Genomic DNA, 54,171 nt, shown 5'->3' with positions numbered 1-54,171 from the left:
CGAATATCTTAACGGCTGCGGCTGTGTCATTTCTAACCATGACGACGTTCGCACAGAAGGACCAGGTTAAAAATGCGGAAGACGCTATTGAAGACAAAAACTTTACTGAAGCTAAGGCTCAGCTAAAAGTTGCTGAAGCGAATCTTTCCGAATTAAACGATAAATGGCAAGAGAGATTTTACCTATATAAAGGTAAAGCTTATTCTTCTGGAAATCCTACGAATGAAGATGTGCAAACAGCGGCTATTGCTTACGCTAAAGCAGTAGAACTTGGAAATGAGGATGCTTCCGCAGCACTGACTAAAATGAAGAATGATCTTATTAACTCTGCAATTGAAGACCAGGGGAAAGAAGATTACAAGTCGGCAGCAGATAAATTATACACAAGCTACCAAATAAGCAAGCAAGATACTGTATATCTATATTATGCTGCTAACAATTTAGTGAATGCTCAGGAATATGGTAAGGCTGTTGAATATCTTGAAGAACTAAGTGATCTTGGTTACGATGGTTCAGGTAAGTCTTATACTGCCGTAAATATTGAAACTGGGGAAAAAGAGAACATGGGTTCTAAAGAACAAATGGATCTTATGGTAAAGACAGGACAATATAAGGATCCAAAAGTGGAGCCAATTCCTTCTAAAAAAGGAGAGATCGCTTCCTTAGTTGCCAGAATTTATATTAACCAGGAGCAATACGATAAGGCTATCGAATCTATTGACGCTGCAAAAGCTGCAAACCCGAATGATGTAGATCTATTACTTTCAGAAGCAAATATGTACTACCAGATGGGTGAGAAGGAAAAAGCTATCTCAATCCTGGAAGAAGCTGGAAACATGGATAAATCCAACCCTGGTGTATATAACAACATCGGATTGATGTATGCTGAAATTGATAATACTGAAAAGGCTGTAGAAAGTTATAAAACTGCATTAGAGATCGATTCAGAATACAATGAAGCAAGAATCAATATGGTTGCTGCAATGTTAGGTGAGGAGAGAGCACTTATCGATGAGATGAACAATCTTGGTATGAGCAAAAAGGATAATGCCCGTTATGATGAACTTGATGCTCAGAGAAAAGACCTTTACAAAAAGGTTTTACCATACCTTGAAAAAGCTATGGAAGTAGATCCAGAAAATAAGGAGATCGTTAAAACAGCGATGAATTTATATACCAATCTTGATCAACAAGAAAAAGCAGATGCTTTAAAGGATAGGTTGTAATCAATATAACTAATCACACAAAAAACCCGCTGAAATTTCAGCGGGTTTTTTTATATCATTATTTAGTGAGAGTTAATGCAACTAGATGATCTTTTTAATGACACGCAGTTTGTGAGTATGCTTTTGAAGTTCTGTACTAAATATACCTGAATGGTCTATTCTGTCAATTCGAACTTTTCCATCTACATGAATGATATAGTTGTCCTGCATCATCATTCCCACATGGTTAATAACTCCATCCTGATCATCGAAAAATGCCAAATCTCCGGGTTCACTTTCTTCAATAAAACTAAGAGCTTCTCCTTGTTTAGCCTGTGAAGCAGCTTCCCTGTCCAGTTTATATCCATTAATTCTATATACAGCCTGAGTAAAACCAGCTGCATCTATTCCGAATGGAGTTCTGCCACCAGAAGTTTGAGGAGTATTAATAAATAAGCTGGCTGTAATAATAAGGTCTGACTTTGTGCGTCCGGAAGCATTATCATATTCTCCTTCGAATTTATGATTCAGCTGCTCTGAAAATCTAACTGAGCTACCCAAAACTATGGGCATAAGCAAACCTTTTTCATCTGTAATAAATTCGATGAGGTCTGAGGATAATTGAAGAGTCTGATTATCTAATTTTTGATAGTCAGATTCTTCAATCATTCTATATTGCTTGTTATCAATCCAGGCTTCGAAGCTGTCATGAGAATTTCTAATCTTGCTGAAGTGTGCTCTTCTTTCAAGAATCTTGAAGTGTTCACCATACAAAATTTGAGAAACCATTTCACCTTCTGCAGATGATGAATTTCTAAGCGGAACAATACTTAAATGGCAAATTCCATATTGCATCTACAAAAACTTGACTTATGAATGACGTTCTATAACCATTGCTGATGCTCCACCGCCACCATTACAAATCGCTGCGGCACCAATTTTTCCATTATTTTGTTCCAGTACGTTTAGTAGCGTGATTAGAATACGAACTCCACTACATCCAAGTGGATGTCCAAGCGATACTGCACCACCGTTAACGTTTGTATTCTTGTCTGACAATCCTAAGATCTTCATGTTCGCAAGTCCAACTACGGCAAAAGCTTCATTAAACTCAAAGAAATCAACGTCATCAAGGCTAATTCCAGCTTTCTCGATAGCTTTAGGTAAAGCTTTAGATGGAGCAGTAGTAAACCACTTTGGTTCTGTAGCAGCATCAGCAAAACTTTTGATTGTAGCTAAAGGCTTTAGTCCAAGTTCGTCAGCTTTTTCGCGGCTCATCAAAACTACAGCACCAGCACCATCGTTGATGGTAGATGCATTTGCAGCGGTTACTGTTCCATCTTTAGAAAAAGCAGGTCTTAAAGAAGAAATCTTGTCCATTCGAACATTCTTAAATTCTTCATCTTCATTTACGATTACAGGGTCACCTTTTCTTTGAGGAACCTCTACAGGAACTACTTCATTGTCAAATTTCCCATCCTTCCAGGCCTGAGCAGATCTTTCGTAAGATTTTCTAGCAAAATCATCCTGATCCTCACGTGAAAAGTTATGTTCAGAAGCACATAAGTCGGCGCAAACACCCATTGCATTATGATCATAGGCGTCTACTAAACCATCCTTTTGCATTCCGTCTTCCAAAGTAGCAGGTCCAAATTTCTTCCCGTTTCTCATGTGAACATAATGAGGGATCAAACTCATATTTTCCATTCCACCGGCAACAACAATATCGTTATCACCAAGCATAATAGATTGAGCTGCCTGCATTACTGTTTTCATACCGCTGGCACATACCTTATTTACTGTAGTACATGGAACAGAATCAGGAATTCCGGCACCAAGTGATGCCTGTCTTGCGGGTGCCTGACCATTACCGGCTTGTACAACATTACCCATCAAAACTTCCTGAACCATTTCAGGTTTTAGATTGATTTTATCAAGAGCACCTTTAATGGCTATTGAGCCTAATTTAGTTGCAGGAATGCTAGATAAGCTACCAAGAAAACTACCAATTGGAGTTCTCGCAGCGCTTACTATAACTACTTCTTTATTCATATATGTAAATCTTATTATTTCGAGTGTGGCGAAGTTAGTGATTTTATAAGGAATTTAATAACCTAAGCTCAATGAGCCCTATTTTTACTACATTTGAGCATTACCTCAATATATATGAGCGATTTCGTAAACAGGCTTTACAAGAATCAGGCACTTTTTTATAAAGTTTTCCTATTCATACTTACTTCAGTTTTGATCGTTTACCTACTACCAAAAGGAGGTAAATTCAAGTACGATATTCCGAAGGGGAAACCGTGGCAGTATGAGAATTTATATGCTCCATTTGATTTTGCCATATTAAAAACCGATGAGGAGATTTCCGCAGAACAGCAGGAAATCCAGAAGGCTCATATCCCTTACTATAATTTTGATGCCGAAAAAGAGGAGCGAGTAAAAAATGATGCTCTTCAAGAGGTCAATAATGTTTTTGCCGACACTACTTTAAGGGTTTATGAAACGATTGTTGATAATTTTGTTCAGAAAACGGTTGGTAAGATCTACCAGTTCGGACTGCTACAGGAAAGTGAACGATTAGAACCTGATCAGCTGGTATATTTACTGAAAGGTAATGAAGCTTCAGAAGTTGAATATAGTCGTATTCTGAAACAGGGTCAGATTCGCAGTTTTCTTAGCGAGGAGATTAGCAGTGCAGGATTCAGTTCTTTTAAAACCGAATTGCTTGAGGTCTTCTTTAATTCCGTAGAGCCTAACGTAACTTTTAATAACGAGTTAACCCAGAAAGAGCTTCAGAGTAAGCTGAATAACATAAGTTATACTCGTGGTATTATTGAGCAGGGAAGCAGAATTATAGCAAAGGGAGAAGTGGTTGAAGGAAATAAATATCACATCCTTAGATCCCTGAAAGCTGAGTACGAATCACAGGTTTGGAGCCAGACGAATTATAACTGGATTATCGTTGGTTACAGTACGCTGGTGGCGCTGGCTTTACTCATGTTGCTGTTGTTCATGCGTAAGTATCGCACCAGTATTTTTGAAAATAATGTGAAGGTAACTTTCATATTTTTCAACATCATTTTTATGGTCATGCTTACCACCTTGGTAATAAATTTTGACATCAACTACGTCTATGTAGTGCCTTTATGTATTCTTCCGCTTACCTTAAAAGCTTTTTTTGATGCAAGATTAGGGTTGTTCACGCACGTGATAACGGTACTTCTTATAGGATTTATTGTCCCAAACAGCTATGAATATATGTTTTTACAGATCATAGCGGGTATTGTGACGATCTTGACCATTAGTGAACTTTATAAAAGAGCGAACCTGTTCATTTCTGTAGGGCAGATTACGCTGGTATATATTATTGCCTATTTCGCATTTACGATCATTCAGGAAGGAACGGTTGATGATATTAGTGCTGAAGTGTTTCTTACTTTTCTACTTGGTGGACTGGCGACTTTGTTTGTTCAGCCCCTTATATATGTGTATGAAAAGATCTTCGGAATGGTATCGGATATGTCACTTCTGGAACTTTCAGATACTAATTCCAAATTACTGAAGCAACTAGCTGAAAAAGCACCAGGAACATTTCATCATAGTTTAAATGTTGCAAATCTTGCCGAGGCTGCTGCAAATGAGATTCAGGCAAATGCAATGCTGGTTAGGGTTGGAGCTTTATACCATGATATTGGTAAAATGCACAATCCAACATATTTCACAGAAAATCAAACTACGTCGGTCAATTCCCATGATGAGCTTTCACCTAGAGAAAGTGCACAAATTATCATTGAGCATGTGATTAAAGGAATTGAGATCGCGAAAAAGAATAATTTACCAGACAGGGTGATTGATTTTATACGAACTCACCATGGAACCAGCACCGTTTACTATTTCTATAAAAAAGAGAAGGAAAGTAATGATAACGCTGCTCCAGATGACTTTAAATATCCTGGTCCAATTCCTTTTAGTAAGGAAACAGCCATCCTGATGATGTGTGACAGTGTAGAAGCTGCGAGTAAAAGTTTGAAGGAACCAACCGCTGTCCTTATCGATAGTTTTGTTGAAAAGATCATCGATAAGCAAATGGATGAAGGTCAGTTTTTAAACTCTAATATTACGTTTAAGGAAATCCAGACCATAAAAAAGATCCTGAAACGGAAGTTGAAAAACATCTACCATCTCAGGATCGAATACCCGGAATAAGAAGTTTCTAATGAACTTCTTTTATTTCCTGTTCTTTGCCGTTGAATGAAAATTTATCACCCGCTTTTTTACCTTTCATTTCACTGAAAATTGGAGCATCTGTACTAATTGCGTAAACTGAGCTACCTTCCTCCATTTCAATTTTACCTAGAGCGGCAGATATAAAGTAATAGTTCTCATTGGTTTCTACAATACTCCCAAAATCAATAGCTTCCGTGTAATGATTACGATCAATTTTGCTTAGTTTTTCTTTCATTTTCCTTGAATTATCCAGGTATTCCGCATACTTTTCGAAGTCACCGAGTAATTGCCCTTTGCTATCGTCCTCATCATAATCTGTATGAGCATCATTGTTCTCCATGGACTGCTTGATCTGGTCCATTTCATTTTGATATTTTTCGATCTGTCTATTTACCGTATCGAGACATTTGTTGAATAATTCTGCTTTATTAGCTACCATTTTATTTAATTTCAAGATTGGAATTAAAATTAATTAAGCTAATAGTCATAGCCGAGCAATTAGCAAATATTTAATATGCGCATCAGTCGAAATAAGTCTATTTACTTATATATTTACTATATTAGCCTTTAAGCTTATTTTTAATAATAAATGTTATGATTGCAGTTATCACCGCCGACTTGCTTAATTCCACCAAATATTCAGGTGAATTACTTACCGAGGTTCTTGATATTCTCAAGGAAGAGATAGAGGGAATTGAAACCAAGTATAAGAATTCTAAATTCGAATTGTATAGAGGTGATAGTCTACAAGGTATAATTAATCCTGTTTCTTCTTTTCGAAGTGCTTTAAGAATTAAGACTGCTGTTAATAAATTACGATCTCAGGAAGCTATTGATTGTAATTCCTACCGCATCGAAGCTGATCTAAGAATATCAATAGGTATTGGAGCTATAGAATTTGAAAGAGATTCGATCATGGAATCAAACGGGGAAGCTTTTCAATTCTCTGGTCGAACCCTGGATGAAATGAAGAAGACCGGCAGGAAAATGATACTGAAAACTGGAATTGAGGAGGTGAACAATGAATTTGATAACGTATTTTTATTATTCGATACCATTACCGATAAATGGAGTAGTGCTTCCGCAGAAGTTATCTATTATCTGCTAAAGGAAATGAAGGAGACTGAAATTGCTGAGGCATTGGGTATTAGTCAGTCAGCCGTTAATCAGCGTAAAAAAGCTGCAGGTTGGGATGCTATCCTGGGATTGATAGCGCGATACGAACAAGTAATGAAACAACATTTTATAGATGGAGAATAGTATTTTAATTCTTTTACAACTATTACTGGCACATGTAGTAACCGATTTTGTACTGCAACCTACTAAATGGGTGGAGCATAAAAGAAGGAAAAAAGGCAGATCACGCTTCCTCTACCTACATTCTATCGTAGCGGGGATTCTAACATTTATCTTCCTGGCAGATCCTGAACTCTGGTATATTGCAATATTTATAGGTGTGACTCATTTTATTGTAGATTTATGGAAACTACAGTCTGGAAAAGATACCCTAAAAATGTTCGTGCTGGATCAGCTATTTCACTTAATAGCTATCATCTTTGCCTGGCTTTATCTCACAGATAATTTCAAAAACGTGATCTTGTTTTTGCAGGAAATGATCAATTCAACTTCAATCCTTGCAGTCATCATGGGATATCTTCTTGTGATCTTTCCTTCTGGATTTTTAATTGGAAAAGCTACTAGTCGCTGGCAAACAGAAGTCAAAGATGATCTTCAGAAAAATAGTCTCGATGCAGCTGGCCGTTATATTGGAATTTTTGAAAGAATTCTTGTGCTCACGTTTATTCTCACCAATAATTTTTCAGCAATAGGATTCCTGATAGCCGCAAAATCGATTCTTAGGTTTAGTGATAAGGCTGAAACTGGAGCCAGGAAACAGACCGAATATGTTCTGGTTGGAACGCTTATGAGTTTTACTATCACGGTAATCGTAGGCTTCCTAGTACGCTACGTCATGTTTTTCTAGTAGTTGAATACTACTCTGTATTCTTTCACGAACAATATTCATCATTCGCTTGTTCAATGCTGAACTATTGAGAATATATGTATCGTACTCTTGGATAGTAAACTGCCCGATGATCGCACCCTTTAAACTATTTCTAAATTTTATATCCTTCTGAATTGCAGTTTCAACATAGATCATCCTGCGTTCCAGTTTCAATTCGTAGAATTTATTCTTGTGCTTTTTAATATAATTTCTAAACATTGCCAGAAATAGATCATTCTGAAGCTTAGCAATAGGACGAAGAGTTTTATTTTGAAAACGTTCTTCATCGCTCATATTATCAGTGATTTTGGCAGAAGGAATCTCGGGCCTCAGTTCCAGCAATTTTATGTCTCTAGGATTCATGGCAAGTAAGTTTTATTAAATATATGCAATAGAGATATCTCAACCAGTATGCCATCAGTTTAGTTGTAAACCGTTTATAAACAACTACGAGTTAAATCCTTCTTAATCGAACTTGGGAGACACCTTCAAGTTCTTATATTTAAAATAAAAGCTAAGAAAAATCATGTTAGAATCTAAGAATCCATATACCGGTGAGACCATTGAGAAATTTGAAGAACTCACTAAAGAACAGATCGATGAAGTTTTAGAGAATGCCCAACAGCGATATAAGCTCTGGAGAAAAACTAGCATGGATGAACGTGCAGAATTCATGAAAAATGCTGCGGAAGAGCTCAAGGCTAATAAGAAGGAATACGCCCGGGATATAACACTTGAAATGGGGAAGCCAATTTCTCAAAGTATTTCTGAAATTGAAAAATGTGCCTGGGTTTGTGAATATTATGCCAAGCATGCTGAAGAACATCTTGCTAACAGGCTAATAGATACAGATGCTCAAAAGAGTTATGTTAGTTATGAGCCTATTGGAGTAGTCCTGGCTGTTATGCCCTGGAACTATCCATTCTGGCAGGTGTTTAGATTTGCTGCTCCCGCTTTGATGGCCGGTAATATAGGTGTTCTCAAACATGCCAGCAACGTCATGCGCTCTGCAAATAATATTCAGAAGGTATTTGAGAGAGCTGGTTTCCCTAAATACTGCTTCCAGAATATGCCGGTAGGAAGTGACAAGATCGATGCTGTCATAAAGGATAAAAGAATAAAAGCAGTTACTCTAACAGGTTCCAAGCCTGCAGGAGCTGCCGTGGCTTCCACCGCTGGTAGTGAGATAAAAAAATCTGTACTGGAATTAGGGGGTAGTAATGCACTGGTAGTTTTCGACAACGCAGATATTGACGCTGCGGTTGAAACCTGTATTCAAGCAAGATTTCAAAATACAGGACAAAGCTGTATTGCAGGAAAGAGACTTATTCTTCAGGAAAATATCGCAGAAGAATTTACAAAAAAGTATGTTGATAAAGTAAAGGAACTCAAAAGTGGTGATCCTATGCACGAGGATACTTTTATTGGTACCATGGCCAGAGTGGATCTCGCGGAAGATCTTGAAAAACAGATAAGAGACTCTGTGGATGCCGGAGCCAAGATTCTCATTGGTGGTGTAAGAGATGGAGCTTATATGCAGCCTACAGTATTGGATAATGTTACTCAGGAAATGGCGGTATTTAAAGAAGAAACCTTTGGACCGGCAATTGGTATTACCAGATTTAAAACTGCGGAAGAAGCGATAGATCTTGTAAATAGCTCAGATTTTGGTTTAGGGGTCTCAATTTTTACAGAGGATATCGATTTTGCGAAGTATATAATTCCAGAATTCGAAGATGGAGCAGTATTCGTCAATGAGCTTGTTAAAAGTGATCCTCGACTTCCATTTGGAGGTACCAAAATTTCAGGTTACGGTCGTGAACTTTCATTAGACGGTATTCAGGAATTTGTAAATAAGAAAACAGTCTATATAAAATAAACTTTATGGCAGATAACAAGATAGCAGTAACAGTTGACAGCGTCGTATTCTGTAAAACAAATAATTTATTTAAGGTTTTACTGATTCAGCGTAAGAATGATCCATTTAAAGATCAATGGGCTCTGCCTGGTGGATTTGTAGATGAAGGGGAGGACCTGGAAACTGCAGCAAAAAGAGAACTGAATGAGGAGACCGGTGTGGTTGTTAAAAGTATGGAACAGGTACAGGCCTTCGGTAATCCAGGTCGTGATCCTAGGGGTCATACAATTTCAATAGCATTCCTGAGTAGGATCTTTTGCGAAGAAGATCTAACTCCGTCCGATGATGCTCAGGATGCCAGATGGGTTGCTGTTGAAGACCTGCCTGACATGGAACTGGCATTTGATCATGACGAGATCATTAATGTGGCACAGCAATTCTTATAATCAAAATTTATAATTCATTTTCTGAAAAAATTATAAATTAATTTTAGTTTTTTGAGAATATGCTAATTCTATTACAGACTCGTAATTTAGCGAGTCTTTTTAATTATCTTCAAAATAAAAATATGAGATTTCATACCAGAAAATGGATTAAACCTGAAGACCTGAACCCAAACGGAACTTTATTTGGTGGCCGTTTGTTAGAGTGGATAGACGAAGAATGTGCTTTATATAGTATAGTTCAATTAGAAAACCCCAAAACCGTCACTAAATATATGAGTGAGATAGACTTTAGAAGTTCTGCTCACCAGGGTGATATAGTAGAAATAGGGATTGAGGTGATAAAATTCGGAACTGCTTCTCTTACGCTTCAATGTGAAGTTCGAAATAAAATGACAAGAGAAACCATTATTACCGTAGATCGTATAGTTATGGTAGCTCTAGGAGACGATGGTAAGCCTAAACCACATGGAAAGAATAAAATAGAATTTGTAAAAGACCGACTTAATGACTAGTCGGTTTTTTCCTTTTTATTAGAAACCCCAACAGGGAAATCTGTCTCTCCACCATATAATTTTATTTCCTGAATATCTGCTGGTAGATAATAACCATTGTCTTCAAGTGCTTCTTTTACGGCTCTTACTACATTCCCTTTGGTGATCATCGCCTGCATCCTGAAATCTGTAGTGTCTACCCAGAAGAAGACTTTTAGATTTACCGTACTGGTCGCTAATTCATCTTCGATAACAAAATTTTGATGTTCAGCATCTTCGATGACCGTTGGTTCCTTTCGTAAGGCTTCCATTACAGTTCTTTTAGCTCCATCGATATTATCTTCATAGGCTATTCCAATGATAAAGCTCCATCGAAAAAATCCGTCTTCAGTATAATTGGTTGCAGGTTTGGTTAACACATCACTATTTGGAATGTACACATCCTTTCCATCAAATGTTTTAAGCTTAGTATATCTGAATTCAAGCGCTTTCACTTTTCCGAAGTTATCGCCAATTTCCACAGTATCATTTACATCAAATGGACGGTTAAATGCGAGGATTATCCCTGCAATAAAGTTTTCACCTATATCCTTAAATGCAAAACCTAAGACAACAGCACTGGCTCCTGCTGCGGTGAGAATACCTGTTGCAACACCTCCAAGGCCCGCAGCTTTCAGAGCTAACATGATGGAAGTAATGATTATAAGAAACCTGATAGCCTTACCAAGAAATTTACTCATTAGAGGATCTGAAGTCCTGGCAGATATTCGTTTGGTGAAAAATCTTCCCATCCAGATGCCAATAAGGACACCAAGAATTATGATCAACAAGCCAAGTCCAATACCAGGTAACTGATCAATTAGATTTTGATAAAATTGATTGAAGGATCCTTCAATCGTTTCTAGTTCCCGTTCAGCCTGACTTTGCATGAATTCCTGTTTATCCAAAAATAAATAATACTTGTGGTTTAATTTAGTAGAAACCGGGAGAATTATTGATTACTCGATCCATTAGGACCTTTCTCTGTATTTTCTTTTTCTTCTTCAGCAATTTGTTCTTTTGCCTTTCTGATCTCATCTTCAGGAGCATCATCTGGCTTTTGCTCTTCTGCCAGTTCTGGTTGTAAAAACAACTGGGCGTAAAACGGAAAGTGATCTGATTTTACATCATCTCCTAAACCGATTTTTTCTACTCTAAATTCTTCAGAAACAAATATATGATCCAGTGACCAGCGCATGATAAAACTTTTGGCATTGAAGGTATTATAGAAGCTTCGTCCTTTTCTTACGTCCAGCAATTCACCAACAGTCTGAAACATACTTGTAGTTCGAGACCAGGCAACATCATTAAAATCTCCTAATACTACCACTGGAATATCAGAATCCATAGATTCGAGAGCAATTTTCATCATTTCAGCATCGCGATCTGAAGATGATGGGTTATGTTGTGGCATGGGAGGAGTAGGGTGAATTGCGTGTAATTGAATCCTAGCGCCGGAACGTAGTTCAATTTCAGTGTGAATAGAAGGAATACTATCATCCACAATATATTTCACCTGAGGATTGTTCAGCTTAAATTTTGAATATAAAAGCATTCCGTATGTATTGTCAAGCGGCACTTCAACTTTATATGGATAATCGCTCCCAATACCAGATTTTAAGGCATCTGCCCATTTGATATCAGTTTCCGTAAAAACAGCAACATCGGGATTAAGTTTTTTCATCTCTTCGATCAGGATCGCCTTCTCTTTGTTTTTCTGAAGTACATTGGAGGTTAACAACATCATACCCGTTTGATTGTCAACCGTTTCTGTCGGCTTTCCAACGTCGTAAGGAACAAAAGGAGTATATGGCAATATTTTCACAAACTGGTAAATAAAGCAAGCTACCAGGATGATCATAAAAGCATAATCCCTCCAATTTGAAATCTTAAACCTTAAAAAGTAAGCGAAAATTGCCATAAGTGTTAGCAACGTTAGCTGAATATGCGGATAATCAAACATTCTCACCCACCAGAAGTCTACAGCGACGATCGGGATTAAGGTGATTAGTACAGCAAGAATTCCGAAGCCCTGTAGAAAAGGTTTTAATTTCATTTTTGGTTTATTTGTTAATTGGATCTTTCTGAAAGAAAATTACGGATGTCATCACCAGATGGAGCTTCAAATAACTGAAGATCGAAATATGGAATGGCAGCAATAAGATGGTCAAAAATATCTGCAGAAATATACTCAAAATTTTCCCAGCGTTTGTCTCTACTGAAACACAGTATTTCCAGAGGAATTCCATTAGGTGTAGGAGCGAGATGTCTTACAATTAAATACATCTCTTTATGGATGGCTGAATGATCCTGTAAATACGAGTCTGCATACTTCCTGAAAATTCCCAGGTTCGTTTGATTTCTTCCGTTTATAAGTACACTTTTATCTATATTATTTGTCTCGTTATACTTATCAATTTCGGACTGCCTGTTTTCGAGGTAAGGAGCTATTAGTTGAATCTTTTTTAGCTTGGCTATGTCTTCAGGCCCAAGGAATTTTACAGAATTCTGCTTGATAAAGACCGAACGTTTGATTCTCCTCCCAGGAGACTCCTGCATACCTCTCCAGTTCTGAAAGGAATCTGAAATAAGACTATAGGTTGGAATCGTGGTATAAGTATTATCCCAGTTTTGTACCCGAACCGTTGCAAGGTTAATTTCGGTTACTGTTCCATCTGCACCAAATTTTTGAAACGTGATCCAGTCTCCAATTCTAACTATATCATTTACAGATACTTGTATAGAAGCAACTAAACCTAAGATTGTATCTTTAAAGATAAGTAAAATGACTGCGGAAGCGGCACCTAAGGATATTGCAAAGCCAATTACAGATTTACCAGTAATTACCGAAAACATAAACATTAAGCCTATGATCCAAAGAAAGATCATGATGATCTGGCTGAAACTTTCCAGCGGTTTGTCATTAAACTCAGACCTGGTTTTAAGATAATTTCTTGTAGAGCGAAGCACGCTTCGACAGATCCATACCACCAGTATGATGATATAAATCTTCATCGTATAGAAGAAGAATTCTAAGATCCTGGGGAAATCTATAAAAATTAAAGGGAATAATTCGTAAACTATATAAATAGGCAGAAACCTCCCTACGTATCTGGGAAAATTACTTTTAATAAGAAAGTCGTCTATTGTGGTTTTAGTACGATTGGTAAACGCACTGATGGCTTCTATCACAAAATGCTTGACCAGGTAATTAGCTGCAAACACGATAAATGTTAGTGCAACAATATTGATTAACAGATTGAGATACTGTGCCAGTACAGCGTTCATTCCATATTCAAGGAATAGGTCTTCGAAAAAACAAATAATATCGATCATGTTATCCACTTTCTGAAATTAGAGATATTTTTTCTCTACGTAAAATGGTCCGAATGGAATAAATGAGCATCCAAAGATAATCGCGATCTGCTTAAGTCCCCAGTTCATGGGTTTTATAAGTAGCAAAGCCCCAACTACATAAGCTACAAAAAGTACTCCATGTGCCATGCCCACATGTTTAACCATAGCTGGCATATCCAGAATGTATTTTAAAGGCATTGCGATGAGCAATAATACCAGAAATGAAATACCTTCCAGAATGCTAACCCACTTAAATACAGTAATCTTATGTTTCAAAGCCATAGAGCCAAATTTGAGCAACAAAGATAATTGATATTATATAGATGACCTCGTTTAAAGCACAGGCTTTGTGAGCAATTTAATAAAGTAGTGATAACTGTTATGTGGCAATTTTAGTATTTTGCGATCGTAAATTGAAATTATGAATGATAAAAAAGTACTGGTTACCGGTGGTCTTGGTTTTATTGGATCACATACCGTAGTAGCCTTACAACAGGAAGGGTTTGAAGTTGTAATTATAGATAATCTTTCAAACTCATCTATAGAGGTTCTTGGTGGAATAACTCAAATAAGCGGTAAGACACCAGAATTTGAAAATATAGATCTCAGGGAGAAATCTGCAGTGAAGAATTTCTTCGAGAAATACCCTGATATTGGAAACGTGATTCACTTTGCTGCTTCCAAGGCAGTTGGAGAAAGTGTTATTAATCCCTTACTGTATTATGAAAATAATCTTTCAACCTTAGTGTACTTATTGCACGAACTGAATAATAGGGAGAAGGCCAACTTTATTTTCAGTTCTTCCTGTACGGTTTATGGGCAGGCTGATGAGTTACCTATAACCGAGAATGCACCGGTAAAACAAGCTGAGTCTCCTTATGGTAATACAAAGCAAATAGGTGAGGAGATCATTAGGGATACCTGTAAGGTTAATCAGGAATTAAAGGCAATTTCGTTACGTTATTTCAATCCAATTGGAGCACATCATTCAGGACAGATAGGGGAACTTCCAATTGGAACTCCGCAAAATCTAGTGCCTTTCATTACGCAAACTGCGATTGGAAAGAGATCTGAACTATCTGTATATGGTGATGATTATCCTACCAGAGACGGAACAGCTATACGTGATTATATTCATGTGATGGATCTAGCAGAAGCGCATGTTTCAGCATTGAAACGTTTGTTATCGCAGAATGAGAATGAGAATTACGAAGTTTTTAATCTGGGGACAGGAAACGGTAATACAGTTCTCGAGGTCATTAAGTCTTTTGAAAAAGTTTCTGAAAAGGATCTGGCTTATAAAATAGTGGGTCGAAGAGAAGGAGATATCACCGCAGCCTATGCAGATACTAATAAGGCAAATGATCATTTAAACTGGAAAGCGAAAAGATCTCTGGATGATGCGCTAGATAGTGCCTGGAAATGGCAGAAGCTAGTAGAGAAAAAGGAAGAAAATCAGGATTAGTTATTAGAGACTAATTAAGACAAAAAAAAGACCGGCAATTGCCGGTCTTTTTCATTTTTATTTCGTTCCGTTAACAAGAAACGCGTGAATTACACCTGGAATCCAACCTAAGGCCGTTAACAACAAGCTTATTAGGAATGTTACTCCGAGTCCATGTTTCATGAATACGGCCAATGGTGGTAATAAAATGTTTAATACAATTGTTAGAATAGACATAGCTTTTGATTTATTTGGTTAATAGTTCTGCTGAACATTTGCTCAACAAGCTCGCAAGGTAGAGGGATAGTCACTTTTCACCATAAACCTTGGGAAAAGTTTATAAGCAACCTCTAACAAAGCGTTAAACCATTTCAAATATAACCAGTGCGTATAAATAGAATCTTGCAAACCTAAGTAAGCCAAAGATAAGATAGCTAGAAAATGGGAATCTAATAATTCCTGCAGCGATACTGGTCATCGCAAAAGGTATAGGTAGTAAAGCTCCAACTATAATCAGGAAACCTCCCCATTTACGGGTGTTCTTGATATGTTTGGCCAGTTTAAGCTCCAGTGCATTGTGTACGGCTGGAATCTTAGTGATTGAAACACCAATCCAATAAGAAACGATTCCTCCAAGGTATGAACCTAAAGCGAGTAAAGATAAGTACAAAAATGGAATAGCAGACTTTCCTGCCCAGGCGATAAATAGTTCTGGGGGAACCAGGCCTAATAATGATTCAGATAGAAAAAAGATTGATAATACCTGCCACGGACTATAGGTTTCAGTCACCGTCACCAGCATGTCTTCTATATCCAGGAGAAAGTGATCGATCGCCCACAAAGCAGCTACAAATAGTACAATTGGTAAAACGGCTTTTCTTAAACTTCCTAGAACGAAAGAATAAAAACCGGTATAACTGTAGTATTGGTGTAATAAGCGGATTCGCGACTTCTTTTTAGATTTCGCTTTTTCTTTCATCAATTCTCCTTCTTTCTTTATAGTAGCAATTTCTAATTCTAAAGTTGTGATCCGTTTATAGGTGCAAAACCCTTAGTAATCTTCTCCAGCATCAGCTTTTAGAGCCTTTACATATTCTCTAAGTTCTTCTTCATTCAACTTATTAGAATGTTCGGCCATTAAGGATAACATATACTCAAGACTTTCCTGTCCTGTGATTTCTTCCGAATTCTCAACTTCAGTTTCTTCTTCTTCAGTTTCAACTTCAATAGGATCTCCATTTTCGTCCAGTTCAACTGGTACATCATCTGGGATAGCGATCAGGAAGTCCTGATTTTCACTAATATGTTCATGAGCCAATCTTGTAACTTTTGCCAAAAGTGGAATATTCTCCTCAACTACCAGTTTTCTCAACTCTTTAAGGTCTTCTACGATAGTGTTGATAATGATTCCGTTGCGCATAAGGTCACGCTGAATCTTATTAAGTAACTTTTGTGCTTTAATGTTTTCCAAGGTTTTCTCTATTAAATGGGTCAGTACTAATTAGGTAAATATAGGTGTAATCCTACTCTTTATCTGAGCAGACAAAGTTAGTTTTTTTACATTTCTATAAAAGTGTTTTGATAGGTTTTATTAAGTATTTAACCTTTAAAATTAACAATATCTTACCGCCAGAAATTTCTAAGTACTTCAAGCCTTTCTTAGCTTTAAACTTCAAAAAAATTAAATTTATGAGTACAAATAATAAAACTGCACTAATCACTGGTGGTAGTAAAGGGATAGGATACGGAGTTGCTGAAACGCTTCTAAAAATGGGATATAAAGTTGCTATTACTAGTAGGTCATTATCTTCTGCGGAAGAAGCTGCGAAGAAATTATCTGCAAATGGAGAGGCTCTTGGTCTGGAAGCAGATGTACGTAGTTATGAAAGTCAGCAGAAAGCTGTAAAGCAATTACTGGACAAATGGGGACAGCTTGATGTTCTTGTAGCTAATGCCGGGGTTGGTAATTTTGGATCAGTAGATGAGTTGAGCGTAGATGACTGGAAAAATACCATTGATACAAACTTAAACGGACTGTTTTATTCAGTAAAAGCTAGTGTTGAAGCATTGAAGAAGACTGAAGGTTATATTATTACGATCTCGAGTCTTGCCGGAACGAACTATTTTGCCGGAGGAGCAGCATACAATGCCAGTAAGTTCGCTGTCACCGGTTTTTCTCAGGCGATCATGTTGGATCTCCGAGATAAGGGAGTTAAAGTAAGTACAATAATGCCTGGATCTGTTGCAACACATTTTAATGGTAATGAACCTTCAGAAGAAGATGGCTGGAAAATTCAAAGTGAGGATATTGGAGAATTAGTTGGTGATCTACTGAAAATGAATCCAAGAACGCTTCCAAGTAAAATTGAAGTAAGACCTGCTCGTCCACCGAAAAAATAATTCTAATTTATTCAATACTAAAGCCACTCGATTTGAGTGGCTTTTTTCATTAACAAGCTTTAGGAGTTAAGGTTAAATTGATGACAAAGCCTTTATTCTCTAAGGTTTCAGGCTATCTATCCATTAAATTTGTAAAAAAATTAAAAGAAGAGATTATGAGTATTAAAGGAAAGACGATCATTATTACAGGAGCATCTAGTGGAATTGGTGAAGCAACAGCATTGAAATTGGCAAAGGAAGGCGCCAATGTAGTTTTAACTGCTAGAAGAGAAGAACGTCTGAATGAACTTAAGAAGAAGGTAGACGAATTAAATGCTGGAAAAGCGCTGGTAGTAACCGGTGATGTGACCAATAAAGATAACTTCAAAACATTGGTTGAGAAAACTAAAAAAGAATTTAATAGCATAGACGGCTTAATCAATAATGCTGGTCTTATGCCATTATCTTATGTCAAAAATCTGCATACAGATGAGTGGGATAAAATGATAGATGTTAATATTAAAGGTGTTATGAATGGAGTAGCAGCGGTATTACCAACGATGATGGAACAGAAGTCGGGTAATATCATTAATATTTCATCAAGTGCTGCTAATAAGATCTATCCTGGTGGAGCAGTTTACTGTGCAACAAAATCTGCAGTAAAAATGTTTTCTGAAGGTTTGAGAATGGAGCTGGCACCTAAATTCGGAATTAATGTGACATCTATTGAACCTGGTTTCGTAGACACAGAGCTTACAGATTCTATTACAGATGATGAGATTAAGGAAGGATTGCTTTCTAATTTCAAAGAAATGACTCCTCTGGAAGCTCAGGATATTGCAGATGCGATCTATTATTCTCTAACGCAACCAAAGCGTGCAAATGTAAATGATGTTTTCATCATGCCTACAGATCAGGAACAATAGGATCTCAGAACATAGTTAATAAAAAAGCCCGGATAGTATCCGGGCTTTTTTATGCATTGAATTGATCATTAGATCTTAACGACCATTTTACCAGTGTTCTTACCATCGAATAGATCGATAAATGCTTGAGGAGTGTTATCAAAACCTTCTACGACAGTTTCATCATACTTGAGTTTTCCAGATTTTAACCAACCGGCAAGTTCCTGTATAGCTCTCTGGAACTCTTCCTGATGATCTCTTACTAGAAATCCTTGCATCAATGCAGATTTCTTGATAAGAATACCTTCAGGTCTAGGTCCTGTTGGAGTACCCGTCTCATTATAAATAGAAATAGCACCGCAATTGATGATACGCGCCGCTTTATTTATATTCTGAAGAGTAGCATCTAGAATTTCACCACCAACATTATCAAAATATACATCAACTCCATCTGGACAATGCTCAGCAATCGCTTCTTTCATATTGGAGGTAGTTTTGTAATTAATACCACCATCAAATCCGAATTTACTCTGTATATGATCAATCTTTTCATCAGATCCTGCTATTCCAACTACACGACATCCTTTAATCTTTCCAATTTGACCCACAACACTTCCAACAGCTCCGGCAGCACCAGATACCAATAATGTTTCCCCTTCCTTCAGTTTTCCAATAGTGTCGAGTGCAAGATGCGCGGTCAATCCTGTAAGCCCAAGAACTCCCAGGTATGCAGATAGTGGAGCCATTTCCTTATCAATCTTTCTCAAACCCTTTCCATCATGCGACTGCTCATGTTTCCAGTCCAGCATTCCTATTACATGCTCACCTTCTTTAAAGTCTTCAGAATTGGAAGAAATTACTTCAGAAACTACCATAGATTCTAATGGTTTTCCAACCTGAAATGGTTCAATATAAGATTCCTCATCGCGCATTCTTCCGCGTAAATAAGGATCTACAGAGATATATTTTGTTTTAAGCTTAAGTGCTTTATCTTCTGAAATTTCAAAATCTTTAATCTCAAAATCTGAAGTTTCAGGTTTGCCTTTTGGACGTTGCTTTAATAGTATTTGCTTATTCATAACTTTTATTTTTAAGCAAATTAATATGCATCTGCTCATTTGGCAAACATGCATTCATAATTAAAACTTAAAACCTAAAAAGAGTGTAGATAGCGATGATTATTAAGCTCAACTTCGTAATTTCATTGTTCCAAACCCGCAAATTTGAAGATCAACTTTCAGCATTATTATAATGAACTCATTAAATTTCTTAGAAGTACCGACTTTTCTAAAGCTATCGTACTTACCATTGCGATCGTAATCCCAATCGCGGTTTTTTCGAACTTAGGTTTACTTGAAATAGGGGTGAGTATGGCGATGGGAAGTTTACTTTCATCTCCAAGTGATGTGGCCGGAAGCTTTAAGCATAAGGTCATGGGTATCATGGCCGCGGCATTTCTTGGTGCACTTTCCTTCTGTATCGCAGGTTATTCTGCACAATTCAGTTGGGCAGTTGCACCTATGTTATTGGTAATGATGTTCGGGATAGCATATCTCTCTGTCTATGGTTTCAGAGCTTCGCTGGTCACTTTTGCCGGACTATTAGCGGTAGTTCTAAGTTTCGCCAATATTTCTTCGGAAATTGAGATCTGGCAAAAATCCATTCTCATCTTCGGCGGTGGAGTTTTCTACATGCTTATAAGTATTGCCTGGTATTTACTAAAACCTGAAAGAGCATCAGAGCAACAGATCGCGGAGACTATGGAATTAACCGCAGATTATCTACGACTCAGAATTAGATTGCTCGATCCTGAATCTGATCTGGAAAATATTCAGAAAGAACTTTTCCAAAAACAAACCGAACTTAATGAGCATCACGAAAGTTTGAGGGAGCTTCTTATAACCTTCAGGATGTCCTCGGGAAGTTCTGGTTATACCCGAAAAAGGCTACTCATATTTATAGATCTTGTAGATATGCTTGAGCTGGCCATGGCGAATCCTATTGATTACCCTCAGATGCGAAAGGTGCTTGATTCAGATTTTATAGAATTAAAGGTGTTTAAGGAATTTTCATTGAAAATGGCAGAGCAGCTGGACCGCATTGCGCTTTCAGTCCATAAAAATTCCACGATGCCTGAGAATAAACTTTCCGAAGAATTAAAGAAGGTTGAGAGCAGTTTGTTAAAGTACCGGGACACGATCAATATTTCAGAAAAAAGGGAAAGTATGCTGGTCTTAAGGAACTTCTATGATTACCAAGTCAGGCAGTCTCAAAAAATCAATAATATTGACCGGGTTCTTAGAAATCTTGAAGGAAAGAAAAGGATTTTTAAGGACAAAGATGTCCAGCAATTTTTAACCCAACAGGAATATAGCTTTAAAACCCTTCGTACCAATTTTCAGTTCAACAGTTCCATTTTTCGTCATGCCCTGAGACTTGCTATTGTAGTTCTGGTAGGATATTTACTGGGGTCTTATTTCTCGGTTCAGAATGCGTACTGGATTTTACTAACGATTGTCGTTATCATGCGACCTAATTACGGGCTCACTAAACAAAGGACCAGGAAACGGATCGTTGGAACACTTATAGGCGGCGCCATGGCGATTGGAATAGTATTTATTACTCAAAATACGACGGTATATGCCATTCTAGGCATTCTGAGTCTAACGCTGGCATTTTCTTTAATTCAGCGTAATTATACCACTGCAGCAATGTTCATCACGCTCAGTATCATATTTATCTATGCACTGCTCCAGCCAGAAGTTTTAAATGTAATTCAGTTTAGAATCCTTGATACAGTAATTGGCGCAGGTCTCGCGGGTCTTGGGAATTTCATCTTATGGCCTAAATGGGAACTTAAGGAGCTGAATAATGTCATTGCCAATTCGATCAATTCCAATATTGGTTATTTAGAGGAGATCGATGATTATTACCATAAAAAGGAAAATTTACCCATTAGCTACAGACTGGCCCGAAAAAAAGCATTTCTGGATATGGGGGAGTTGAGTGGCGCATTTCAAAGAATGACCCAGGAGCCGAAGTCCCAGCAAAAGCAGCTGAGTCTCATTTACGAAATTGTAGGCTTAAATCATACTTTTCTGTCTGCTTTGGCGTCGATGGGATCCTATATTAGGAACCACCCAACGAGCAAAGCCTCTTCAGATTTTGAAATGTATACTAAAACCATCGTTTTCAATTTGAAAAATTCTGTACGCTTACTGGAGCATGAAAGTAGGGAACAAAAGGAACATGAAGGAATTTCTAAAGCAGGCAAGGCACTTCATCGCAGATTTGATGAAATGGCTACGGAAAGGGATAAAGAAATAAGCGAGGGAAAAGCCCAGATAGATGAGGATACGCGGTTGAACCTTCAGGAAGCACATTTAATCACGGGTCAGCTAGAGTGGCTCTTAGATATTTCAGAAAAACTGGAGATCAATACCGAAAAATTAACAGCGAAATTAGATGAGCAAAAGAGCCTTTAAAAAATATATTAAGGAACTTTCAAAAGAGGATCTTGAAGAGCAGATAATGGATCTCTATAATAGGTTTGAGGATCTAAAGACATATTACAACTTCGTTTTCAATCCTAACGAGGAAAAACTCGTGCAGGATGCGAAATTTAAAATAGGGAAGGAGTATTTTCCACCAAACAACAGGCGACCAAAGAAAAGGCGTTCCGTAGCACATAAGATCATTAAACATTACCTGAAATTAGGAATGGAACCTCATGCGCTGGCCGACGTTATGTTCTATAATGTGGAAATCGCCCAGACCTTTTCAGAAGAACAGGAGTATATTACTGAAGCTTTTGAGAAAAGCATATTTAAGTCTTTTGAGCAGGCAGTCCAGTATGTCGCTGAATATGGAGTGATCTCAGAGTTCGAGAAGCGAATACAAAAGATCGCAAGGTTTAGTCACGACCACAAATGGACTAATAGCTATCAATTTGTAACTGCAGCAGATAGAGTACTTTAATTATAGTTCTCAATTCTATAGCTTTTGCTAAAACAAAAAGTTACAATTGACTTAAATCAACATTGCTCTCCGGGCAATTAAGTATTTTTGAATTTAGAACAAAAGCTATGAAACTGGAAGAAATAATTAAGCAAATAGAATCTCAGAAAAATCTTCCTAATCTTAATTTCAGTATTAAAGAGAAGACGGAGGCATTCACAAAAAAGCTTTTTTACACTTTATTTGATAAGCAAACTCCTGTTGCAGATAACTTGATGGAATTGGGAAAGGACTTCGAGGTTCTGGCAAAACTAGTTTGCTGGGAACCCGGTGCGCCCTGCCAGGATATCTGGAGCGATTATCTTACAAAACTACCCGGAATCCTTGAGGATCTAAATCTTGATGCTGAAGCGATCTCTAAGAATGATCCCGCAGCAAATTCAGTAGAAGAAGTTTATTTAAGTTATCCTGGGTTTTTCGCAATAGCAATTTACAGGCTTAGCCATGAATTTTACAAATTTGGATTGCCTTTGGTTCCAAGATTAATGACAGAGTGTGCTCATAGTCTTACAGGAACCGATATTAATCCTGGTGCAGTAATTGGAAAATCCTTCTTTATAGACCATGCCACGGGTGTAGTCATTGGAGAAACTGCAACTATAGAAGATAACGTGAAGATCTATCAGGGTGTCACGCTGGGCGCACTTACGGTTGATAAATCAATGCAGAATTTAAAAAGACATCCTACAATTAAAAATAATGTCACCATCTATGCCAACGCGACCATATTAGGTGGAAATACAGAAATTGGTGAGAATTCAGTCATAGGAGGAAATGTTTGGCTAACTAAATCTGTCCCGGCGAATTCCATGGTTTCTCATACCCCACAGATCAATATTAAAAATACAGCAGATAAATAATGAACAATTCAGTTATAGATTTAGTTGGGAATACACCCTTGGTAAAAGCTTCAAGAGTTTTTTCAAAACCAGGGGTAGAGCTATACTTCAAACTGGAAGGGCAGAACCCAGGAGGAAGTGTGAAGGATCGTGCAGCTTATAATATGATTAAAAGTGCATTGGATCGCGGCACTATTGATAAAAAAACGAAATTGATCGAAGCAACCAGCGGGAATACTGGTATTGCACTGGCGATGATCGCTGGTATATTTGGCCTTGATATCGAATTGGTAATGCCTGAAAATTCAACTATTGAAAGAGTTCAGACGATGCGCGCTTATGGTGCCAAAGTAACCTTAACCAGTTCAGATACTGGGATCGAAGGTTCGAGAGATTATGCTGAAGAAAAGATGAAGAACGGTAATTATTTTATGCTGAACCAGTTTGGAAATGATGATAATTGGCAGGCACATTATAAAACAACAGGACCTGAAATCTGGAGGGATACTGAGCAGAAGGTCACACACTTTGTCTCTTCGATGGGAACTACAGGAACTATTATGGGGACAAGTACATTTCTAAAGGAGAAAAATCCCGATATACAGATCGTAGGAGTTCAACCTGAAGATAATGCCAGAATCCCGGGCATTCGAAAATGGCCGGAAGCTTATTTGCCTAAAATATTTGATGCTAGGAAAGTGGATCAGGTGCTGGAAGTAAATGAGGAAGATGCAAGATTAATGAGTAGAAGGCTTGCTGAAGAAGAAGGTATTTTTGCTGGAATGAGCAGTGGTGGAGCTACCGTCGCAGCAGTTAGATTATGCGAATCTTTGGAAAGCGGATTAGTAGTTTCTATTATCTGTGATCGTGGCGACCGTTATCTTTCTTCAGACCTGTTTGAAAAATAAGTAAAGTTGTATAAGATCAAGGTTAACCTGTGATGAAGATCATATAGATCTATAGTCAACAATATTCCCTTTTTCCGATGGTTTCGATCGGCACCTGATCTTATACAACTTTGTATTGCTTAGAACTTCTCAATGGAAGCTACACCATAATCATACTTGGAAGGTGTAATTTTTAATCTTTGGCGATCGTTGCCTTTCCGAAGAACTACAATATATTTTTCATTGTCTAGTTGATCGCTTATTCCACGAGCCTGGTACTTATTTCTGGTCATAGTCCAGCCCATGTATTCTCCAAAAACTTCGTTTCTAACCAGGGCTGGTAAGGCGATATCTTTGAACATCTGGCTGGTCTTTAAAAGATTTCCTTTTTCGTCATAGGTAGCTTCTAAATAACCTTTTTTACTCCGTAGTGTTACGATCACGTCTCCAGACTTAATATCGGCTTCATCCAGAAAACGATGAATATCGAAATTGGCTTTGGTAAATGCAACTGCATCAGATTGAAACTGAGCTGCAAATTTCTCCTTAACTTTTACAAGTCCGTTGGGATAATCCTCAAAAATAAGGTTGGCGGTTGGACTAAAATTAATTCTGGTCTCATCCAGCTGAATTACATCCTGTGCCTGGGCACCGATGCTTAAAACAAAAACGAAAATAATAATGATGAACTTTTTCATGATGTAAAAATTTAATGATGAATAATTGATTATTGATATTTTCAAAATTACATCACTTACACCTTGCTGAAAATCACTTAAGTAGCATATCTAAAATTAAATCCTATTTATTCTGTTATTTTCCAGATGTTGAATTAAGAGAGATACATCTTCAACCTGCACCTTGTTTCTGGATATCTTAATAAGCCCCATTTTCTTCATTTTCTGTAGATGTCTGTTAACCACTGCACGACTGGAGCCAATTAAATAAGCAAGTTCTTTATCTGGAAGATCATTAATATTTTGCAATTTATTAGATGTTTTATCTATGTTCTTCAGGAGTAAATGCAGTAAACGTGTTGTAATATCGCTAAATACCAGTTGTGAAACATTCTCTTCCAGCATTCGCATGTATCTTCCTGCATAACTTAGGAAATTCTTGTAATACTCAGGATAGGACTGTAACCAGTTTCTCAGTTTATCCATAGGAATAGCGAGTACTTCTGTATGATCCAGACATTCATAATAGGCCTTGTGCTTGATTCCGTCCAGTAAGCAGAAAAGATCAAATACATCGCCATTTTTCAATAAAAAAATGGTATGCTCCTTGGCGCTTTCAAAGTCGGCATGATACATTTTAATTCTACCATTTTTTATGATGTAAAAATGGAACAGGAATTTTTCACAATGCACTAGACAGGTTTGTTTTGGCCATTTTTCTACGTAGAAGCTTCCTGAAAGTTCTTTAAAATGCGCTTCTGAAACATCAGTAAATAAACCGCATTCCTGTAAAACTGAATAGTTATTCTGGTGAATGAAATCTTTATCGTGCAAATCCTCGGAATTTAGTTGGTTAATTTTCCGGGGGGATATTATCTGATCGATTGTTTTGGAGACAGTAAAATCAGTTTGATTAGCGAATCACTAATTTACAATAATTATAAGTAGCATACGGCTTAAAATAGATTCTATAATGTCTAATTTATTTTTGACTAAAGCTTAAAATGGTTTATTTTTGCAAAATTGCTTACTATAAAGGACTATATGGCGTCAGAAACATTTGGAATTGAGAAAAAGAAGGTCGACAAACAATTATATGATTACCAACAGAAAGATATAGATAAAATTTTCGGGGTTATTGAAGAGCATCCCGAAAATTATAATCTTCTATATCAATTACCTACAGGTGGAGGGAAGACAGTGATTTTCTCTCAAATGACCAGGGAATATATTCAAAGAACCAATAAAAAGGTTCTTATACTAACTCATCGTATCGAATTATGTAAGCAAACTTCCAAAATGCTTTCAGGATTTGGAGTGCGTAATAAAATTATTAATAGTAAAGTAAAGGAGTTACCAGATCAAAATGACTACATGTGTTTTGTAGCCATGGTGGAAACCCTTAACAACCGACTGAATGACGAGAAGCTTAAAATCGAGGATATTGGACTTGTAATTATAGATGAAGCACACTATAATAGTTTCAGAAAACTCTTCAAGTTTTTTGAGAAGTGTTTTATTCTGGGAGTGACCGCTACACCGCTTAGTTCAAACATCAAGCTACCTATGAAAGATAATTACCGCGAACTTATCGTTGGTGATTCTATTACATCTTTGATTGAAAAAGGCTTTTTAGCAAAATCTAATATTTATAGCTATAATGTTGGCCTTACGAATTTAAAAGTAGGAATGAACGGTGATTATACTGTTAAATCTTCCGAAGAACTTTATTCGAATTATAGCATGCAGGAGAAGCTCCTAAATGCTTATTATGAGCGTTCTCGCGGCAAGAAAACACTCATCTTTAATAACGGTATAAATACTTCCATTGAAGTTTATCATACTTTTAAAAACGCTGGTTTACCTATCCGCCATCTCGATAATACCACCAGCAAACAGGATAGAAAGGATATTTTGAAATGGTTCAAGCATACACCAGATGCGATCGTCACTTCTGTAAGTATTCTTACAACCGGGTTTGATGAGCCTACAGTAGAGACCATTGTCCTAAATCGTGCTACCAAGTCACTAACTCTGTATTTTCAGATGATTGGTCGTGGATCTCGAGTTCTTAAAGACAAAAGCGAATTTACAGTGATTGATCTTGGTAACAACATGGCCAGATTTGGGAACTGGAGTAGTCCGGTGGATTGGAAGCAGATCTTTAGATCTCCAGACTTCTATTTTGAAAATCTTTTAAGTGATGAGGATATTGAAAGAGATTTTCAATACCAAATGCCAGAGGAAATAAGAGCACAGTTCTCTAAAACGGAAGATGTTACCTTTGATATTGAAGCTGCCTACGACACGGTAATCAAAAAAGGATTAAAGTCCAAAGCGGTACTGGAATGGTCTATGGAGCAGCATGTTAAAATGTGTGTGGAGAATAGTGAAGATGTATTCGATGCCAGGATCCTTGCTAAAGAATTAAAGGATGATATTAGTTCACGAATCAAACAATACTCTTACTGTATAAGTAAAAGCACTAAAAATTACCGGGATTGGCTGGAAGAAGATTACTCCAGAAAACTTAGAATGCAGATTAATAAAGAATTCTAGTTATCGTCTTTTTTACCGAAGAGTCTTTTGAAGAAACCTTTTTTCTTTTTCCCTTCTTCGTCTGTCTTCTCGTTCAATCTGTTTTTCCGATCTTTATTTTTACCGGAAAACAGTCTTTCGAAAAAGTTATCACGTTCTTCTGGCGGGCATTCCATCAGGTTTGCCAGCTCTGAAGATAGTGGTTGAAATCTTGCATTCGTAATAGCATTAAAACTTGAATTACCATTCATTTTCTGCATTAGTTTTGCGAAAATTGGTAGCGCCGAATTTGCTCCCTGGCCAATTCCAGTATTCCTGAAACCTATGCGGTGGTCATCAGATCCTACCCAGGTTACACAAACCAGTTCTGGCGTTATTCCTACGAACCAACCATCCTTATTATCCTGAGTCGTACCGGTTTTACCTGCGATGTCATTTTTTAATCCATAGCTGTATCTAAGTCGGCTTGCGGTACCTTCATCTACAGTAGCCTGCATCATATTGACCATAATTTTGCGGGTATCTTCGGAAAAAGCCTTTCTTTCTGAAACCTTAGGTTTAAAAGTAGCCAGAACATTACCTTCAGCATCTTCGATTCTACTAATATAGAATGGCTTGGCTGCATATCCATCATTCGCATAAGCTGAATATGCGCCTGTCATTTCCTCTAAATTAAGCGAAGCGGTTCCTAGTGCAATGGAAGGAACAGCTGGAAGATCAGATTCTATTCCAAGATCTCTGGCCTGCCTGATCACATTTGGAATTCCTGTCTCCATTAAAACTTTTACGGCGATGGTATTCATGGACTTGCTAAGTGCGGTCTTCAAATTATAATTCATATTGGGATCATCTCCTTCCGAAGAAGAATTAGAGGGAGTCCAGCCTTTATCGTAAGTAACTTCCCGAACTGAAAAATAGGTACATGGATCCATGCCATTTTCTAGGGCAGCGGTATAAACAAAAGGCTTGAATGTAGAACCTACCTGTCTTTTGCTCTGGCTCACATGATCGTACTTAAAGAAACGAAAATCAACTCCTCCAACCCAGGCCTGTACAGCACCGTTTTTTGGACTAACTGCCAAAAGTCCGGAATTCAGAAACTTCAGGTAATGTGCAATACTATCTATACTGCTCACATTTTTAGTTTCCATCCCATCATAAGTAAACAAATCGGTAGAATGTTTTTGTTCCATTCGTTGCAGGATCTGTTCTTCTGAAAGACCTTCTTTTGAAAGCTTCTGGTATCTTGAACTGCGTTTTACAGCGTCCATCAGTACTTTTTTGTTTTTGTTCCATGGACCGTTATTTCCGTAGGATTTCTCATGATCGTTTTGCAATTGAGACATATGCTCTATCATAGCCTCTTCAGCAAGCTGTTGCATTTCGTAATTAAGCGTGGTATGAACTATAAGTCCATCCCGATAAATATTATACTTTTCTCCATCCTTATTCTTTAAAGTATCCAGGATTCCTGAAACATCTTTGCGCACCTGTTCTCTAAAATATGGAGCAATGCCTTTGTCGTGGCTATAACTTCTATAATCCAGAACGAGTGGGAGCATTTTCGCTTCTTCAGCCTGTGGCGTACTTAGGTAATCATATTTCGCCATTTGCATAAGCACGACATCACGACGAAGTCTGCTTCTTTCTGGAAAGATTCGCGGATTATAATAATGACTGGCCTTCAGCATTCCGACAAGTACAGCAGCTTCTTCAAGCTTCAAATCCATAGTATGCTTATTGAAAAACTTCATGGAGGCACTTTCAATTCCGTAGGTATTATCACTAAAAGGAACCGTGTTGAAGTAAAGCTGGACGAGTTCATTTTTACTATAAACATTTTCCAGACGCTTAGCAATTACAGCTTCCTGCATTTTGTTGATCACAATGCCCAGAATTCCATAATCTTTTCTACCATAAATATTCTTGGCTAGCTGAAGAGTGATCGTACTTCCACCTCCGGCAGAATCATCCTGAAGTAAAATGGATTTAAAAAAAACCCTTCCTAAACTGCGGTTATCAATACCATCATGCTCGTAGAAACGTGCATCCTCAGTCGCAATTAAGGCTTCGATAAGATGGGAGGGAAGCTGATCGAAATCTATAGGCTGGCGATCATAAACGTAGAACTTACCTATTAACTCGCCATTAGAAGCGAGTACCTGTGTAGCTTTATTTTGTTGTAAGGATGAAAGTTCAGATTCTGTAGGTATCTTTCCGAAGAGGCCAAAATAGATACTGGCAAAGAAAAGCAGGAAAAACCCTGTAAGACTGGAGATTATAATAAGTGCCCACCTAATAATAGGATTGTTCTTTAGTTTCGCTAACATTCTTTAGTAGTAAAGTTTGCAAATAAACGAATGTTTGCACGAGAGAATTATATTTTAAGCTTATTTTATAAATTTTGTTAAATAAAAAGAGGCTAATAAAACTATTAACCTCTTTTTTAACTGTAGTTGTGATGAATTGATTGATAAATTGGTCCTTTCATGCAGTGTATTTTTGATCGCTAGATTTAGACCTGTGTGATGATTTGATGTTTAGAAATGGCCTACGGTGTGTGATGCCACCGGTTCTGGCATTTCCAAAAACCTGTAAATTACTTTCCAGATTTGTCATGATTGATAATTTTTGATGATTAATTAATACTTTCTACGCTTTGAGAACAATGATCTTTCTGCGTTGGCTTCAGTATTCATGAAGCAGGATCTTGATTTAGTTTGATTGATGGAATGTCTCATAATGATTGTATTATTGGATTGATGAATAATTTTGAATTAAGCTCTTTTACGTTTCGGAAAAACCTGTCTTTGTAAGTTCGCCTCTGTGTTCATAAAGCATTGTCTTCTTTTAGTGTGATTGATTGAATGTCTCATAATTAAAGTTTTAGATGATTATTAAACCATTTTTGATGTTGTTGATGATGGTTTCTATTTAATAGACGCTACAAAACTTGTTATGTTACAGTACTATGCAATAAAAGGTACTGAATTAACAGATTTTAACATAAAGCGGTACTATTCGTACTTCAAAGTATTGTTAAACTTTTTCAGTGAGATGAGCTTAATTGTACATTAGAACTTAAATGTTTTTGTATGAATAAGTGGGTTATTGGGATCGTAACTATGGTCATTGTTCTGGCCGGAATCATTTACGCGATTTACCAATTGAATGATTATGATTTTAATGATGTTGAGAAATCTTATGAGATAGTCGAGTCATGGGAATTACCTTCAGAATTAAATGAAATTTCCGGAATGGTATATAATGAAGACGGACTTATGATCTGTGTGCAGGATGAAGATGGTATCCTGTTTACTTTTGATATGGAAACAAATGAAATTATTGCAAAACACAAGTTTTCATATTCCGGAGATTATGAGGCTTTAACTTACCTGGATGGTGTTTACTGGGTTGCTGAAAGTAATGGGAGAATCATAGATATATCAGACCTTGATGTTGCAGATCAGGAACTGGAAGGTATACAGCTCGATTTTGAATACAGGAATAATATTGAAGGTATGACTGCGACTCCAGACGGTAAGTTGTGGATCACAGTCAAGGATCGTAATCTGGACAATAGCGGTGGTTACAAAGGTGTATATGAATATGATCCGGAAACCAGAAAACTGCAGAAAGAACCAGTCCTAATGATTGACTACCAAGATCCTAAATTTGAACGTTTAAAGACTCATAATCCCAGAAAACTATTAAGACCATCAGATCTTGATATTCATCCATCAACCGGTGATCTATATGTTTTGGATGCTGAATTTCAGAAGATAATAATTACCGATCTACAAGGCGGTATAAAATCCATTCACCTGCTGGACCCAGCAGAATTCGAGCAACCAGAAGGAATTGCATTTTCCAAAGATGGTAGAATTTTTATTTCTAATGAAAGAGTAGGAGTGCCCGCAAATATCCGGGAAATAAAGTTTAAATAATTTATCCTTGCAAATTCTTGCTTACCTCCTGAACTTCATCGAGTACTCTTAGTAAATTTTCACCCCAAAGTTTAGCAATTTCCTGTTCAGAATATCCTCTTCGAACAAGCTCAATCGTTACATTAAGCGTTTCACTGGCATCATCCCAACCATAAATTCCACCGCCTCCATCAAAGTCTGAGCTAATTCCAACATGATCAATACCAATTTTTTTCACGAGGTAGTCGATATGATCCACGAAATCTACTACGGCTACAGGAGTTGAAGTTTCGTTCAAGTTATTTAATGCAGTCTTAGCGGCTATTCTTATTTTCTTCAAATCTTTATAATAGTTCTGTTTCGCTGCATCATCAAGTTTTCGAACGTTGTCTCTTTCTAGATAGTCTAAGCCTAATTGATCGGCAGTATTTTTGTAAACTTCAGTTTCTGCCTTCGAAAAAGCATTGTGTTTCTCAGTATTCAAATAAGAACTAAACGCCACCGTTTGAACGACTCCGCCATTCTCGCGAAACAATTCAAGTAGTTCGTCATCCAGGTTTCTACTATGATCGCAAAGAGCTCTGGCAGAAGAATGAGAAGCTATAAGTGGTGCTTTTGATATGCTGAACATATCTTTGATCGATTCTTTACTGGGATGTGAAACATCGATCATAATTCCATATTTGTTCATTTCAAGAACAGCTTTCTCTCCTAATTCGCTCAATCCATTGTGTAACCATTCATCATTCTCCTCACCGGTATTGGAGTCTGAAAACTGACTATGACCATTATGAGAAAGCGACATATATCTGGCTCCTCTATCGTGAAACTCTTTGATTCTGCTTAGATCTGTACCAACAGGATACGCATTTTCAACACCTATCATGGCGACTTTTTTTCCTTCTGCAACTAATTTTCGTACTTCAGCAGAAGTTGTGGCCAATCCTATAGCTTCAGGAGCATAAGTTTCTGTCAACTTGTGAATTGCTTCAAATTTGCTAATTGCATTCTCATAAGCTTTTGCATAACCTTCCTCATTCAATTCGCCCTGCCCAGTGTAAACAATTAACCAGCTTACATCAAGACCACCAGCCAGCATTTTCGGCAAATTTACCTGGGTGTCCAGGTCTTGCGTATAGTTCTTTTCAGTAGTGAAATTGTTGATATTAATATCGTTGTGCGTATCTATAGTAATCACACGTTCATGTATTCTGGTCGCTTTCTCGATCAATTCTGAATCCTGAGTTTGTGCATTGCTATTAAATACTAGAGAGAAAAGGAGTAATCCTGATATTGATAATTTCATAAACTTAGATTTTCAGGCTGAATTTAATAATTATATTTAAGGATAACTTAAAATCTTATTTACGATTGAATTTTAATATACATTTGATTTGAGTTACCAATTAATTGAATGAATAAATACATTGTTGTAAACCAGCCTGAAAACTGGACCATTTCTCCTGAGAATACAAAAATTATCTCATCGCGGGATTATCTTACCAATCCTAAATTCGCAAAGCTCAAAAATATTCGAATATTTAATCTCTGTAAAGACTATTCTTACCAGTCCAAGGGATATTATGTCTCTTTACTGGCAGAAGCCCGTGGACATTCGGCTATTCCAACCATAAGGAATCTGGTGGACCTTGGAGAACCAAAGTTGGTTAGGATAGTTTCTGATGAATTTGACGATCTTATTCAGCGTAGTTTTAAAAGTCTGAAATCCAAAGAGTTTACGCTCAGTATTTATTTTGGGCAGAATGTCGCTGCGAAATACAAGGAATTAAGCGCTACATTTTTCAGGCATTTCCAAATTCCGTTATTACGGGTGCGATTCACTTATACGACCAAGTGGAATATTAAAAATATCAAAGCGATTTCTGAAGCTGAAATTCCTGAAGAACATAAAGAGAGTATGTTTGCATTTGCTGAGCAATATTTTAGCAAAAAGCGTTATGATACTCCGAAGCTTTCCAGTTATGAATATGACCTAGCAATCCTGGTAAAAGATGGTGATCCTGCACCTCCAAGTAATAGCAAAGCCTTAAAAAAATTTGTGGAGATCGCCGAAAAAATGGGTTTTTATACTGAAATTGTTTCACCAAAAGACCTCTCCAGGCTTTCATCATTTGATGCTCTGTTTATACGCCAGAGTACAGAAGTAAATAATGAAGCCTATGCTTTTGCTCGCAAGGCACAGCAGGAAGGCATTGCGCTTGTAGATATGCCAGATGCTATATTGAAATGTTGCAACAAGGTATTTATGGCTGAAGCTTTGCAAAATGCTGGAATACCAACGCCGCAAACCATGATCGTTCACAAAGACAATATGAGTCAGGTTCTGGAAACGATCGGATTGCCGGTTGTACTGAAATCACCGGATTCCACTTTCTCTTTTGGTGTTAAAAAAGCAACAACGGAATCTGAATATCATGAGCTCGCATCTGCGATGCTTAAAGAGTCAGAACTGGTTATTGCCCAGGAATTTTCATATTCTGAATATGATTGGAGAATAGGAATTCTGGATGGTAAACCGTTTTACGCCAGTAAATACTATATGGCAAAAGGTCACTGGCAGATCTACAACTGGAATGCTGAAGACAAATATGATCAGGATGGAAATGCAGATTCTCTGCCTATAGAAAAAGTTCCTGCTGAAATAATTAGAATTGCGGTAAAGTCGGCCAAACTGATAGGCGCAGGCTTATACGGAATCGATATTAAAGAAACTATAAAAGGTCCAGTGGTGATAGAAATAAATGACAATCCCAATATTGATGCGGGAGTAGAGGATGAGTATTATGGTGATATTATCTATACTGAGATTATTACTGCTCTTAAAAACCGACTAGAAAAAAATTAAGAATGGCATATCACTTATTTGAAGTTTTTGGAATAGAGCTGGAATACATGCTCGTGCATAATAAAACTATGAAGGTAAATCCTTCAGTTGATGAATTGTTTATCTTTAAGAATGGTACTCTAACATCTGATGTTTCAAACGGCAATATTGAGTGGAGCAATGAGCTGGTCGCACATGTAGTGGAACTAAAAACCAACGGTCCGGTTTCCACTCTGGAAGATTTGGAAAGTGATTTTCTTCAGAACATAAAGGAAATCAACAAGCTTCTTGAAAGCATGGATTCAAAATTGCTGGCTGGAGCATGCCATCCTTTAATGGATACTTTGGTAGAAACAAAATTATGGCCACACGATCATAATGAGATCTACAACCTCTACAACAGAATATTTGATTGCAGAGGACATGGTTGGAGCAATGTTCAAAGTATGCATATCAATTTACCTTTTGCAAATGATCAGGAATTTGAGAAGTTGCATGCAGCGGTGCGTATTTTACTTCCAATCATTCCTGGTCTGGCAGCAAGCTCCCCGGTATTGGACGGACAATTCACTGGCTACAAGGATTCCAGAATGTATTATTATAAAACCAATCAGAAGGAAATACCTCATATGACAGGGAAGGTCATACCTGAACAGGTCTTCAGTAAAAAGGAATATCACGAAAAGATCTTTGATCCAATAAATAAAGCGATCAAAAAGTATGATACGCAGCAAATTCTCGATCATCATTTTTTAAATTCAAGAGGAGCTATTTCCAGATTCGACAGGAATGCAATTGAGATCAGGGTTATCGATATTCAGGAAACACCTTCCGCAGATATTGCGATTGCAGCCTTTATAGTGGAAGCTTTAAGATTACTCGTTTCTGAAGAGCTTGTTTCTCTGGAAGATCAAAAGGCCTGGCACGAGGATGATTTATTTGCCATTTTTAATGATGTGATTAAAGATGCTGAAAATACGCTGATTACAAACAAGCGATATCTGGCAATTTTTGATATTGAAAAAGACGCCGATGTTAGAAATATCTGGAAAAACATCTATAAACGAGTAGGTAATAAATTGTCTAATAATCATCAAAATCATATTGAATTCTTATTGCAGAATGGCAGTCTATCATCACGAATTCTAAAATCCTTGAGAGGAGATTTTTCAGAAACGAACATAAAACGTACCTACTTGAAAATTGCTGAAAGCCTGCAGTCTGATCGTATGTTCCGGCCATGAAATTACTGATTACCTGCGAACATGCTGCGAATGCAATTCCGCCTCAATACATTTATTTATTCAAAGAGGAGAAAGATGTTCTAAGTACTCATGAAGGTTATGATCCTGGTGCTTACGATTTGTACAAATATCTAGAACCTCTATCTAATGCTAGTTATGCACAGGATATTGGAAGATTACTAATTGAAACTAATCGATCTTTACACCATCCTAAGCTATTTTCCAGGTTCTCAAAAATTCTTGAGCATTCTAAGAAGAGTGAAATAATAGCAGAACACTATCTGCCTTACCGACAGCATGTTGAGCATTTAATACTGGATTTTCATGAATTCAATCATTTGGTAGTACACCTTTCGATCCATTCGTTTACTCCCGTTTTTAATGAGGTTGAAAGAGATTGTGATATAGGAATACTTTATGATCCTACGGTCCAGTTAGAGAAGGAGATTAGTGAGCAATTTAAAAAATCGCTAATAGAAAAATCTAAATACAGAGTTCGCAAAAACTATCCATACCTTGGAAAAGCTGATGGTTTTACGACTTACCTAAGAAAAAGATTTACAGAAAATTATATCGGAATCGAAATTGAGGTCAATCAAAAATTCGTGTCTAAAAATATTATAGAAAAGAGTATGAAGGAAACTATATATAAATCTATAGAAGATTGCATAAAAAAAGCCCCTTAATTAAGGAGCTTTAATTCGGGGATCTAAAGTATTATTTTAGATCGTATTCCAGTGTAATTTCTGCTTTAAGCAATTTTGAAAGCGGACAGCTTTCTTTTGCCTTATTAGCGATCTTATCGAACTTATCTTTATCAATTCCTGGAACGTCTGCCGTTAGGATCAAATGGGATTTTGTGATCTCTCCATCTTCAAATGTGATCTCACTGGTCGTAGCTACCTGATTTGGTTCATATCCATCCTCAGTAAGGAATGCTGAAAGTTGCATGCTAAAACATCCTGCATGCGCTGCGCCTACCAATTCTTCTGGATTTGTACCATTTCCATTTTCAAAACGTGTCTTGTAAGAATATTGTTCATCCTTAAGAACTCCGCTCTCAAGACTAACTGTTCCTTTTCCTTCTTTTAAAGAGCCTTTCCACTCGGCCGATCCTTTTCTTATCATAACTTAGATTTTGATTTTGATCTAATGTAAGGAGCATAACTATCAATGGAAAAGAATTATCATAACCTTAACCAGATTATAAAAGACAATCAAAAAAAAAGCCCGGATAGACCGGGCATTTTTCAAATATCTTCTATATTCAATTATTTGATCTCAACTACTTCAAGATCAAAAATAAGATCCTTTCCAGCTAGAGGGTGATTTGCATCTACTACGATGGTCTCATCCTTTACATCGGTAATTACCAGATTGATCTCACGACCGTCAGGTCCTTTAGATACCAATGGCATTCCAACTTCTGGCTTAAGCTCTTCTGGAAGTTGGTTTTTTTGAACTTCTTGGATCAATTCTTCTTTTGGATCTCCGTAAGCTTCATCTTTAGATATGTTGATAGTCTTCTTCTCGTTAACTTCCATCCCGATAAGGCCTTCTTCGAATCCAGGAATCAATTGTCCTTCACCTAGAGTGAACTCGATAGGTTCTCCACGTTCTACTGAACTGTCAAAAACCTGTCCGTCTTCTAGTTTTCCTGTGTAGTGTACCTTTACGGCATCATTCTGCTTAACTTGACTCATAAAATATTATTTTCCATTACAAATTGAGGCTTCGATATTCTCTCCACCATTTTCAAGTACAATTGTGCAAGGACCTTGCCGAAGATCTTAACACCCGACACAATAACTGATTCTACCGGCAATATGTCAGTCAAGGTTTAATTGTTTTATTATCTGAAAAAAGATAACTTTAAGCAATTCCAAACCAACACCTTATAAAATGAGCAAATTTTCCTTTCAGAATACTTCAAACACCAGAAGAGAATTCATCAAAAAATCTGCCGTTGCAGCTTCAGGATTTATGATCGTTCCCAGGCATGTACTGGGTGGACCTGGTTTTACAGCACCCAGCGATAAGTTGTTGATCGCCGGGATTGGAGTAGGAGGTAAAGGGGAATCAGATATCATGAGTTTTTACGAAAGTGGCAAAGCTGAGATAGCATTTTTATGTGATGTAGATGACAGGCGAGCGGCAGCTTCCCGAAAAGCTTTTCCGAAGGCTCGATATTATAAGGACTATCGGGAAATGTTTGATAAAGAATCCAACAATTTCGATGCTGTAAGTGTTTCGACTCCAGACCATAATCACGCTGTTCAAACCATGGCTGCTATGGAACGTGGAAAACATGTATATGTTCAAAAACCACTTACGCATGATATTTATGAAGCCAGAAAACTTACAGAGGCAGCAAAACAATATAAGGTAGTCACACAAATGGGTAACCAGGGTGCTTCAGGTGATGGTGTGCGCAAAATGAAAGAATGGTATGATGCAGGTCTAATTGGAGAAGTTAAGGAAGTAAATGTATGGACCAATAGACCAGTCTGGCCACAAGGAATCCCTTGGCCAAAAAACAGTAGTGCAATCCCTTCTGAACTGGACTGGCAATTATGGCTTGGTACCGCACCACATAAGGAATATGTGGATGGCCTGGTTCCTTTTAACTGGCGTGGCTGGTGGGATTATGGAACTGGCGCCCTTGGGGATATGGGATGTCATCTTATTGAACCGCCTTTTAGCGTTCTGGATCTCAAATATCCAAAAGAAGTAGAATGTAGCGTTGGAAGTGTCTACGTAGATGAGTTCCAGAGAGGTTATTTCCCGGATAGCTGTCCTCCGTCCAGTCATGTGATTATGAGTTTTGATGGTAAGACACCGGGTGCTGATGATATCAAACTTCATTGGATGGATGGTGGTATCAAACCTATGAGACCAGAAGAATTAGGTCCTAAAGAAACATTTGGAGATGGAGGTAATGGTGCTTTGATTATTGGAACGAAGGGTAAAATGATGTGTGGTACCTACGGACTTAATCCAAGATTACTACCTATCTCAAAAACAGACGAAGTCAATATAGCCGAAACTTACGAACGTGTGCCAAATGGGATGGATGGTCATTACGCTCAATGGGTGGAAGCAGCAATTGCAGGATATGGCAATAAAAAACTAAGTTCGCCGTTCGATATCGCAGGTCCCTTGACTGAATCTTTATTGATAGCAAATCTCGCCATTCGAGGTTATGATATTCAGAATAAAAAAAAGGACGCGAACGGTAAGGACCAGATCATCTATCCAGGCAGAGACCTGAAAATGATCTGGGATTCAGAAAACATGAAAGTCACCAATTTTGATGAAGCAAATCAATTTGTTAAACGAGAATATCCCGAAGGATTCACTTTATCTTAAAGGATGCTGTACTCTCAATATACGTACAGGCTTAAAAAATCTGCGATTTTGATTTCCGGATTTATTCTAATGATCTATCTAACTGCCTGTACGGCATTTGATGGTAATAAAAACGTTGAAGACTGGGATACAATTTGCGTGACGGCAACCGCCTATAATTCAGTAGAATATCAAACTCAGAATAACCCCAGAATTACTGCCTGGGGAGATACGTTGAGACCAGGCATGAATGCGATCGCAGTTTCCCGTGATCTTTTAAAGATGGGACTGGACTATAATTCACCTATCAAAATAGAAGGTTTCGACAGTGTTTTCTATATCAAAGACAAAATGCATTATCGCTGGAAAAAAAGGATCGATATCTATATGGGGCAGGATGTTTCAAAGGCAAAGGATTTTGGGAAGAAGCAACTAAATATTGCTTACTTATTTCAGAAGGATTCGCTGAAAAAATAGGAATGTTTATCTTCGAGCTCATTTAAAGTTTAAAATGATGTCTTATTCCAGGTTTACAATCCTGTTTCTATGTATTATATCTGTCTGGAGCAACGTACTTATAGCTCAGGACAGCCTTTCTTCGGAAAATAATAAAGTAGTCATTGGTATTTCTGAAACCGCTCCTTTTGTTGAAAAACACAATGGTAAATTTAGAGGTCTAAGTATAGCTTCATGGAAAATGGTCAACGAGGAACTGCAATTGGACTACGAGTTCAAAGAATACGAGGACCTTGGAAGTTTACTTGACGGTATAGAAGCAGGCGAGGTAGACTTCAGTATCAATCCGGTCACAGTGACAGATAACCGTATGCATCGTATGGAATTTTCACAGCCATACTTTATTTCTCATACCAGCGTCGCAAAAAGATCTGAATCTCAAACTCTAAGACACCTTAAAAATCTATTTAGCTGGGAGTTTTTCTCTATTATAGGATTACTTCTACTGGTCATATTCATCTTTGGTTTTTTAGTATGGATTTTTGAAAGAAACAAGAATAAGGAAGAATTCGGAGGTAATTTAAGGGGGATTTTACAGGGATTCTGGTGGAGTGCAGTGACTATGACAACAGTTGGATATGGAGATAAGTCTCCAAGGACGCTTGGTGGAAGGATCATAGGTCTTATCTGGATGTTTATGGCTGTTATTATAATTTCAAGTTTTACGGCTGGGATCGCATCTTCATTGACAGTAAAAGGTATTAATGAAGAAATAACCAATATTCAGGATCTCGATCGATTTGAAGTAACTACCGTAAAGAGTTCAAGCTCACAGGAATTGCTGGACTTATATAATATTAAATCCGAACTCGTTAATAACGGGATGGAAGCATTGGACAAGCTTACCAGGGAAGAAACGTTTCTAGTAGTCTATGATGAACCTATTTTAAGGTATCATATTGAACAAATGAACCTTCAAAACGAACTGGAGATTATTGAGCAAAGTTTGAAGAAGGATTATTATAGTTATGCCTTTCCGAAGAATTCTCAATATCGGGATATGATTGATCCTGTGCTGGTTCGTATTCTGAAATCAATGGAATGGGCTAGTATCGTAAAAGATTATAATTAGTTCTCTCTGGAGTATCTACGTTATTTCTGAAACCTAAGGAATGATCATCAACATTTAATATGACATTTTTTTTTGAATCGAATATCAAATAATAAAAAAACATGTAATTAAATTATTGATAATTAGTATATTGGAGTCGATTTCTAACCAAACGACCAAAAATATGCCTAGCGGGAACGAATCTGATAGCACTTCAGACCCAAACATCTTCAATAAAAATAATAGTAATTCTAATAAGCTTATCTATTTAGCGATTGCATTTATCATTGTTTTCACAGTCGTCGCAATGACAGGGGTGTATTACGAATACTGGTAGTCTCAAGCCTTGATTTCATTGAGTAGCAAAAATGCCTTATTCACATACTCTTTTTCAAGGAAAAGTGCGAAGTAATTTGATGTGGAGATCATTTCGAAAACAGGAATTCCTTCATAAGCAAGTAATTTGAACATATAGAAATACAAACCAACTGTCTGGGAGCTATTCTTAGGCAGCGCAATAGTGATCGAAGACAATTCCTTTTTTACTGTTACCCTGACTTCATTTCTGAAACAATCTTCTACCAGATCTGTAAGAGTTGATGAAACCAGAATATTACTTTCCTGGTAATTACTGGAGTAATTAAGGTAAATTCCGGTTTGATCCTTTACAGACTCTAATAGTTTAGCTTTGTTTGCAATAATAGTCTTACTATTTAAGAAGGTATATTCAGTGATTCCAGATCGTACAATAATATCCCCCAATTCTCTCAGGCTCTTCATATTGATCTTGGTTCTATGTGGTGCATAACGCCGAAGGGCCATAATTATACTTCCCTGTTTAACAGATTTGCGCATTTCCTGTTCGACCTGTGGTTGAATATCGGCAGCCAGACCACTAAAATTTACAATATCCCTGGCGATTGCATCATCCAGAAACGGTTGGTGTCTTATAATGTCATGAACTACGGTAGTAATTGTCTTCATTGTTAATTATTATACATAATGTACAAATGTATATAAATCGATTAATTTTCTTGAGTGCAGCTGAAACTATATGTACTTATGCAAAGAGAAATTAGGGAGATATGAAAGTTTTAAAATTTGGAGGTACTTCAGTAGGTTCTGCAGAGAATATCCGGAATGTTGCAAGTATCATTCAGAATATTGAAGGGGATAAGTTATTAGTACTGTCCGCTATGTCTGGCGTTACAAATCTTCTGGTTGAACTTTCCAGTAGTGTAGAACAGGGGGATGAGCTTAAGATGGATGAAATTTTGGAAGCTCTTTTTCTCAGGCATGAGCAGGAAATTGAATTATTGTTCAATTCAGGAAAGGACAGAAATGAAATATTCAATATTCTGCAAGCTGAACTTTCAGAACTACGGCATCTCGCTACTCAGGAATTCAGTAAGGAAATTGAATGTCGGATTCTGACAACTGGAGAAACTATTCTGACTAAGATCTTCAGTTTCTATTTGACAAAAAATGATATTTCTAATAGATGGTTGAATGCACGGGATTTTATGCAGGTTGCAAATCTAGAAAATCCAGATACAGAACGTGTTGGTAATTTACTTCGGTCTCAATTAAAATCACAGGCCGAAGAATCCATTTATATAACTCAGGGATTCGTTAGAATCAATGATCGTGGAGAGATATCGACGCTTAACCGGGGAGGAAGTGATTTTACGGCAACGATCATTGGAGCCGCTTTAAATGCTTCTGAAATACAAATATGGACCGATATTAATGGTTTACACAATAATGATCCTAGGGTAGTGGAAAACACTTTTCCGGTAGCTCAGTTAAGTTTCGAGGAAGCAGCAGAGCTTGCTTATTTTGGTGCAAAGATCTTGCATCCCCAAACCATATCACCGGTTATCGATAAAAATATCCCGGTATTTCTGAAGAATACCTTTAAGCCAACCGATCCTGGAACCTGTATTTCTGCAATTTCTGAAACTAAAGGTTTAAAGGCAATTTCGGCAAAAGATAATATTGCAGCTATCAAAATTAAATCCAACAGGATGTTGATGGCACATGGTTTTCTAAGGAAGATCTTTGAGGTTTTTGACAAATATGAAACCGCTATTGATATGATCACCACCTCAGAAATTGCCATTTCACTTACTATTGATAATGTTTCGAACCTTGAACCTATTCTAGGCGAACTTAAGGCTTATGGAGAGATTAGTGTTGATCGTGATCACAGTATCATTTGTGTGGTTGGTGAGGGACTAATTGACGATCGCGGGACTCCAAGATTATTCGAAATTCTCGATGATGTGCCGGTCAGAATGATTTCTTATGGCGGAAGCAACAACAACATCTCACTCTTAGTAGATACAAAATATAAGAATGATGCTTTGCAGAATCTCAATAAAAAATTGTTCAGAAGGGCTTTTGAAGCCATCGTTTGATACTTCTGGTGATGTTTGGTTAAACTGTTTTTTGTGTAGTGAAAACCGTTGGGTGGCTTATGCTTCCAGCGGTTTTCTAATTAATAGAGTTTTTCAACTGAATGAATTTAGACATAAAATAAGTGCTTCGTTGGAGATGATGTTTCATCATTTGACCCGTGAAGTTCTCTTTTCTATGCTGCTGAAGCTGTTTGAGAATAAAGGTTAATTTTCTATCGAACCTTGCCTGATGAAGGTCCTGATCAAATCGCTCTTTCAGAATCTGATAACCCTGTTCATTTTTTTTGTTCCACAGTTGCTCATTGGTATACAGGATTTTAGCTGCTTCAACAAATTGGATAGCATCGTCCACAATGAATCCATTCCAATCTAAATCTCCAGCCATGCCTTCACTACCAATACTTGTGGTTACTGAAGGAGTTCCGCATGCCATTGCTTCTGCTAATTTACCTTTCAATCCAGCTCCAAATTCAATAGGTGCTAGACATACTCTGGCATTACTCATAACTTTCGGAGCATTTTCTGTACGTCCATGAACTAGAAATCTTTCGGCTTTATTATGCAAATTCCAGACTTTTTGGGAAGGATAAGCGCCATATATATGTAACTGTGCATCTGGCAAGAGTTTCCTAAGTAAAGGCCATATGTTTTCTTTTAGATTTAGAACTGCTCTCCAGTTTGGTTCATGAAGAAAATTACCTATAGTTATAAAGTCTCTTCTTTCAGTGTAGCTGTTATTTTCAGAAAAAACCGTCTCCATCATAAATGGCAGGTAGAAAAGTATATGTTCTGGGATCTTTAGCTTTTCAATTAACAGCTTCATTTCGAATTCAGAAATAATTAAAGAAATATCACACCTGTAGATGGCCGCAGCTTCCCGTTTAGTAATATCAGCATCCAAATAAACATCATCAAATTCCTGACCGGTTTTCAGGATTGTTTCTCTAACTTTTCTTAGCGAGTGCAGATCTTCGGTATCCAAAATCTTTAAAGCTTCGGGACATAATTTATCCACTCTCCATCCAAACTGCTCTTCCATCATAAAACGATCAAAAAGAACGATTTGAGGATCCAACTCTTGTATAAAAATATCAAACTCATCATTATTTGGCTGGATCTCCCGGCTGTTAACACCCAATGCGTCAAGATCTGCCATATTTTCTGATCTTCTGGCTGAAGTTGCATAGGTAATTTGATAGCTACGTTCTTTGAAAAATTCGATTAATTGCATCATTCTCGCACCCGCAGCTGAGGAATTGGGTTCTGGCCATACGTAACCAATGATGAGTAACCTGGACATAATGTTTTTAGCAAAAATACATTTTTATAACTGCCTGCTAAGTAAGAAGGTTGCCGCAATCCAAAGTACAATCGATAAAGCACCACCTATAATTAGGAAATGTTTGAACTTATAAATTCCCATTCCATAAACGATTGTGTTGGTCTGGTAACCCACCGGAGTGAAAAAGCTGAAATTTGATGCAAAGAGTACTGCTAAAATAAAAGGTTTTGGGTCCAGTTGTAACTTGGTTGCGATGGTAATCGCTATGGGTGCAATAATGATCGCAGTAGCATTGTTAGAGATAAATCCGCTTAAGAACATCGTCACTAAAAATAGTAATCCTATAATACTGTAATTTGGTTTGCCATCGAATAGTAGTAAGAGATTTGTGGAAATCCAGTCATCTGCACCGGTATTACTCATGGCTACCCCTAACGGGATCATACCCGCCAGCAGAAAAATGATCTGCCAGTTTACTTGCGTATAGATTTTCCCGAGATCGATACACTTCAGCAGAATCATCAGGAAACAGCCAATCACTGCACTTTTCAGAATTGGGAATATAGAAAACGCGGATAATGCAATTACAAGAATTAAAATTCCGAGGCTAAGTGAACGTTTCTTTTTAGACACAAGACTAATTTCCTCATGATTTTGAAGAATACTAATATTATCCATTTTCTGAAGTTCATGCAGGTCATTTTGCGTTACTTCCACCAGAAGACGATCCCCAACCCGAAGGTCAATATTGTCTGACTTTTTACTGAAAATTCTTCTTTTTGGATTTCTGAAGCTTCTTCTTTTCCTGATCGCCAAAGGAACTGCTCCATGAAGATCATACCAGCCCACAGTTTTTATGCTTTTACCAATTAATGGAGAGTTAGGTAACATTAATATTTCTACAAGCTGGATGTTTTCTTCAATTTCTGAAGCCTCGTTCACAATTGGTTTTACAGCTTCAGCCTCAGAATTTCTGATAATTGTAAGATCACCTTCTTCTTTGAGTTGAATGAGCTGTTCTATACTGCATCTAAGTAATAATTGATCACCAAGTTTTAAGGTTGTATATCTGCCGGGATGATCATTTATTACACCTTTACGTTTAAGCCTGATCACTTCAATAGAATCTTTTTCGTCTCCGAAGATATCCTGAAGATTCTTGCCAATCAGTCTTGAAGTTTCGCTTACGATCCCTTTTGTAATAAACTCGTCAAGCTTATAAACCGAATTAAGATCGCTAGGTTTTTTCTTCGGAAGAAATCCCGCCATCAAACTTACCAGGATAATGGTAATGAACATAAATATGATCCCGTACCAACTAAATTCGAAGAATCCGAAACGTTCGACACCTCTTTTAACCGCCACCGCATTTACGATCAGGTTGGTAGAAGTACCCATAAGCGTACAACTACCACCTATAATTCCTGCGAATGAAACCGGCAATAGTAATTTTGAACTGGAGATGTCATATTTCTCTGCCAGTTCATCAATAATCTTTACAAAGACTAAAACTACAGCTGTTGTGTTTATAAAAGCAGAAATACTTCCTGCGATAAACATAAAAACAGGGATCATAATAAGCAGAGGCAGACCTTTCAATTTCCTCATTCCCTGGGCGAGGAGATCAATAACGCCGTTGTCTTCGAGCCCGATCGCTATGATCATTAGACAAAGTACCGTAATCGTTGCTGGGCTGGAAAAACCTGAAATAGCTTCTTCCGGAGAAACAAGATCTGTTAGTAATAGCAGGCCCAGAATAGTAAATGCGATCTTGTCTACCGGAAATATTTCCAGCGCAAATAAAAAGATCACACCAAGGATGATCACAAAAAGAAGAATGATTTCCAGACTCATTTCGATGATTAAATTTGATAAATGTAGTATCCTCTCAGACCCGTTGTTAGGTTTTGAGAAATATTTATGATTGTTGGTTAAGCCATATCCTTCGGGTTTTGCTATAATTAGAAGAATATAAGATACAAATTATGAGCAGAGGATTTGTAAAGGAAGAAGATCAGGAAGAACCAGTGATAATTCCACCACGTGCGGCGATACCAGATGGAGTTACAAATTATGTGACACCAAATGGACTACAGGAACTACATTTGGAATTAAAAAGGCTTGAAAACGAGCGATCCAATATAAGTGTCAAAGACGATACAGAAAAAAGAAGAGCTCAAGGCCTGATTGATGGAAAAATGAAATTATTGGCTGAAAGAATTCAATCTGCACGAGTTTTGAAACCTGAAGAACAGGCACAGAATGAAATTCGGTTTGGAGCACACATAAAATTAAAGAACCTCGATAGTTCACAAATTCAGAAATTCCAGATCGTAGGGGTTGATGAAGCTAATATTAAAAAGCAGAAAATCGCTTTTGTTGCGCCAATTGCCCGCGCAGTTACAGGTAAAAAAGTTGGTGAAACTGTAGATTTCAAACTTGGTACCGAAATACGAAAGCTTGAAATTCTTGAAATACACTACTAGTTCTATATTTCTGTTTCTTTCTCTAGATTGAATTCAATAGTATCCTCAATATCTCCGTACTCTGATATTTCGATCTCAAAATTGTAAGAAGCAGGACTGCTTTTGAACCCTAGTTTTTGCTATTGCAAGGGGTCAATTATAATGTTGTTTGCAATTAAAGTCCTAAAATTAAAATGTTTCTTTTTACAAAAACCGCTGCCTGGCAGCGGTTTTCAATTCATTTTTCTAATTAGACCCTCCTATCTAGAAGAACTTAGGTTTTCACGTGATTTTACATCTTCTTCTTTTGCCCCCTTATTATTAAACTGCATGTTTTCCTCATCTACCAGATCTGTTTTATCTTCTGGTCTTGAATCATTACTAGCTGGAATATCAAGTTCATCGGGTGTAAAATCAACTTTTTCTTTATGATCAAGTTCTCTATCCTGTCCTTTACTCATACTTCTACCTTTCTCATTTAGGGCTTCTTTATCTTCTTGCGTGATATCAGGATTGTATGGTAAATCCTTGTTATCTGACTGTATTAATTTCGAACTACTGGATTCTGTCTTTACTTTTTTCATAATTTCAGTTTTATGAAATATACAAAGCTATCTACCGAGAAATAGTGAAGGGGAAGTTAATCTACCGTTAATGGAAACAAAAAAAGAGAGCGGAAGCTCTCTTTTATATTCTAGTTTAAAAAAAAATCTATTCAGTGTCAGCCATAGTCCCTTCAGATTCCAGCATCGCGAAGAATTTATCCAGATTAGGGATAATTACGATTCGGGTTCTTCTGTTTTTAGCCATATTGTCCTTATTAGTATTATCAACTAAAGGTTGGTAACTACTTCTTCCGGCAGCGATTAATTTTGAAGGATCTACATTATACTTATCCTGTAGAATTCGCACAATAGAAGTTGCTCTTCGAACACTTAAATCCCAGTTATCCTGAAGATAGGATTCTTTCACCATAGTTCTATCGTCAGTATGACCTTCGATCATAACTTCCATAGCTGGTTCGCTATTGATTACTTCAGCTAATTTCTTCAGTAGTGGCTGAGCTTCTTTTGTAACCCTGTAACTTCCGCTACCAAATAATAACTTATCTGAAACATTGATCATCACAACGGTTTCATCTACATTGATATCAATATCATCTGCATCAGCTCCATCAGAAATATTTTTCTTAAGATTATAAGAAACTGCAAGGTTGATACTATCCTCTAAAGTTTCTGCACCTTTAACCTTTTCAGGATCGATTTTAGCAATGGTTGATTTCATTTTCTCTTTTGTCTTCTTGGACATAACGGTGAGATCATTCATTTCCATCATTCCTTCATTCTCGGTTCTAAGAGAATTGATCTTTGAATTATAATCAGCAACACGTTCTTCTATACGTGCATACTTTTCTTCAATTTCTTCTTTCTCAACCTGTGTTTTTTGAAGTGTACTTCTTGTATCATTCAGTTCGCCTTCCAAGGCAACATATTTCTTTTTAGAAACACATGAGGTCAAAAGACCTGCGGTTAATACGGTAGCTGTGATTACTTTTCTCATAACTTAGTTTAGTTCTTAGTATTCTTATTTAGTTAATACCCATCATCTCTTGCTACAATAATGCCATAAGAAAACATAGCGCGACTACCTGCCCCGGGTAAGTCACCTTTAAAATTGGCGATTACATTATATTAATCGCTGATAACAAGGTGTTTGAAGTATTCAGGTTTCAACTATGAAATGAATTCGAAGACCAGGAACTCCTATATTCAATTAGCAGATTAATTTTTTGATAGTGTAGATTATTACTCCAAATTGTTGATAATTTCTACAACTCAAGCTCATTCGGTTCCAGTTTTAGTAGATTTTTTTGCGCTTACTTCGGACATTTAACAGAAGTTTATTAGTAAACTTATTACAATGACTTCGCGGTAATACATCTAAACGATAACTTTGGAAACTTCTAAAATTCAGTTTTTTGAGCACAGCCAAAGCACGCTTTATCAAGATTTTAAAAATAATTGGAAAGATCTTTCTGGGGATTCTCATTTTGTTAATTCTTATCCTTCTATTCGTAAGAAGTCCCTGGGGACAGAATATTATAAAAGACAAGTTTATATCCTCCATAGAAGAGAAGAGTGGAGCTAAGATTGACTTGGAAAGAATCTATATTCAATTTAATGGTAATATTGAAGTTGATGATCTTTATATCGAACATCCAGATGGCGATACCATTATATATAGTGAACATATAACTGCGAATATCCCTTTTATGCCTTTAATAAAAGGAAATGGATTCAGTCTGGACGCTTTGGAAGCTCGTCGTGTTCGTGCTAATATTATTCGGGAAGATTCTATTACAGGATTTAACTATGAAGTTCTAATGAAGGCATTTGCTTCAGATACTACACAAACTGCAAACACCCCTGCAGACACGCCTAGTTCAAGTATGCAGATATCTCTTGGGGAATTTGATCTAAAAGATTTTGATGTAGACTATATAGATAAGGTGAGTGGTATAGACACCAAGGCAAAGTTTAAGGAACTTCAGCTGTCTTTTGCTGAAACAGATCTTACCAACATGGCTTTTGTAGTCGAAGAAGCTATTCTAAATGACGCGCAGGTCACCTATAATCAAACGAAACCTTTTCCTCCTTCTGAAGGTGAAACAAGTCCTGCACCTGTTCTTGAAGTGAGAAAATTAAACTTTAGTGACGTTCGGGCCAGTTACAATTCCAGTCCCGATTCTATTTCAGCAGATATGAAAATTAAATTGCTGGAAACAAGTCAGTCGAATTTCAATTTAAAGGATAGCATTATCTCTTCTGAATTACTGAAACTTCATGATTCAGATATTATACTTGAACTACAGCAAAATACTACTTCAGCAATAACAGAAGAGCAGGAGAATGGTGCAACTGAAGCTTTTGCGTGGCCGGAATGGAAGATAAATATTGACGAAATAGACCTTGCTAATAATAACATTCTCTACCGCGTGAATGGAGCTCAGGTACAAAAAGGAACTTTTAACCCTGATATTTTGGATATTAAAGACCTTGACTTACAAGCCTCTAATATATCTTATGCGCCCGAAAATGCGAGTTTAAATATTTCAGAATTTAATTTTACTGAAGCTTCTGGAATTAAGCTAGATCGATTCAATCTTAAAGCAGATCTTACTAAAGATCAAATACAGCTCACAGATATAACTTTCGACGGAATTGGGAACAGTTTAAACGGAAATGTTCAGCTTAGCTATAATGACCTGAATGCATTTATGAAAGATCCGGGAAATGCTAGTCTGCAGGCTGATCTTTCAAACATAAATCTGGACCTTGGCGAATTTTTCAGATTCCAGCCAGATTTAAGAGAGAACGAGTATTTGAAGAATCTTGCTAAATCAACAGTAAAAGGGAATCTTTCCATTAATGGGAAAGTCGATAATCTAAACCTTTCTAATTTAAATCTACGTTGGAGAAATACAAACATTCAGGGTAATGGAAGTATCGTAAATGCGCAGGACCCAGAAAACTTAAGTTTTAATCTTCCAAATGTAAGACTTTCGTCAACTAGAAAAGATCTTCAAAACTTTGTAAGTGAAGCTGATCTTGGGATGCAAATTCCAGAAAAGATCAGTATCAATGGAAGTTTTAAAGGCAGTATGGAGATGCTAAGCACGAATGCCAAGATCACTACAACCGATGGTAATATTAACGTGGATGGAAACTTTAAATTCGGGGATCAGATCGCTTTTGATGCAGAAGTTCAGGGTGATGGAATATCTTTAGGCAGGTTACTTCAAAACGATGCTCTGGGTGATCTGCAATTAGACATAAAACTTACCGGAAGTGGAAATTCTGTAGCAGATCTTAATGCGAGTCTTGATTCTACGATAGATAGTTTTACTTATAACGGATACGAGTTCAGGCAGATTGATATAACCGGGGAACTCGAAAACGGAAAGGGACCAATCAATTTAATGTATCAGGATTCTAATCTGAACATGGAAGCGCAACTGGATGTTGCACTTGATTCTGTTTCTCCAAGAGTAGATTTTAGTTTATACCTGGATGGTGCAGATCTGGAGGCTCTGGGAATCACCCAAAAAACGATCAAAGCCGCATTTGAATTACAGGGCTGGTTTGAAGGAAATTCTTCGGAATATGAACTTGAAGCAGAAATAATCGACGGAGTAGCGGTTTATAATAACAAAGCTTATTTATTAGGTAGTTTTAAAGCAGATGCATTTATAAGACAGGATACTACTTCCGTAGACATTAATAACAGAATCCTGAACTTAGACCTCAAATCTAACGCAACACCTGCAGCTTTTTCAGCAGCCATAGACCGACACTTCAAAAGATATATTACTGAAAATTATCAGGAGGACTCTATTTTCAATCCTGTTAATATGAAGATGAATGCGAAGATAAGTGAAGCACCTATACTAACAGAAGTCTTCCTTCTCAACCTGCAAAAACTGGATACGGTTAATATTGATGTGGACTTTGCAGAATCTGAAAGAAGGTTGGACGCCAATATCGATGTACCATTTGTAAATTACTTCAATAGTGAGATCGATAGTTTAAAACTGGATCTTAGATCCAATCCACAGGATCTAAAATTCGAGTTCGCATTTAAAGAATTAAATACCGGTCCGCTGGCTATAAAGCGTACCATAATTGGAGGTGATGTTCAGAGTAGAAAATTGAATCTTGAATTCACCTCGGTTTATGACACTACCCAGGTTGTTCACGCTACTTCACAGTTAAATTTCCAGGGTGATACCTTGCAATTTCATATCGATAATAAGGATCTGATTTTAAATGGTAATCCGTGGCAAATAGAGGATTCTAATATGCTAAGCTTTGATACAGGTTACCTTAATTTCCAAAACTTTAGATTGTTTAGAGAAGATCAGGAAATGCGTATAAGCAACGATAAACCCGGTGTTGAAAAAGAGCATCTGAGCCTTGACTTTAAAAACTTTAAGTTAGCTGCACTGCTAAGTTATTTGAATCCAGAAGAGAAGCTGGCACAGGGTCAGGTGAATGGGAACATCGTATATGAAGAACCTTTTGGAGAGACCGGTATCCTGGCAGACATGGAGATCAACAAATTATCCATGCTAGGAGTGGATATGGGAACTCTAAGTTTACAAGGGAACTCTTCCGGATTTAGTCAGTATGACTTCGAAATGGCGATGAAAGGTGGGGAGATCGACCTGGATCTTACCGGGTCTTATATCGCTGCTGAACCTTCAGCAAAATTGGATCTAAATCTTGATCTTAATGAAATTCGTATGACGGCCCTGGAAGGTTTTTCTCAGAGAGAGATCAAAGATGCCAATGGAAGCTTCAGTGGAAATTTCAAACTTAACGGTACTTTATTAGAGCCGGTTTATGAAGGAAATCTGCAATTTGACGCTGCTTCCTTTAATATTGCGATGCTAGATTCTCAGTTTACATTGCCCGATGAGCAGCTTGATATGGATAATCAAGGTGTGTATTTTAATAATTTTGAGATAGTTGACTCTGAAAGTAATTCAATCGTGGTCAATGGAGAAGTAAGTACGCCAACTTTCTTAAACCCAGGATTTGATCTAGATGTTCAGGCAGAAAACTTTAAACTCATCAATTCTACGGAAGAGGATAATGACCTTTTCTACGGAACTGCGGTTGTTGATGTGGATGCTCAAATTAAGGGTGATCTTACTCTACCAAAAGTTACGATGAATGTTGATGTACGAAAAAGTACAAATCTTACTTATGTAGTACCAGAAACCGAACTTCAAATGAAGGAAAGGGATGGGGTCGTTATTTTTGTGAATAAGGAAAACCCGAACGATATTCTAACTGAAACTGAAGAAGAAAGCTATGTAGTTTCTGGTTATGATATCTTTACCAGATTAACTGTAAATGAAGGAGCTAAGTTCAATGTGATTATCAACCAGGAAACTGGTGATATTTTCCAGGTTCAGGGAGAAGGAGATCTAATCTTTAACATGTATCCTAATGGTAGAACTGCCCTTACTGGAATTTACAATATCAACGACGGTTACTATGAAATGAGTCTCTATAATCTCGTTAAAAGACGATTCGATATCGCTGATGGTAGTCGTGTATCCTGGGCAGGAGATCCATTTGATGCCCAACTGGATGTAAGAGCAATATATCGAATAGAAACTGCAGCATCAGGCTTATTGTCGTCAAGTTTAACCGCTGTAGACCCAGAACAGGAAGGAATGTATAGACAAGAAATTCCCTTTCTGGTTTATCTAAACGTGGATGGAGATCTTATGGCTCCAAAAATTTCCTTTGGATTAGATATGCCAGAAGATGAACGTGGTGCAATCGGCGGAAATGTATATAACAGAGTTCAGCAATTGAACAGCCAGGAACAGGAGTTAAATAAGCAAGTATTTTCATTACTGGTTCTAAACAGGTTCTTTCCGGAAGGCGGAAGTACAGGTGCCGGTGGTGGTACCATGGATGTAGCCAGAGATAACCTGAATAGTGCTTTATCTGACCAGTTAAACATGTTATCCAGCAAAGTACTTGGTAACAGCGGATTGCAATTGAATTTTAATCTTGATAGTTATACAGATTACCAGGGTGACAACGGGCCTCAGGATCGTACGCAATTAGATATTAGTGCTCAGAAAGCATTTCTTGAAGACAGGTTGATCGTAGAAGTGGGAAGTGCCGTAGACATTCAGGGAGGAAACCAGGCAGGGCAGGAAGCAAGCCCGGTTATAGGAAATGTAAGTATTTCCTACCTTCTTGATGAGAATGGTATCTGGAGATTGAAAGGTTTCAGTAAAAGTCAGTATGAAAATGTGATCGACGGGCAGTTAGTGGTGAGTGGTATTTCCTTAATTTTCACCAAAGAATTCAACAAGTTCAAGAACATGTTTGAAAAGGCGGTGATGGAAGAAGTTCAAAAGGAAAAGAAAGAACCCGAAGACTCAGAAAGTTCAGAAGGTACAGAAAGCACAGAAGATGAAAATTAGAATTTCAGTAATCATATTAATAGCTGTAGCACTATTTCAGTCCTGCAGTGTGGAAAAATTCATACCTGAAGAAGAATCACTTTATACCGGTGCCGAGATCAGTATAGAATCTGATTCCACGATTAAGGAGAAACCACAATTGAAAGCTGAATTGCAGAGTGTTCTTAGGCCAGAGCCGAACGCGCAAATCCTGGGAATGAGACCAGGACTTTATTTTCATTATAAAGCACAACGCGAGAAGCCGGGAATCATCAATAAATTTTTAAATAAAAAATTAGGAGAGGAACCAGTGTATCTGTCAGATGTTGATCTCGAAAATACGGAAGAATTACTTCTGAATAGATTGGAAAACAGAGGTTTCTTTTATTCGAATGTAACTTCAGAAGAAATAAAAGATGAAGACGCTAAAACAGCCTTTGTAAATTATGATCTAAATGTGCCGGAGCCTTACACAATGGCCTCATATCAGCTAGATAATGACACATTATTAGTGTATCGTGAGATCAAAAGCAACCTGGAAAAGACACTGCTGGAAGATGGGATGAGATTTGATCTTCCGAAGTTGAAATTGGAAAGAGAACGTATCGATCTATTCCTGAAAGGGGAAGGTTTTTATAATTTTAATCCCGGTTTTTTAATCTTTGAAGCAGATACAAACCAATACGATAAGAAAAAATTTGATCTGTTTCTAAGGCTTAAAAAGGATGTGCCGGCAAAGTCTGTTATTCCATACAGGATCTCC

Annotated in this window: 49 protein-coding genes and 1 pseudogene; 27 read left to right on the top strand and 23 right to left on the bottom strand. The window is 37.3% G+C overall.

The window, feature by feature from the left end:
* On the top strand, nucleotides 1-1,226 hold a 1,226-nt coding region (locus ACNI3T_RS12580), incomplete at its 5' end, for a tetratricopeptide repeat protein (protein ID WP_418228099.1).
* Nucleotides 1,227-1,307: 81 nt separating this feature from the next.
* Here the strand turns inward: ACNI3T_RS12580 and ACNI3T_RS12575 are convergent.
* Both ACNI3T_RS12575 and ACNI3T_RS12570 read right to left on the bottom strand, forming a co-directional pair.
* The gene (locus ACNI3T_RS12575) at nucleotides 1,308-2,060 is read right to left on the bottom strand and encodes a C40 family peptidase (protein WP_418228098.1); all 753 of its coding nucleotides are present in this window, start codon (nucleotides 2,058-2,060) and stop codon (nucleotides 1,308-1,310) included.
* Between the two features lie 15 nt (nucleotides 2,061-2,075).
* Nucleotides 2,076-3,257, bottom strand: a complete 1,182-nt coding sequence (locus ACNI3T_RS12570; protein WP_418228097.1) for an acetyl-CoA C-acyltransferase — start codon at nucleotides 3,255-3,257, stop codon at nucleotides 2,076-2,078.
* A 114-nt stretch (nucleotides 3,258-3,371) separates the two neighbouring features.
* On the opposite strand from ACNI3T_RS12570, the gene ACNI3T_RS12565 reads away from it, so the two are divergent.
* Nucleotides 3,372-5,417, top strand: a complete 2,046-nt coding sequence (locus tag ACNI3T_RS12565; RefSeq protein ID WP_418228096.1) for an HD family phosphohydrolase — start codon at nucleotides 3,372-3,374, stop codon at nucleotides 5,415-5,417.
* A 7-nt stretch (nucleotides 5,418-5,424) separates the two neighbouring features.
* Here ACNI3T_RS12565 and ACNI3T_RS12560 read toward each other — a convergent pair whose 3' ends face one another.
* Nucleotides 5,425-5,877, bottom strand: a complete 453-nt coding sequence (locus ACNI3T_RS12560) for a transcription elongation factor (protein ID WP_418228095.1) — start codon at nucleotides 5,875-5,877, stop codon at nucleotides 5,425-5,427.
* Between the two features lie 155 nt (nucleotides 5,878-6,032).
* Here ACNI3T_RS12560 and ACNI3T_RS12555 point away from each other — a divergent pair, with 155 nt between their 5' ends.
* Both ACNI3T_RS12555 and ACNI3T_RS12550 read left to right on the top strand, forming a co-directional pair.
* On the top strand, nucleotides 6,033-6,698 hold the full coding sequence (locus ACNI3T_RS12555; RefSeq protein ID WP_418228094.1) for a hypothetical protein: 666 nt from the start codon (nucleotides 6,033-6,035) through the stop codon (nucleotides 6,696-6,698).
* Nucleotides 6,688-7,422 carry a DUF3307 domain-containing protein gene (locus ACNI3T_RS12550; protein ID WP_322300291.1) on the top strand — a complete coding sequence of 245 codons (735 nt, stop codon included), beginning with the start codon at nucleotides 6,688-6,690 and terminating at the stop codon, nucleotides 7,420-7,422. The genes ACNI3T_RS12555 and ACNI3T_RS12550 overlap by 11 nt, the downstream gene beginning before the upstream one ends.
* Here the strand turns inward: ACNI3T_RS12550 and ACNI3T_RS12545 are convergent.
* Complete coding sequence (locus ACNI3T_RS12545) at nucleotides 7,396-7,806, bottom strand: glyoxalase (RefSeq protein ID WP_418228093.1); 411 nt, start codon at nucleotides 7,804-7,806, stop codon at nucleotides 7,396-7,398. The genes ACNI3T_RS12550 and ACNI3T_RS12545 overlap by 27 nt on opposite strands.
* A gap of 163 nt (nucleotides 7,807-7,969) precedes the next feature.
* Between ACNI3T_RS12545 and ACNI3T_RS12540 the strand changes: the two genes are divergently transcribed.
* The 3 genes from ACNI3T_RS12540 to ACNI3T_RS12530 all read left to right on the top strand — a co-directional run bounded on the left by ACNI3T_RS12540 (nucleotide 7,970) and on the right by ACNI3T_RS12530 (nucleotide 10,259).
* Nucleotides 7,970-9,322: an NAD-dependent succinate-semialdehyde dehydrogenase gene (locus ACNI3T_RS12540; protein WP_418228092.1), complete on the top strand. Its 1,353-nt coding sequence runs from the start codon at nucleotides 7,970-7,972 to the stop codon at nucleotides 9,320-9,322.
* A gap of 5 nt (nucleotides 9,323-9,327) precedes the next feature.
* Entirely contained in the window at nucleotides 9,328-9,747 is a 420-nt protein-coding gene (locus tag ACNI3T_RS12535) for an NUDIX domain-containing protein (protein ID WP_418228091.1), read from the top strand.
* A gap of 122 nt (nucleotides 9,748-9,869) precedes the next feature.
* Nucleotides 9,870-10,259 (top strand): acyl-CoA thioesterase, encoded by a 390-nt coding sequence (locus tag ACNI3T_RS12530; RefSeq protein ID WP_418228090.1) that lies wholly within the window; start codon nucleotides 9,870-9,872, stop codon nucleotides 10,257-10,259.
* Here ACNI3T_RS12530 and ACNI3T_RS12525 read toward each other — a convergent pair.
* The 4 genes from ACNI3T_RS12525 to ACNI3T_RS12510 form a co-directional block, all read right to left on the bottom strand.
* Nucleotides 10,256-11,167, bottom strand: coding sequence for a mechanosensitive ion channel family protein (locus ACNI3T_RS12525; protein ID WP_322300286.1), 912 nt, complete (start codon nucleotides 11,165-11,167; stop codon nucleotides 10,256-10,258). The two genes, ACNI3T_RS12530 and ACNI3T_RS12525, sit on opposite strands and share 4 nt — an antisense overlap.
* 62 nt (nucleotides 11,168-11,229) lie before the next feature.
* On the bottom strand, nucleotides 11,230-12,333 hold the full coding sequence (locus ACNI3T_RS12520; RefSeq protein ID WP_418228089.1) for an endonuclease/exonuclease/phosphatase family protein: 1,104 nt from the start codon (nucleotides 12,331-12,333) through the stop codon (nucleotides 11,230-11,232).
* 14 nt (nucleotides 12,334-12,347) lie between these two features.
* Nucleotides 12,348-13,613, bottom strand: coding sequence for a mechanosensitive ion channel family protein (locus tag ACNI3T_RS12515; protein ID WP_418228088.1), 1,266 nt, complete (start codon nucleotides 13,611-13,613; stop codon nucleotides 12,348-12,350).
* 18 nt (nucleotides 13,614-13,631) lie between these two features.
* On the bottom strand, nucleotides 13,632-13,916 hold the full coding sequence (locus tag ACNI3T_RS12510; protein ID WP_295180799.1) for a DUF3817 domain-containing protein: 285 nt from the start codon (nucleotides 13,914-13,916) through the stop codon (nucleotides 13,632-13,634).
* Nucleotides 13,917-14,055: 139 nt separating this feature from the next.
* Here ACNI3T_RS12510 and galE point away from each other — a divergent pair, with 139 nt between their 5' ends.
* Nucleotides 14,056-15,099: a UDP-glucose 4-epimerase GalE gene (gene galE, locus ACNI3T_RS12505; RefSeq protein ID WP_418228087.1), complete on the top strand. Its 1,044-nt coding sequence runs from the start codon at nucleotides 14,056-14,058 to the stop codon at nucleotides 15,097-15,099.
* 57 nt (nucleotides 15,100-15,156) lie between these two features.
* Here the strand turns inward: galE and ACNI3T_RS12500 are convergent, their stop codons facing one another.
* From ACNI3T_RS12500 to ACNI3T_RS12490, 3 genes are all read right to left on the bottom strand, one after another.
* Complete coding sequence (locus ACNI3T_RS12500; RefSeq protein ID WP_141877795.1) at nucleotides 15,157-15,315, bottom strand: YqaE/Pmp3 family membrane protein; 159 nt, start codon at nucleotides 15,313-15,315, stop codon at nucleotides 15,157-15,159.
* A 124-nt stretch (nucleotides 15,316-15,439) separates the two neighbouring features.
* Nucleotides 15,440-16,057 (bottom strand): YqaA family protein, encoded by a 618-nt coding sequence (locus tag ACNI3T_RS12495; protein ID WP_322300282.1) that lies wholly within the window; start codon nucleotides 16,055-16,057, stop codon nucleotides 15,440-15,442.
* Nucleotides 16,058-16,129: 72 nt separating this feature from the next.
* Entirely contained in the window at nucleotides 16,130-16,549 is a 420-nt protein-coding gene (locus ACNI3T_RS12490; RefSeq protein ID WP_141877793.1) for a hypothetical protein, read from the bottom strand.
* 218 nt (nucleotides 16,550-16,767) lie between these two features.
* Here ACNI3T_RS12490 and ACNI3T_RS12485 point away from each other — a divergent pair, with 218 nt between their 5' ends.
* Nucleotides 16,768-17,478: an SDR family oxidoreductase gene (locus tag ACNI3T_RS12485; RefSeq protein WP_418228086.1), complete on the top strand. Its 711-nt coding sequence runs from the start codon at nucleotides 16,768-16,770 to the stop codon at nucleotides 17,476-17,478.
* 155 nt (nucleotides 17,479-17,633) lie between these two features.
* Nucleotides 17,634-18,383, top strand: a complete 750-nt coding sequence (locus ACNI3T_RS12480; RefSeq protein ID WP_418228085.1) for an SDR family oxidoreductase — start codon at nucleotides 17,634-17,636, stop codon at nucleotides 18,381-18,383.
* Nucleotides 18,384-18,451: 68 nt separating this feature from the next.
* Here ACNI3T_RS12480 and ACNI3T_RS12475 read toward each other — a convergent pair whose 3' ends face one another.
* A complete protein-coding gene (locus ACNI3T_RS12475) occupies nucleotides 18,452-19,441 on the bottom strand; it encodes an NADP-dependent oxidoreductase (RefSeq protein WP_418228084.1) in 990 nt (329 codons plus the stop codon).
* Nucleotides 19,442-19,585: 144 nt separating this feature from the next.
* Here ACNI3T_RS12475 and ACNI3T_RS12470 point away from each other — a divergent pair, with 144 nt between their 5' ends.
* The 4 genes from ACNI3T_RS12470 (at nucleotide 19,586) to cysM (ending at nucleotide 24,126) form a co-directional block, all read left to right on the top strand.
* Nucleotides 19,586-21,847, top strand: a complete 2,262-nt coding sequence (locus tag ACNI3T_RS12470; protein WP_418228083.1) for an FUSC family protein — start codon at nucleotides 19,586-19,588, stop codon at nucleotides 21,845-21,847.
* Nucleotides 21,828-22,340: a DUF6155 family protein gene (locus tag ACNI3T_RS12465; protein ID WP_418228082.1), complete on the top strand. Its 513-nt coding sequence runs from the start codon at nucleotides 21,828-21,830 to the stop codon at nucleotides 22,338-22,340. Before ACNI3T_RS12470 ends, ACNI3T_RS12465 begins: the two co-directional genes overlap by 20 nt.
* 107 nt (nucleotides 22,341-22,447) lie before the next feature.
* Complete coding sequence (gene epsC / locus ACNI3T_RS12460) at nucleotides 22,448-23,239, top strand: serine O-acetyltransferase EpsC (RefSeq protein ID WP_418228081.1); 792 nt, start codon at nucleotides 22,448-22,450, stop codon at nucleotides 23,237-23,239.
* Nucleotides 23,239-24,126 carry a cysteine synthase CysM gene (gene cysM, locus ACNI3T_RS12455; protein ID WP_418228080.1) on the top strand — a complete coding sequence of 296 codons (888 nt, stop codon included), beginning with the start codon at nucleotides 23,239-23,241 and terminating at the stop codon, nucleotides 24,124-24,126. Before epsC ends, cysM begins: the two co-directional genes overlap by 1 nt.
* A 119-nt stretch (nucleotides 24,127-24,245) precedes the next feature.
* On the opposite strand, the gene ACNI3T_RS12450 is transcribed toward cysM, so the two are convergent.
* Together ACNI3T_RS12450 and ACNI3T_RS12445 are read right to left on the bottom strand one after the other, a co-directional pair.
* Nucleotides 24,246-24,803, bottom strand: a complete 558-nt coding sequence (locus tag ACNI3T_RS12450; protein ID WP_418228079.1) for a hypothetical protein — start codon at nucleotides 24,801-24,803, stop codon at nucleotides 24,246-24,248.
* Nucleotides 24,804-24,899: 96 nt separating this feature from the next.
* Nucleotides 24,900-25,616: a Crp/Fnr family transcriptional regulator gene (locus tag ACNI3T_RS12445; protein WP_418228078.1), complete on the bottom strand. Its 717-nt coding sequence runs from the start codon at nucleotides 25,614-25,616 to the stop codon at nucleotides 24,900-24,902.
* A gap of 210 nt (nucleotides 25,617-25,826) precedes the next feature.
* Between ACNI3T_RS12445 and ACNI3T_RS12440 the strand changes: the two genes are divergently transcribed.
* Nucleotides 25,827-27,341, top strand: a complete 1,515-nt coding sequence (locus tag ACNI3T_RS12440) for a DEAD/DEAH box helicase (protein ID WP_322300272.1) — start codon at nucleotides 25,827-25,829, stop codon at nucleotides 27,339-27,341.
* On the opposite strand, the gene ACNI3T_RS12435 is transcribed toward ACNI3T_RS12440, so the two are convergent.
* Nucleotides 27,338-29,650, bottom strand: coding sequence for a penicillin-binding protein 1A (locus ACNI3T_RS12435; RefSeq protein ID WP_418228077.1), 2,313 nt, complete (start codon nucleotides 29,648-29,650; stop codon nucleotides 27,338-27,340). The two genes, ACNI3T_RS12440 and ACNI3T_RS12435, sit on opposite strands and share 4 nt — an antisense overlap.
* A 765-nt stretch (nucleotides 29,651-30,415) precedes the next feature.
* Between ACNI3T_RS12435 and ACNI3T_RS12430 the strand changes: the two genes are divergently transcribed.
* Entirely contained in the window at nucleotides 30,416-31,267 is an 852-nt protein-coding gene (locus ACNI3T_RS12430) for an SdiA-regulated domain-containing protein (protein WP_418228076.1), read from the top strand.
* 1 nt (nucleotide 31,268) lies between these two features.
* Here the strand turns inward: ACNI3T_RS12430 and ACNI3T_RS12425 are convergent, their stop codons facing one another.
* Nucleotides 31,269-32,552, bottom strand: a complete 1,284-nt coding sequence (locus tag ACNI3T_RS12425) for a dipeptidase (RefSeq protein ID WP_418228075.1) — start codon at nucleotides 32,550-32,552, stop codon at nucleotides 31,269-31,271.
* Nucleotides 32,553-32,660: 108 nt separating this feature from the next.
* On the opposite strand from ACNI3T_RS12425, the gene ACNI3T_RS12420 reads away from it, so the two are divergent.
* Genes ACNI3T_RS12420 through ACNI3T_RS12410 form a run of 3 tightly spaced genes read left to right on the top strand, consistent with a single transcriptional unit; the run spans nucleotide 32,661 to nucleotide 36,021 of the window.
* Nucleotides 32,661-34,112: a RimK family protein gene (locus ACNI3T_RS12420; RefSeq protein WP_418228074.1), complete on the top strand. Its 1,452-nt coding sequence runs from the start codon at nucleotides 32,661-32,663 to the stop codon at nucleotides 34,110-34,112.
* 2 nt (nucleotides 34,113-34,114) lie between these two features.
* Nucleotides 34,115-35,335, top strand: a complete 1,221-nt coding sequence (locus tag ACNI3T_RS12415; protein ID WP_418228073.1) for a carboxylate-amine ligase — start codon at nucleotides 34,115-34,117, stop codon at nucleotides 35,333-35,335.
* Nucleotides 35,332-36,021 carry an N-formylglutamate amidohydrolase gene (locus tag ACNI3T_RS12410; protein ID WP_418228072.1) on the top strand — a complete coding sequence of 230 codons (690 nt, stop codon included), beginning with the start codon at nucleotides 35,332-35,334 and terminating at the stop codon, nucleotides 36,019-36,021. The genes ACNI3T_RS12415 and ACNI3T_RS12410 overlap by 4 nt, the downstream gene beginning before the upstream one ends.
* A 31-nt stretch (nucleotides 36,022-36,052) precedes the next feature.
* On the opposite strand, the gene ACNI3T_RS12405 is transcribed toward ACNI3T_RS12410, so the two are convergent.
* Both ACNI3T_RS12405 and ACNI3T_RS12400 read right to left on the bottom strand, forming a co-directional pair.
* Nucleotides 36,053-36,463: an OsmC family protein gene (locus tag ACNI3T_RS12405; RefSeq protein ID WP_418228071.1), complete on the bottom strand. Its 411-nt coding sequence runs from the start codon at nucleotides 36,461-36,463 to the stop codon at nucleotides 36,053-36,055.
* Between the two features lie 143 nt (nucleotides 36,464-36,606).
* Nucleotides 36,607-37,038 (bottom strand): FKBP-type peptidyl-prolyl cis-trans isomerase, encoded by a 432-nt coding sequence (locus ACNI3T_RS12400; protein ID WP_295179859.1) that lies wholly within the window; start codon nucleotides 37,036-37,038, stop codon nucleotides 36,607-36,609.
* A 199-nt stretch (nucleotides 37,039-37,237) separates the two neighbouring features.
* Between ACNI3T_RS12400 and ACNI3T_RS12395 the strand changes: the two genes are divergently transcribed.
* The 4 genes from ACNI3T_RS12395 (at nucleotide 37,238) to ACNI3T_RS12380 (ending at nucleotide 40,587) form a co-directional block, all read left to right on the top strand.
* Nucleotides 37,238-38,704, top strand: a complete 1,467-nt coding sequence (locus tag ACNI3T_RS12395) for a Gfo/Idh/MocA family protein (RefSeq protein ID WP_418228070.1) — start codon at nucleotides 37,238-37,240, stop codon at nucleotides 38,702-38,704.
* A 48-nt stretch (nucleotides 38,705-38,752) separates the two neighbouring features.
* Entirely contained in the window at nucleotides 38,753-39,160 is a 408-nt protein-coding gene (locus ACNI3T_RS12390) for a 3D domain-containing protein (RefSeq protein ID WP_418228069.1), read from the top strand.
* 34 nt (nucleotides 39,161-39,194) lie between these two features.
* Nucleotides 39,195-40,271 (top strand): transporter substrate-binding domain-containing protein, encoded by a 1,077-nt coding sequence (locus ACNI3T_RS12385; protein WP_418228068.1) that lies wholly within the window; start codon nucleotides 39,195-39,197, stop codon nucleotides 40,269-40,271.
* A 163-nt stretch (nucleotides 40,272-40,434) separates the two neighbouring features.
* Nucleotides 40,435-40,587, top strand: a complete 153-nt coding sequence (locus tag ACNI3T_RS12380; protein ID WP_322300260.1) for a hypothetical protein — start codon at nucleotides 40,435-40,437, stop codon at nucleotides 40,585-40,587.
* A 2-nt stretch (nucleotides 40,588-40,589) separates the two neighbouring features.
* On the opposite strand, the gene ACNI3T_RS12375 is transcribed toward ACNI3T_RS12380, so the two are convergent.
* The gene (locus ACNI3T_RS12375; RefSeq protein ID WP_295179869.1) at nucleotides 40,590-41,234 is read right to left on the bottom strand and encodes a hypothetical protein; all 645 of its coding nucleotides are present in this window, start codon (nucleotides 41,232-41,234) and stop codon (nucleotides 40,590-40,592) included.
* Nucleotides 41,235-41,335: 101 nt separating this feature from the next.
* Here ACNI3T_RS12375 and ACNI3T_RS12370 point away from each other — a divergent pair, with 101 nt between their 5' ends.
* Nucleotides 41,336-42,670, top strand: a complete 1,335-nt coding sequence (locus ACNI3T_RS12370) for an aspartate kinase (protein WP_418228067.1) — start codon at nucleotides 41,336-41,338, stop codon at nucleotides 42,668-42,670.
* 76 nt (nucleotides 42,671-42,746) lie between these two features.
* On the opposite strand, the gene ACNI3T_RS12365 is transcribed toward ACNI3T_RS12370, so the two are convergent.
* A complete protein-coding gene (locus ACNI3T_RS12365) occupies nucleotides 42,747-43,970 on the bottom strand; it encodes a glycosyltransferase (protein WP_418228066.1) in 1,224 nt (407 codons plus the stop codon).
* A gap of 24 nt (nucleotides 43,971-43,994) precedes the next feature.
* Complete coding sequence (locus ACNI3T_RS12360; protein ID WP_418228065.1) at nucleotides 43,995-45,806, bottom strand: sodium:proton antiporter; 1,812 nt, start codon at nucleotides 45,804-45,806, stop codon at nucleotides 43,995-43,997.
* Nucleotides 45,807-45,937: 131 nt separating this feature from the next.
* Between ACNI3T_RS12360 and ACNI3T_RS12355 the strand changes: the two genes are divergently transcribed.
* Nucleotides 45,938-46,438, top strand: a complete 501-nt coding sequence (locus ACNI3T_RS12355; protein ID WP_322300256.1) for a GreA/GreB family elongation factor — start codon at nucleotides 45,938-45,940, stop codon at nucleotides 46,436-46,438.
* Between the two features lie 239 nt (nucleotides 46,439-46,677).
* Here ACNI3T_RS12355 and ACNI3T_RS12350 read toward each other — a convergent pair whose 3' ends face one another.
* On the bottom strand, nucleotides 46,678-47,001 hold the full coding sequence (locus tag ACNI3T_RS12350; RefSeq protein WP_418228064.1) for a hypothetical protein: 324 nt from the start codon (nucleotides 46,999-47,001) through the stop codon (nucleotides 46,678-46,680).
* 127 nt (nucleotides 47,002-47,128) lie between these two features.
* Complete coding sequence (locus tag ACNI3T_RS12345; protein ID WP_418228063.1) at nucleotides 47,129-47,977, bottom strand: OmpA/MotB family protein; 849 nt, start codon at nucleotides 47,975-47,977, stop codon at nucleotides 47,129-47,131.
* 418 nt (nucleotides 47,978-48,395) lie between these two features.
* Between ACNI3T_RS12345 and ACNI3T_RS12340 the strand changes: the two genes are divergently transcribed.
* The gene (locus tag ACNI3T_RS12340) at nucleotides 48,396-53,429 is read left to right on the top strand and encodes a translocation/assembly module TamB domain-containing protein (protein ID WP_418228062.1); all 5,034 of its coding nucleotides are present in this window, start codon (nucleotides 48,396-48,398) and stop codon (nucleotides 53,427-53,429) included.
* Nucleotides 53,419-54,171, top strand: a pseudogene (locus ACNI3T_RS12335) (POTRA domain-containing protein); the annotation flags it as partial. The gene ACNI3T_RS12340 and the pseudogene ACNI3T_RS12335, both read left to right, overlap by 11 nt.

Source organism: Christiangramia qingdaonensis (genome assembly GCF_048381525.1).
Taxonomy (GTDB): Bacteria; Bacteroidota; Bacteroidia; order Flavobacteriales; family Flavobacteriaceae; genus Christiangramia.
This window is presented reverse-complemented; position numbering and strand designations above follow the sequence as displayed.

Bases quoted from the DNA above. Each gene is read 5' to 3' on its own strand.
- ACNI3T_RS12575 (WP_418228098.1), bottom strand. From the start codon at position 2,060: ATGCAATATGGAATTTGCCATTTAAGTATTGTTCCGCTTAGAAATTCA.
- ACNI3T_RS12570 (WP_418228097.1), bottom strand. From the start codon at position 3,257: ATGAATAAAGAAGTAGTTATAGTAAGCGCTGCGAGAACTCCAATTGGT.
- ACNI3T_RS12565 (WP_418228096.1), top strand. From the start codon at position 3,372: ATGAGCGATTTCGTAAACAGGCTTTACAAGAATCAGGCACTTTTTTAT.
- ACNI3T_RS12560 (WP_418228095.1), bottom strand. From the start codon at position 5,877: ATGGTAGCTAATAAAGCAGAATTATTCAACAAATGTCTCGATACGGTA.
- ACNI3T_RS12555 (WP_418228094.1), top strand. From the start codon at position 6,033: ATGATTGCAGTTATCACCGCCGACTTGCTTAATTCCACCAAATATTCA.
- ACNI3T_RS12550 (WP_322300291.1), top strand. From the start codon at position 6,688: ATGGAGAATAGTATTTTAATTCTTTTACAACTATTACTGGCACATGTA.
- ACNI3T_RS12545 (WP_418228093.1), bottom strand. From the start codon at position 7,806: ATGAATCCTAGAGACATAAAATTGCTGGAACTGAGGCCCGAGATTCCT.
- ACNI3T_RS12540 (WP_418228092.1), top strand. From the start codon at position 7,970: ATGTTAGAATCTAAGAATCCATATACCGGTGAGACCATTGAGAAATTT.
- ACNI3T_RS12535 (WP_418228091.1), top strand. From the start codon at position 9,328: ATGGCAGATAACAAGATAGCAGTAACAGTTGACAGCGTCGTATTCTGT.
- ACNI3T_RS12530 (WP_418228090.1), top strand. From the start codon at position 9,870: ATGAGATTTCATACCAGAAAATGGATTAAACCTGAAGACCTGAACCCA.
- ACNI3T_RS12525 (WP_322300286.1), bottom strand. From the start codon at position 11,167: ATGCAAAGTCAGGCTGAACGGGAACTAGAAACGATTGAAGGATCCTTC.
- ACNI3T_RS12520 (WP_418228089.1), bottom strand. From the start codon at position 12,333: ATGAAATTAAAACCTTTTCTACAGGGCTTCGGAATTCTTGCTGTACTA.
- ACNI3T_RS12515 (WP_418228088.1), bottom strand. From the start codon at position 13,613: ATGATCGATATTATTTGTTTTTTCGAAGACCTATTCCTTGAATATGGA.
- ACNI3T_RS12510 (WP_295180799.1), bottom strand. From the start codon at position 13,916: ATGGCTTTGAAACATAAGATTACTGTATTTAAGTGGGTTAGCATTCTG.
- galE (WP_418228087.1), top strand. From the start codon at position 14,056: ATGAATGATAAAAAAGTACTGGTTACCGGTGGTCTTGGTTTTATTGGA.
- ACNI3T_RS12500 (WP_141877795.1), bottom strand. From the start codon at position 15,315: ATGTCTATTCTAACAATTGTATTAAACATTTTATTACCACCATTGGCC.
- ACNI3T_RS12495 (WP_322300282.1), bottom strand. From the start codon at position 16,057: ATGAAAGAAAAAGCGAAATCTAAAAAGAAGTCGCGAATCCGCTTATTA.
- ACNI3T_RS12485 (WP_418228086.1), top strand. From the start codon at position 16,768: ATGAGTACAAATAATAAAACTGCACTAATCACTGGTGGTAGTAAAGGG.
- ACNI3T_RS12480 (WP_418228085.1), top strand. From the start codon at position 17,634: ATGAGTATTAAAGGAAAGACGATCATTATTACAGGAGCATCTAGTGGA.
- ACNI3T_RS12475 (WP_418228084.1), bottom strand. From the start codon at position 19,441: ATGAATAAGCAAATACTATTAAAGCAACGTCCAAAAGGCAAACCTGAA.
- ACNI3T_RS12465 (WP_418228082.1), top strand. From the start codon at position 21,828: ATGAGCAAAAGAGCCTTTAAAAAATATATTAAGGAACTTTCAAAAGAG.
- epsC (WP_418228081.1), top strand. From the start codon at position 22,448: ATGAAACTGGAAGAAATAATTAAGCAAATAGAATCTCAGAAAAATCTT.
- cysM (WP_418228080.1), top strand. From the start codon at position 23,239: ATGAACAATTCAGTTATAGATTTAGTTGGGAATACACCCTTGGTAAAA.
- ACNI3T_RS12450 (WP_418228079.1), bottom strand. From the start codon at position 24,803: ATGAAAAAGTTCATCATTATTATTTTCGTTTTTGTTTTAAGCATCGGT.
- ACNI3T_RS12440 (WP_322300272.1), top strand. From the start codon at position 25,827: ATGGCGTCAGAAACATTTGGAATTGAGAAAAAGAAGGTCGACAAACAA.
- ACNI3T_RS12435 (WP_418228077.1), bottom strand. From the start codon at position 29,650: ATGTTAGCGAAACTAAAGAACAATCCTATTATTAGGTGGGCACTTATT.
- ACNI3T_RS12430 (WP_418228076.1), top strand. From the start codon at position 30,416: ATGAATAAGTGGGTTATTGGGATCGTAACTATGGTCATTGTTCTGGCC.
- ACNI3T_RS12425 (WP_418228075.1), bottom strand. From the start codon at position 32,552: ATGAAATTATCAATATCAGGATTACTCCTTTTCTCTCTAGTATTTAAT.
- ACNI3T_RS12420 (WP_418228074.1), top strand. From the start codon at position 32,661: ATGAATAAATACATTGTTGTAAACCAGCCTGAAAACTGGACCATTTCT.
- ACNI3T_RS12415 (WP_418228073.1), top strand. From the start codon at position 34,115: ATGGCATATCACTTATTTGAAGTTTTTGGAATAGAGCTGGAATACATG.
- ACNI3T_RS12410 (WP_418228072.1), top strand. From the start codon at position 35,332: ATGAAATTACTGATTACCTGCGAACATGCTGCGAATGCAATTCCGCCT.
- ACNI3T_RS12405 (WP_418228071.1), bottom strand. From the start codon at position 36,463: ATGATAAGAAAAGGATCGGCCGAGTGGAAAGGCTCTTTAAAAGAAGGA.
- ACNI3T_RS12400 (WP_295179859.1), bottom strand. From the start codon at position 37,038: ATGAGTCAAGTTAAGCAGAATGATGCCGTAAAGGTACACTACACAGGA.
- ACNI3T_RS12395 (WP_418228070.1), top strand. From the start codon at position 37,238: ATGAGCAAATTTTCCTTTCAGAATACTTCAAACACCAGAAGAGAATTC.
- ACNI3T_RS12385 (WP_418228068.1), top strand. From the start codon at position 39,195: ATGATGTCTTATTCCAGGTTTACAATCCTGTTTCTATGTATTATATCT.
- ACNI3T_RS12380 (WP_322300260.1), top strand. From the start codon at position 40,435: ATGCCTAGCGGGAACGAATCTGATAGCACTTCAGACCCAAACATCTTC.
- ACNI3T_RS12375 (WP_295179869.1), bottom strand. From the start codon at position 41,234: ATGAAGACAATTACTACCGTAGTTCATGACATTATAAGACACCAACCG.
- ACNI3T_RS12370 (WP_418228067.1), top strand. From the start codon at position 41,336: ATGAAAGTTTTAAAATTTGGAGGTACTTCAGTAGGTTCTGCAGAGAAT.
- ACNI3T_RS12365 (WP_418228066.1), bottom strand. From the start codon at position 43,970: ATGTCCAGGTTACTCATCATTGGTTACGTATGGCCAGAACCCAATTCC.
- ACNI3T_RS12360 (WP_418228065.1), bottom strand. From the start codon at position 45,806: ATGAGTCTGGAAATCATTCTTCTTTTTGTGATCATCCTTGGTGTGATC.
- ACNI3T_RS12355 (WP_322300256.1), top strand. From the start codon at position 45,938: ATGAGCAGAGGATTTGTAAAGGAAGAAGATCAGGAAGAACCAGTGATA.
- ACNI3T_RS12350 (WP_418228064.1), bottom strand. From the start codon at position 47,001: ATGAAAAAAGTAAAGACAGAATCCAGTAGTTCGAAATTAATACAGTCA.
- ACNI3T_RS12345 (WP_418228063.1), bottom strand. From the start codon at position 47,977: ATGAGAAAAGTAATCACAGCTACCGTATTAACCGCAGGTCTTTTGACC.